46 protein-coding genes and 2 pseudogenes are annotated in these 57,671 nt (G+C 65.6%); 30 read left to right on the top strand and 18 right to left on the bottom strand.

Translation table 11 applies throughout. The annotated features are described in order from the left end of the window. Positions 1–342 precede the first annotated feature (342 nt). From BO1_RS50505 to BO1_RS10540, 3 genes are all read left to right on the top strand, one after another. Complete coding sequence (locus BO1_RS50505; protein ID WP_245643759.1) at positions 343–2,418, top strand: sensor domain-containing diguanylate cyclase; 2,076 nt, start codon at positions 343–345, stop codon at positions 2,416–2,418. Positions 2,419–2,691: 273 nt separating this feature from the next. Then, positions 2,692–4,266 carry an EAL domain-containing protein gene (locus tag BO1_RS10545; RefSeq protein WP_156992197.1) on the top strand — a complete coding sequence of 525 codons (1,575 nt, stop codon included), beginning with the start codon at positions 2,692–2,694 and terminating at the stop codon, positions 4,264–4,266. Between the two features lie 151 nt (positions 4,267–4,417). Further along, positions 4,418–5,392 (top strand): sulfonate ABC transporter substrate-binding protein, encoded by a 975-nt coding sequence (locus BO1_RS10540; protein ID WP_028217531.1) that lies wholly within the window; start codon positions 4,418–4,420, stop codon positions 5,390–5,392. A 64-nt stretch (positions 5,393–5,456) separates the two neighbouring features. Here BO1_RS10540 and BO1_RS10535 read toward each other — a convergent pair whose 3' ends face one another. The 5 genes from BO1_RS10535 to BO1_RS58940 form a co-directional block, all read right to left on the bottom strand. Next, positions 5,457–6,410 (bottom strand): ABC transporter substrate-binding protein, encoded by a 954-nt coding sequence (locus BO1_RS10535; RefSeq protein WP_028217530.1) that lies wholly within the window; start codon positions 6,408–6,410, stop codon positions 5,457–5,459. Between the two features lie 118 nt (positions 6,411–6,528). Then, a complete protein-coding gene (locus BO1_RS10530) occupies positions 6,529–7,563 on the bottom strand; it encodes an ABC transporter permease subunit (protein ID WP_028217529.1) in 1,035 nt (344 codons plus the stop codon). A 42-nt stretch (positions 7,564–7,605) separates the two neighbouring features. Continuing rightward, on the bottom strand, positions 7,606–9,159 hold the full coding sequence (locus BO1_RS10525; protein ID WP_028217528.1) for a sugar ABC transporter ATP-binding protein: 1,554 nt from the start codon (positions 9,157–9,159) through the stop codon (positions 7,606–7,608). Beyond that, positions 9,146–10,396: an ROK family transcriptional regulator gene (locus tag BO1_RS10520; protein WP_028217527.1), complete on the bottom strand. Its 1,251-nt coding sequence runs from the start codon at positions 10,394–10,396 to the stop codon at positions 9,146–9,148. The genes BO1_RS10525 and BO1_RS10520 overlap by 14 nt, the downstream gene beginning before the upstream one ends. A 56-nt stretch (positions 10,397–10,452) precedes the next feature. Further along, complete coding sequence (locus tag BO1_RS58940; protein ID WP_156992196.1) at positions 10,453–10,773, bottom strand: hypothetical protein; 321 nt, start codon at positions 10,771–10,773, stop codon at positions 10,453–10,455. Between the two features lie 26 nt (positions 10,774–10,799). On the opposite strand from BO1_RS58940, the gene BO1_RS10515 reads away from it, so the two are divergent. Genes BO1_RS10515 through BO1_RS10505 form a run of 3 tightly spaced genes read left to right on the top strand, consistent with a single transcriptional unit; the run spans position 10,800 to position 13,116 of the window. Continuing rightward, on the top strand, positions 10,800–11,222 hold the full coding sequence (locus tag BO1_RS10515) for a YciI family protein (protein WP_028217526.1): 423 nt from the start codon (positions 10,800–10,802) through the stop codon (positions 11,220–11,222). A 59-nt stretch (positions 11,223–11,281) separates the two neighbouring features. Further along, complete coding sequence (locus BO1_RS10510; RefSeq protein WP_028217525.1) at positions 11,282–11,704, top strand: VOC family protein; 423 nt, start codon at positions 11,282–11,284, stop codon at positions 11,702–11,704. Beyond that, positions 11,704–13,116 (top strand): RNA polymerase sigma factor, encoded by a 1,413-nt coding sequence (locus BO1_RS10505; protein WP_043284406.1) that lies wholly within the window; start codon positions 11,704–11,706, stop codon positions 13,114–13,116. Before BO1_RS10510 ends, BO1_RS10505 begins: the two co-directional genes overlap by 1 nt. Before the next feature lie 78 nt (positions 13,117–13,194). On the opposite strand, the gene BO1_RS10500 is transcribed toward BO1_RS10505, so the two are convergent. Beyond that, on the bottom strand, positions 13,195–14,103 hold the full coding sequence (locus tag BO1_RS10500; protein ID WP_028217523.1) for a LysR family transcriptional regulator: 909 nt from the start codon (positions 14,101–14,103) through the stop codon (positions 13,195–13,197). Between the two features lie 104 nt (positions 14,104–14,207). Between BO1_RS10500 and mdlC the strand changes: the two genes are divergently transcribed. The 4 genes from mdlC (at position 14,208) to BO1_RS10480 (ending at position 19,940) form a co-directional block, all read left to right on the top strand. Next, positions 14,208–15,881, top strand: a complete 1,674-nt coding sequence (gene mdlC, locus BO1_RS10495; RefSeq protein ID WP_084687867.1) for a benzoylformate decarboxylase — start codon at positions 14,208–14,210, stop codon at positions 15,879–15,881. A gap of 56 nt (positions 15,882–15,937) precedes the next feature. Further along, positions 15,938–17,392 carry an aldehyde dehydrogenase gene (locus BO1_RS10490; RefSeq protein ID WP_028217521.1) on the top strand — a complete coding sequence of 485 codons (1,455 nt, stop codon included), beginning with the start codon at positions 15,938–15,940 and terminating at the stop codon, positions 17,390–17,392. A 24-nt stretch (positions 17,393–17,416) separates the two neighbouring features. Next, positions 17,417–18,349 (top strand): ketopantoate reductase family protein, encoded by a 933-nt coding sequence (locus BO1_RS10485; protein WP_028217520.1) that lies wholly within the window; start codon positions 17,417–17,419, stop codon positions 18,347–18,349. Positions 18,350–18,527: 178 nt separating this feature from the next. Continuing rightward, positions 18,528–19,940 (top strand): MFS transporter, encoded by a 1,413-nt coding sequence (locus tag BO1_RS10480; protein WP_028217519.1) that lies wholly within the window; start codon positions 18,528–18,530, stop codon positions 19,938–19,940. A gap of 61 nt (positions 19,941–20,001) precedes the next feature. On the opposite strand, the gene BO1_RS10475 is transcribed toward BO1_RS10480, so the two are convergent. Beyond that, positions 20,002–21,786, bottom strand: a complete 1,785-nt coding sequence (locus BO1_RS10475) for a cytochrome c biogenesis protein DipZ (protein ID WP_028217518.1) — start codon at positions 21,784–21,786, stop codon at positions 20,002–20,004. Between the two features lie 361 nt (positions 21,787–22,147). Between BO1_RS10475 and BO1_RS10470 the strand changes: the two genes are divergently transcribed. Genes BO1_RS10470 through BO1_RS10455 form a run of 4 tightly spaced genes read left to right on the top strand, consistent with a single transcriptional unit; the run spans position 22,148 to position 26,333 of the window. Then, positions 22,148–24,499, top strand: coding sequence for a TonB-dependent receptor (locus BO1_RS10470; RefSeq protein ID WP_043284404.1), 2,352 nt, complete (start codon positions 22,148–22,150; stop codon positions 24,497–24,499). A gap of 37 nt (positions 24,500–24,536) precedes the next feature. Next, positions 24,537–25,142 carry a MotA/TolQ/ExbB proton channel family protein gene (locus BO1_RS10465; RefSeq protein WP_028217516.1) on the top strand — a complete coding sequence of 202 codons (606 nt, stop codon included), beginning with the start codon at positions 24,537–24,539 and terminating at the stop codon, positions 25,140–25,142. Continuing rightward, positions 25,139–25,537, top strand: a complete 399-nt coding sequence (locus tag BO1_RS10460) for an ExbD/TolR family protein (RefSeq protein ID WP_028217515.1) — start codon at positions 25,139–25,141, stop codon at positions 25,535–25,537. The genes BO1_RS10465 and BO1_RS10460 overlap by 4 nt, the downstream gene beginning before the upstream one ends. 7 nt (positions 25,538–25,544) lie before the next feature. Further along, positions 25,545–26,333: an energy transducer TonB gene (locus BO1_RS10455; protein WP_084687871.1), complete on the top strand. Its 789-nt coding sequence runs from the start codon at positions 25,545–25,547 to the stop codon at positions 26,331–26,333. 67 nt (positions 26,334–26,400) lie between these two features. Here the strand turns inward: BO1_RS10455 and BO1_RS10450 are convergent, their stop codons facing one another. Beyond that, the gene (locus BO1_RS10450; RefSeq protein ID WP_028217513.1) at positions 26,401–27,741 is read right to left on the bottom strand and encodes an MFS transporter; all 1,341 of its coding nucleotides are present in this window, start codon (positions 27,739–27,741) and stop codon (positions 26,401–26,403) included. A 282-nt stretch (positions 27,742–28,023) separates the two neighbouring features. Between BO1_RS10450 and BO1_RS50500 the strand changes: the two genes are divergently transcribed. Continuing rightward, a complete protein-coding gene (locus tag BO1_RS50500; RefSeq protein WP_043284402.1) occupies positions 28,024–29,073 on the top strand; it encodes a lactonase family protein in 1,050 nt (349 codons plus the stop codon). A 353-nt stretch (positions 29,074–29,426) separates the two neighbouring features. After that, a complete protein-coding gene (gene denD, locus BO1_RS50495) occupies positions 29,427–30,467 on the top strand; it encodes a D-erythronate dehydrogenase (RefSeq protein WP_043284401.1) in 1,041 nt (346 codons plus the stop codon). 58 nt (positions 30,468–30,525) lie between these two features. On the opposite strand, the gene BO1_RS10435 is transcribed toward denD, so the two are convergent. The 3 genes from BO1_RS10435 to BO1_RS10425 form a co-directional block, all read right to left on the bottom strand. Then, positions 30,526–31,401, bottom strand: a complete 876-nt coding sequence (locus BO1_RS10435; RefSeq protein WP_028217512.1) for a LytR/AlgR family response regulator transcription factor — start codon at positions 31,399–31,401, stop codon at positions 30,526–30,528. Positions 31,402–31,482: 81 nt separating this feature from the next. Next, the gene (locus BO1_RS10430; protein WP_043284398.1) at positions 31,483–32,589 is read right to left on the bottom strand and encodes a sensor histidine kinase; all 1,107 of its coding nucleotides are present in this window, start codon (positions 32,587–32,589) and stop codon (positions 31,483–31,485) included. A 156-nt stretch (positions 32,590–32,745) separates the two neighbouring features. Beyond that, complete coding sequence (locus tag BO1_RS10425) at positions 32,746–33,261, bottom strand: DUF6622 family protein (RefSeq protein ID WP_028217510.1); 516 nt, start codon at positions 33,259–33,261, stop codon at positions 32,746–32,748. Between the two features lie 312 nt (positions 33,262–33,573). On the opposite strand from BO1_RS10425, the gene BO1_RS10420 reads away from it, so the two are divergent. The 6 genes from BO1_RS10420 (at position 33,574) to BO1_RS10395 (ending at position 42,167) form a co-directional block, all read left to right on the top strand. Further along, positions 33,574–34,578, top strand: a complete 1,005-nt coding sequence (locus BO1_RS10420; protein ID WP_028217509.1) for an AraC family transcriptional regulator — start codon at positions 33,574–33,576, stop codon at positions 34,576–34,578. A 369-nt stretch (positions 34,579–34,947) separates the two neighbouring features. Then, positions 34,948–36,738 carry an acyl-CoA dehydrogenase gene (locus BO1_RS10415; protein WP_028217508.1) on the top strand — a complete coding sequence of 597 codons (1,791 nt, stop codon included), beginning with the start codon at positions 34,948–34,950 and terminating at the stop codon, positions 36,736–36,738. Positions 36,739–36,774: 36 nt separating this feature from the next. Then, positions 36,775–38,448 carry an electron transfer flavoprotein-ubiquinone oxidoreductase gene (locus tag BO1_RS10410; protein WP_028217507.1) on the top strand — a complete coding sequence of 558 codons (1,674 nt, stop codon included), beginning with the start codon at positions 36,775–36,777 and terminating at the stop codon, positions 38,446–38,448. A 45-nt stretch (positions 38,449–38,493) separates the two neighbouring features. Beyond that, positions 38,494–39,681, top strand: a complete 1,188-nt coding sequence (gene bktB, locus BO1_RS10405) for a beta-ketothiolase BktB (protein WP_028217506.1) — start codon at positions 38,494–38,496, stop codon at positions 39,679–39,681. 89 nt (positions 39,682–39,770) lie between these two features. Next, positions 39,771–41,420 carry a fatty acid--CoA ligase gene (locus tag BO1_RS10400; protein WP_028217505.1) on the top strand — a complete coding sequence of 550 codons (1,650 nt, stop codon included), beginning with the start codon at positions 39,771–39,773 and terminating at the stop codon, positions 41,418–41,420. A gap of 252 nt (positions 41,421–41,672) precedes the next feature. Continuing rightward, entirely contained in the window at positions 41,673–42,167 is a 495-nt protein-coding gene (locus BO1_RS10395; RefSeq protein ID WP_028217504.1) for a DUF523 domain-containing protein, read from the top strand. Positions 42,168–42,311: 144 nt separating this feature from the next. Here the strand turns inward: BO1_RS10395 and tssH are convergent, their stop codons facing one another. From tssH to BO1_RS10375, 4 genes are all read right to left on the bottom strand, one after another. Beyond that, entirely contained in the window at positions 42,312–45,038 is a 2,727-nt protein-coding gene (tssH, locus tag BO1_RS10390) for a type VI secretion system ATPase TssH (RefSeq protein ID WP_028217503.1), read from the bottom strand. A gap of 81 nt (positions 45,039–45,119) precedes the next feature. Continuing rightward, positions 45,120–45,605, bottom strand: a complete 486-nt coding sequence (locus BO1_RS10385; RefSeq protein WP_028217502.1) for an Hcp family type VI secretion system effector — start codon at positions 45,603–45,605, stop codon at positions 45,120–45,122. 96 nt (positions 45,606–45,701) lie between these two features. Then, positions 45,702–47,528 carry an OmpA family protein gene (locus BO1_RS50490; RefSeq protein WP_043284397.1) on the bottom strand — a complete coding sequence of 609 codons (1,827 nt, stop codon included), beginning with the start codon at positions 47,526–47,528 and terminating at the stop codon, positions 45,702–45,704. Next, positions 47,525–48,256, bottom strand: a complete 732-nt coding sequence (locus BO1_RS10375; protein ID WP_028217501.1) for a DotU family type IV/VI secretion system protein — start codon at positions 48,254–48,256, stop codon at positions 47,525–47,527. Before BO1_RS10375 ends, BO1_RS50490 begins: the two co-directional genes overlap by 4 nt. Before the next feature lie 614 nt (positions 48,257–48,870). On the opposite strand from BO1_RS10375, the gene tssB reads away from it, so the two are divergent. The 3 genes from tssB (at position 48,871) to tssA (ending at position 52,679) form a co-directional block, all read left to right on the top strand. Beyond that, positions 48,871–49,383 carry a type VI secretion system contractile sheath small subunit gene (gene tssB / locus BO1_RS10370; protein WP_028217500.1) on the top strand — a complete coding sequence of 171 codons (513 nt, stop codon included), beginning with the start codon at positions 48,871–48,873 and terminating at the stop codon, positions 49,381–49,383. 73 nt (positions 49,384–49,456) lie between these two features. After that, entirely contained in the window at positions 49,457–51,001 is a 1,545-nt protein-coding gene (tssC, locus tag BO1_RS10365; protein ID WP_028217499.1) for a type VI secretion system contractile sheath large subunit, read from the top strand. Positions 51,002–51,101: 100 nt separating this feature from the next. Next, positions 51,102–52,679, top strand: coding sequence for a type VI secretion system protein TssA (tssA, locus tag BO1_RS10360; RefSeq protein WP_281179175.1), 1,578 nt, complete (start codon positions 51,102–51,104; stop codon positions 52,677–52,679). 81 nt (positions 52,680–52,760) lie between these two features. On the opposite strand, the gene BO1_RS10355 is transcribed toward tssA, so the two are convergent. The 3 genes and pseudogenes from BO1_RS10355 to BO1_RS50485 form a co-directional block, all read right to left on the bottom strand. Next, a complete protein-coding gene (locus BO1_RS10355) occupies positions 52,761–53,036 on the bottom strand; it encodes a PAAR domain-containing protein (protein ID WP_028217497.1) in 276 nt (91 codons plus the stop codon). 39 nt (positions 53,037–53,075) lie between these two features. Continuing rightward, positions 53,076–53,507, bottom strand: a complete 432-nt coding sequence (tssE, locus tag BO1_RS10350; protein WP_028217496.1) for a type VI secretion system baseplate subunit TssE — start codon at positions 53,505–53,507, stop codon at positions 53,076–53,078. 213 nt (positions 53,508–53,720) lie between these two features. Then, positions 53,721–54,305, bottom strand: a pseudogene (locus BO1_RS50485) (type VI secretion system contractile sheath domain-containing protein); the annotation flags it as partial. Positions 54,306–54,564: 259 nt separating this feature from the next. Here BO1_RS50485 and BO1_RS10335 point away from each other — a divergent pair. From BO1_RS10335 to BO1_RS10305, 5 genes and pseudogenes are all read left to right on the top strand, one after another. Then, positions 54,565–55,020 (top strand): hypothetical protein, encoded by a 456-nt coding sequence (locus BO1_RS10335; RefSeq protein ID WP_028217494.1) that lies wholly within the window; start codon positions 54,565–54,567, stop codon positions 55,018–55,020. 34 nt (positions 55,021–55,054) lie between these two features. Continuing rightward, positions 55,055–55,995: pseudogene (locus BO1_RS10330) on the top strand (ImcF-related family protein); the annotation flags it as partial. A 229-nt stretch (positions 55,996–56,224) separates the two neighbouring features. Further along, positions 56,225–56,620: a type VI secretion system lipoprotein TssJ gene (tssJ, locus tag BO1_RS50480; protein ID WP_407669929.1), complete on the top strand. Its 396-nt coding sequence runs from the start codon at positions 56,225–56,227 to the stop codon at positions 56,618–56,620. A 213-nt stretch (positions 56,621–56,833) separates the two neighbouring features. Next, positions 56,834–57,223, top strand: coding sequence for a VOC family protein (locus BO1_RS10310; protein ID WP_028217490.1), 390 nt, complete (start codon positions 56,834–56,836; stop codon positions 57,221–57,223). A gap of 11 nt (positions 57,224–57,234) precedes the next feature. Further along, complete coding sequence (locus BO1_RS10305; protein ID WP_028217489.1) at positions 57,235–57,570, top strand: TfoX/Sxy family protein; 336 nt, start codon at positions 57,235–57,237, stop codon at positions 57,568–57,570. The last annotated feature ends 101 nt before the right edge of the window (positions 57,571–57,671 follow it).

Here is a 57,671-nt window from a genome sequence, read left to right as displayed (position 1 = left end):
GTCACACGGCGCGCAGAGTGGGGGGGAGGGTTTGTCCGGTAGCGAACGGAAAGGCTGGCGTCGGGTTCAGGACTGCTTTTTGACTGCGTTTTTTACCGCTCATCGCGTGCTTTTCCAGCGCTTCGCGGCATGACTATTTGATGAAGGATCAGGCCGATTTGAAGGGGGGGAAACCGCGGGTCGCGCAAGCGTGGACAGCGATCGCCCGGAAGACTCGTGACAGGCATTGCGCGGCTTTGGACGCCGTCAGGCTCCGCCGTCGACGCAGCGCGTTCTGATGCGTCTGCAACGAATGCTGGCGCTCAGCCCGGCTCGATCCGCCGCGCGCCGGCCGGGTGAAAAATGCGCACTGTATACTGGGCGCTCGACTTCCTTGTCACCGCGCGCGCCATGCCCGTTCCCCAGCCTGCCGACGAACCCGCGATCGTCCCGCCCACAGCGCCAGCCTGTGACGCGCCCGGCAACGACCACGCGCTCGCCGAGCCAGCCGCCGGGGCGTGCGCCGTGAGCGGTCTCGATTCCCTGCTGGATGCGTTGATGCGCCTCGTCGCCGGGCATTTCGGCGTGGCGGCTGCATGTGTGCTGCCCGGCGATGCGGCGGCGGGCGCACCGGGATGGCCCGGCGCCGGCGCGGAGGGGGCGGGCGTCGGCGCGGAGGGGACGGGCGTCGGCGCGGAGGGGACGGGCGTCGCCACATCGAGCGTTGCGGCGCCGCTGCGCGAGGCACTGTTCGAAATCCGGCGCGCACAGCGGACGATCGGCACGAACGGCACGCTGGCGCCCCACGACATCGCCAACGCGGGTGAGCCGTTGATCATCAGCGATCTCGGGACGGACCCCGCATGGCAGGCGTGCCTGTCCCGGGCGAGCGCGCTGCCGTTGCGCTTCGTCGCCGCCTGGCCGCTGCGCGGGGCGCATGGCGATCACTTGGGCAGTCTGTGCCTGCTCGACCATGCGCCGCGCGAGCTTTCACTCACGGATCGTGCGAGCCTCGACGACTTCACGCGCGTGATCGCGGCACTGGCGGCGCAGGAAACGATCATCGAAGCGCAGGGCGCGCACGCAGCCGCCCATGGCGCGAGCGCCGCAGCGCCTGCCGCCGAAGCCGGGCTGCATGGAGAGATCGAAGCGCTGCGCGCCCGCGAGCATCTCCTCGCGCTCGCCATCGCGGGCAGCGGCACGGGCATCTGGGACCGCGATGTGGCCAGCGGGGAGATCCGCTATTCCACGGGCTGGAAGGCGATGCTCGGCTATGCCGACGACGAGGTGACCAACCGCATCGAAGACAGCTACCGGCGCCTGCATCCCGACGATGTCGACTACGTGAAGGCGACGATGCAGGCCCACTTCGAAGGCCGCACCGACCAGTACGAAGTGGAGCACCGCATCCGCTGCAAGGACGGCAGCTACAAATGGATCTGCAGCCGCGGCAAGGTCACCGCGCGCGACGGGGAGGGCCAGGCGCTGCGCATGATCGGCACCACGACCGATGTGACGTCGATGCACGAGATGGCCGAGCGCCTGCGCGAGTCGGCCAGCCTCGTCACCAATCTCACGAACGAGGTGCCGGGCCTCGTGTTTCAGTGCCGCCGCACGCCGGACGGCCACATGTGCATACCTTACGCGAGCGCGGGCATTGCGGAGATCTACGAGCTCGCGCCGGTGCACGTCGCGGCGCACACGCGCGCGATCGAGGCGCTCATCCACGCCGACGATCTCGACGCCTGGCGCGCCTCGTTCGCGGCCTCGGCGGCCACGCTCTCGCCGTGGCACCTCGAATACCGCGTGTGCCTGCCGCGCCAGGGGCTGCGCTGGCGGCAGGGCGATGCGAAGCCGCAGCGCCATGCCGACGGCACCATCGTCTGGCACGGCTTCATCACCGATGTCACGGAGCGCAAGCGCATCGAGGCCGAGCTGCACGAATTCGCCACGACCGACGGCCTCACGGGCCTCTCGAACCGGCGCCACTTCATGGCGCGGCTCGACGCGCGGCACGCGCTGTTGCGCCGCGCGGGCAGGGCGAGCGTGGCCGTGCTCATGTGCGACCTCGATCATTTCAAGTCGATCAACGACCGCTTCGGTCACGCAGTAGGCGACGAAGCCTTGCGCCATTTCGCCAGGGTCCTGCGCACGCATGTGCGCGCGGGCGACGTGGCCGGCCGCATCGGCGGCGAGGAGTTCGCGGTCTTGCTGGACGGCGCCGATCTCGATGGCGCGTGCGCGATCGCGCGGCGCATCCAGGACCGCATCGCCCGCGAGCCGCTCGAGTGCGGGGCCGGCACGGTGGCGCTCACGGTCAGCATCGGCGTCACGCAGATGCACGCTGGCGATCCGAGCGCCGAAGCCGCGCTCTCGCGCAGCGACGTCGCGCTTTATCGCGCGAAGAAAGACGGGCGCAACCGCATCGAGTGCGCCTGAGTCGCGCCGCTCCAGGCGAGCGGGCGGCGTCCGTGCACGGCACGGTCAGCTCTTCATTCTGGCCCTTGGTGTAACGTTCCCGCAGGCCGATACTTTTCGTGCGCCGGTGGCCCAGCGCCGTTTGCCGTGTTCGCCGCGTTCGCGGCGCATGCTTTCCAAGGGTGTCGCCGGACGCCGCCGCCTGGTGGCAGGGAGGCGCATTTGCCGGAGTTCGATTCCAGGGCGTCGCCGAAATTGCAGCCCAGCGCGCAGTCCCGCGCGAGGCGCATTTGGGTGCGCGCCTCGCAGGTGGGGGTGATGGTGCTCGCAGCGGCGCTGCCGGTGCTGCTGTGCGTGGCGTTCACGCGTTACGAAGCGGTGCGCCTCGTACGCAGCGAGGCCGAGCTGGCCTCGAACTTCGTCGTCGATCAGGTAGTGGCGATTGCCGCGCGCGCACGCAATGTGGCACAGGGCGTCGTGCCGCGCGCGGCCGAGCCGTGCTCGAAGTTGGCGGCCGTGCTCACGCTCGCTACGGCCACGGAACCCTATATCCGCACGCTCAATATCGTCGACGGCGACCGTCTCTCCTGCTCCTCGGCGCTCGGCCAGCAGTCGATCGCGGCGCACGTCTTCATGACCGGCGATGGACGCATGCCGCGCGGCGACTGGCTCGCGATCGTGCCGCGCACGCCGATGGTGACCGATCGCCCGGCGCTGCTGGTGGGGGTGCGGGCGCCCGGTGCGCGCGCCGTCGTCGCCGTGGTCGACTCGCAATATCTGCTCGACCTGCTGCACGCGGCCGCGCCGCTTTCCGCCTATCGCCAGGCTGAGCTGCGCGTGGGCACCGGCACCTCGCTGCGCGAGCCGAGCGCCGATACGGCGGCGGCCTCCAGCCCGCTTGTCGCCGACACGCGCAAGCTGTTCGCCAGCAGCGTGATCGACCTGCGCCTCTACGGCGAGCCCGCGTACCTGAACAGGGAATGGGGCGCGCTGCTGCTGCGCTACATGCCGTGGGTGGTGGCGTTCTCGGGGCTGCTCGCGTGGCTCGTGCACCGCGCGCAGCGCAACCGCCAGTCGCGCCGCGAGCAACTTCTGCGCGCGATCCGCGCGGGTGAATTCCATGTTGAGTATCAACCGCTCTTTGGCGTCGAGTCGGGGCGCTGCGAAGGGGCGGAGGCGCTGCTGCGCTGGGTCCGGCCGGGCATTGGCGCGGTGCGTCCCGACGAGTTCATTCCCGGCGCCGAAGAGGACGGGGTGATCGTGCCGCTCACGCAGCATCTGCTGAAGCTGATCGCGCGCGACGTGATGTTGTGGGGCACGCGGCCGGGCTTTCACCTGGGCATCAACTTTGCGCCGGAGCATCTCTCGGGCGCGGATCTGCTCCCCGACGTGCGGCGCTTCCTGGGGACGATCGCGGGACGCCGGATCCAGACGGTGCTGGAGATCACCGAGCGCTCGATCATGCGCAACACCGAGCAGGCGCGGCGCAATCTGGAGGCATTGCGCGCCGAGGGCGTGCAGGTGGCGATCGACGATTTCGGCACGGGTTTCTGCGCGCTCTCGTATCTCGAGAAATTTCCCTTCGACATCCTGAAGATCGACCGGGGTTTCGTGCTGACGATCGATGCCGAAGGGCGCAGCGCCGTCGTGCTCGATGCAATCATTGGCCTTGCGCACAGCCTGGGCGCGCGCCTCGTGGCCGAGGGCGTGGCCTCGCAGGCGCAGTTCGATTATCTGCGCGCACGCGGCACGCACTACATTCAGGGCTTCCTTTACGCGAAGCCGATGCCGTCCGACGTCTTCAGCCGCTGGTACAGCGGCGCCGGCAGCGAGGTGTCCGCCGATCCGGCGGTGATGCCGGGGCACTGACGCACGAGCGCCGGAAACGCTATCCCAGCGGCGTGATTTGCTTAGCGCGATTCGTTACTTCTGCTCGCACGGCGTGACAGGTAGCATTTTTTGCATGCACGCAGCGCACTTTTTTCCATCGCGCGCGAAAACTTCACGCTACGCATCCACCATGACCCGCGAAAAGACGACCCCATCGAACCACCGCGAGCGCCGCCGCGCCGTGCTTGTCGCGCTAGGCGCCGCGCTGGCCGGCGCGGCGCTGCCCGCCTGGGCGAAATTTCAGCCCGACCAGTTCCGCATTGGCTACCAGAAGGCCGCGAGCACGCTCGTGCTGCTCAAGGCCAACGGCGCGCTCGAGAAGCGCCTCGCGCCACAAGGCATCAAGGTGACGTGGAACGAGTTTCCTGCCGGGCCGCAGCTGCTCGAGGGCTTGAATGTGGGCGCGATCGACTTCGGCTATGTGGGCGAAGCGCCGCCGGTGTTCGCGCAGGCAGCGGGTGCGGATTTCGTCTATAGCGCCTATGAGCTGCCCACGCCGCATGCGGAAGGCGTGGTCGTCGCGAAGCAGTCGCCGATCCGGTCGGTGGCCGACTTGAAGGGCAAGAAAATCGGCCTGAACCGCGGCTCGGACGTGCACTGGTTCCTCGTCGCGCTGCTGCAGCAGCACGGCCTTGGCATGCACGACGTGCAGACCGTCTGGCTCGCGCCCGCCGACGCTCGCGCGGCGCTGCAAAGCAGCGCCATCGACGCATGGGCGATCTGGGATCCGTTTCTGGCCGCCGTTCAGGCGCAGGATGGCGCGCGCCTCGTCGCGGATGCCAGCGGCGTCGCGAGCCATCACCAGTTCTTCCTGAGCCAGCGCGAGTTCGCGCAAAAGCGCGGCGAGGTGATCGCGATTGCACTCGACGAGCTCGGCAAGACGGGACAATGGGTGCGCCAGAACACGGCGGCCGCGGCCGCGCAACTCGCGCCCATTCAAGGTCTGGACGCCGCGATTATCGAGACCGGGCTCAAGCACTATGCGCACGAATACCGGCCTATCGACGCGGCCGTGCTCGCGGACCAGCAGAAGATCGCCGATACGTTCTACGACCTCAAGATCATTCCGCGCAAGGTCGTGACGAAGGATGCGGTGCTGGCTTAAAAAAAGCGGGCGGCTGTCGCAGCCGCCCGCCTCAAACATGAGTAGCCGGGGGAGTTAAAGCCGCTCAGTGCGGCGACGACCAACCCTTGTAGCCGCCGACGTTGTCACGCGTGATGAGCTGGGGCGTCATCTCGATCATCGGATTGGCGGGATTCTTGCCATTCATGATGTCGTAGCCCACTTGCACGGCCGTCTGTGCCATCTTCCACGGATCCTGGCTCGCCGAAGCCTGGACCATCGTGTCGCTCTTCAGCGCCGTTTCGATATCGGGCGCGCCGTCCACCGAGGTGATCACGATGTTGCTGCGATGCAGCTGCTTCGCGGCCAGGTCGCTGCCCACGGCCTGCGGGTCGTTGATCGTGAACACGCCGGCAACTTGCGGGAAGCGCGTCAGATAGCCCTGCATCGCGTTCATGCCGCCTTCGCGCGAGCCTTTGCCGTCCTGGTCGTCGGAGAGGATCTTGATGCCGGGCGACTTCGCGAGCACCTGCTTGCAGCCGTTCACGCGGTCGATCACGGCCGAGACCTGCGGGCCGTTCTCGATGATCACATTACCCTTGCCGTTGATCTTCTTCGAGAGGTACTCGCACGAGATCTGGCCGGCCTTAACGTTGTCGGTCTGCACGGTGGCGTTGGCGCCCGCGGCCGCCACGTCCACGGCCACCACCACGATGCCCGCGGCGCGGGCCTTGCGCACGGCCGGCTCGATCGCCTTGGGGTCGGAGGCGTTCAGCAGGATCATGTCGACGTGGGCCGAGATGAAGTTGTCGATCTGCGTGAACTGCTTGTTCAGGTCGTAGTCGGCGGACACGGCCGTGACTTTCGCGTTCGGGTTGAGCTGCTTGGCCTTTGCCTCAGCGCCCTGCACGATGGTCACGAAGTAAGGATTGCCGAGTGAGCCCACGGTGATGCCGATCGACTTCAGTTGCTTGTCGGCGGCGTGCGCGCCTTGCAGGGCGAAGCCGAGTGTGAGCGCGGCAGCGGCGCGAACCGCGAATGCAGCCTTTTTCTTGAACATGAGTATGTCTCCAGAGGGGTCCAGTTGTGTGTGTCGTGCAGTGCGGGTGCAGGAGGACCGTCTGCGCCCGCTTTCAGGCAGGAAGTTTCTGGTGCCGGGCGCGGGCCCGTGAGCGGTATCAGGTACGGGCCGAGCCGCGCTGGCGATAGCGGTCGAGCGCCACGGCGCCGACGATCACGAGGCCCTTGATGATGTATTGCCAGATGTCCGAGACGCCGAGCAGCACGAGGCCGTTCGAGAGCACCGCGATGATGAGCGCGCCGATCAGCGTGCCGACGATCGAGCCCACGCCGCCCACGAAGCTCGTGCCGCCCAGGATCACCGCGGCGATGGCGTCGAGTTCATACGACTGGCCGAGCTGCAGGCCGTTGGCGGCGTAGAGGCGGGCGGCCGACATCACCGCGCCGAGGCCGGCGAGCAGGCCCGAGACCGCGTAGACGAACAGCTCGATGCCGCGGACCTTGATGCCCGAGAGGCGTGCCGCTTCGGGGTTGCCGCCCACCGAGTAGATATGCAGGCCGAGCACCGTGCGGCGCAGCACGAACCACGAGACGGCCACCACCACGAGCGCGATGATGACGAGCCAGGGCACGCCGAACACCGCGCCGTTGCCGATGAAGGCGAACGACAGTTGCGGGTTGAAGATGGTGGTGTCGTGGCCCATCAGGCGAGCGATGCCGCGCACGGCAGTGAGCGAGCCCAGCGTGACGATGAAGGGGGGCAGGCGCAGGACCGAGATCAGCGCGCCGTTGATGAGGCCGAAGCCGAGGCCCACGCCGAGCGCGGCGGGAATGCCGAGCCAGCCCCAGCCCGCGATGGTCGAGCAGAGCATGGCCGCGACCGCCGAGGCGGCGAGTATCGAGCCCACCGAGAGGTCGATGCCGCCCGTGAGAATCACGAAGGTCATGCCGGCGGCGAGCACGATGTTGATCGAGGCCTGCTGCGTGACGATCGAGAGGTTCTGCAGCGTGGCGAAGCCGTCGGTCAGGAAACCGAAGCCGATGCACAGCAGCACGAGCACGGGCAGCATGCCTGCCGTGCGCATGAGCGATTTCATGCGTGCGCGGTGACCGTCGACAGCGCTGCTGCGAGTGGCCTGGGCCGCTTGCGCGGGCGACGCTGCAACGCCATGGCGGGGGAGAATGTGCTTCATGATGTCGTGCTCCTCAATATCTCTTCGTCGGGTGCGTCAGAATCAGGCGGCCTCGTCCAGCGCGCCTTGCGAGCCGGTGGCGAGTTCGATGATGGCTTCCTGGGTGATGGGCTTGCCGGTGTAGCCGCCCAGCTCTCCGGCGAACACGCCTTCGCGCATGACGAGCACGCGGTCGGCCACGCCGATGATCTCGGGCAGCTCGCTCGAAATCACGATGATGCCCACGCCGGTTTTGGCGAGATCGTTGATGATGCGGTAGATCTCCGACTTCGCGCCGATGTCCACGCCGCGCGTCGGCTCGTCGAGGATCAGCACGCGCGGCTTCGTTTCCAGCAGGCGCGAGAGCAGCACCTTCTGCTGATTGCCGCCCGAGAGCGCGCCCACGTTCACGCGGGGGCTGGGCACGCGAATCGAGAGCGCGCGGATGGAATCCTTCGCGCGCGAAGAGCCGCGCGCGAGGTCGAGCACGCCGAAGCGCGCGTCACGTCCGGCCACGGCCACGTTGATGTTGTCGCGCACGCTCATGTCGAGAAAGAGGCCCTGGTGCTTGCGGTCCTCGGTCAGATAGACGAGGCCCGCCTCGATGGCGTCGCGCGGCCCGTGTACGGTGAGCGTGCGGCCATCGATGGCGATATCGCCACGCGCACGCGGCTCCGCGCCGAAAATGAGGCGCGCAAGCTCGGTGCGGCCCGCGCCCACGAGGCCCGCGATGCCCAGCACTTCGCCCGAATGCAGGTCGAGGCTGCAGCCGCGCACGCGGTTGTGGTCGGCCACGTCGCGCACGGTGAGCACCACCTTGCCCGGGTCGTAGGGCGCGTGTTCCTTCTTGTAGAAGCCCGAAATATCGCGGCCCACCATCATGCTCACGAGGCTTTCCGCGCTGAGCTCGTCGCGCATCAGCGTGCCTACATAGCTGCCGTCGCGCAGAACCGAGACGCGGTCGGAGAGCTCATAGATCTCGGCCATGCGGTGGCTGATGTAGATGATTGCGAGCCCGTCCTCGCGCAGCTGGCGCACGAGCTTGAAGAGGCGCTCTGTCTCGCGCGAGGAGAGCGGCGTGGTGGGCTCGTCCATCACGATGATGCGGGCGTCGCTATGCACGGCGCGTGCGATCTCCACCAGCTGGCGCTCGGCGATCGAGAGCGAGCCTACCAGCGTCGTGGGCCCAAAGCTGGCGCCCAGACGCGTGAGCACGTCTTCGCAGCCGCGCTCCATGGCGGCGCGGTCGACCGTGCCGAAACGGCCGCCGCCACGGCGCAGTTCACGGCCGGCGTAAATGTTTTCGGCAACGGAAAGATTCGGCGCGAGGCTCAGCTCCTGGTAGATGACCGCCACGCCCAGCTCGCGCGCGGCGAGCGGGCCGTCGATCACGACCGTCTTGCCGTCGAGCAGGATCTCGCCGCCGGGATCGGCCTGATAGGCGCCCGAGAGAATCTTCATGAGCGTGGATTTGCCTGCGCCGTTCTCGCCCATCAGCGAGTGGACCTCGCCGGGCCAGACCGAGAGGCGCACTTTGTCGAGCGCGCGCACGCCGGGAAACGTCTTGCTGATACCCCGCATCTCCAGCAGCGGGGGCGTCGATTCAGAGCGCGACATGGCTCATCTCCTGCGTTTGTGCGCCGGCGCCCATCAGGATGCCCGCACGTGGCGAAAAGTTGTAGAACATGGGCAGCGTGGCGGCGCCGAGCGCACCCGCGTCGGGGCCGAAGGTGCCGCGCACCAGCGTGGGCGTGCCGCGCGCCTCGGGCGCGGTGGCCGCCACGGCCACGCGCAGGCGCTGCATGAGCGTGTCGATGAGGCCCGCATCCACGTCGGCGTCGAGCACCACGGCCGGCACGTCGAGCACGCACAGCGCGGAGCGCAATGCGGGCGCGAGCGCATCGATGCAGTCCTCGAGCCATTCCTCGACGGCCGGATGGCTGCGCGCGATGCACGCTTCGATATCGGCGCGGTTTTCCACTTTCTCGCCGTGGTACTGCAGATGGCGGCGCAGCGCGATGAGCGAGGCGCGCGAAAGCAGGATGTCCCACTTGGCCACCGGCTTGTGCGCCGAAGGCAGCGCGCTCGGCGGCACGGGCATCACGGCGAAGTCGCCCGCGTTGCCGGTGAGGCCGCGCACGCAATCGCCGTCGATGGCGATGCCGCCGCCAATCGCCGGGCCGAGAAAGAGGTAGAGGAAGTCGTCGCGCTGGCGGCCGCAGCCGTAGAAAATCTCGGCAATGGCGGCGGCGTTGCCGTCGTTTTCGCTGAACACGGGCAGCCCGATCGCACGGCTCAGATCGCCCGCGAAATCGACGTCGCTCCACGCGCGGAACGCGTCGGCGGGCAGGCCCAGCTCGCGCATCCAGCTGTCGAGGTTGTACGGCTGCGCCACGCCAATGCCGGCGAGACGGCTGCGCTCGGCCTTGCTGAGCAATCCTGAGAGTTCGCGGATATCCTGCTGGACGATTTCCTGCACCGCGGCGGGCGGCGGCAGCAGCATGTCGTGCGAGCGGCGCTCGATCATATGGCCCGCGAAGTCCACGAGCACGGTTTCGATGTTGGTCCGGTCGAGGCGCACGCCGATCGCGAACGCGCCGCGCGGCGAAAGGCGCAGGAGCGAGGCGGGCTGGCCGCGTCCACCGTCCAGACGCCGCCCGCTCATCTCGATCAGGCCATTCTCCGTAAGCGAAGTAATGATGCTGCCCACGGCCGTGCTGGTGAGATTCGCAAGGCGGGCGAGATCGGCCTTCGAGGCCTCGCCGGCGCGCCGCAGCGCCTGCAGCAACAGGCGCTCGTTGAAGCGGCGGACATTGGCCGAGTTGCTGCCCTGACCGACATGCGGACTTCTCACGTGTCTCCTCCAGTTAGGCCAGCAGCCCGGTGCAACGGTGCGGCTGACTAAATAAATCAAGTTGATTTATTTAATGCCGGAAAACGGCCCGTGTCAGCCTGGGGAAATCCCGGCACGCGCCGGGCATGCCTCTGGCGCGGGGTGGCCGGCGCGGGGCCAGGCTCGATGGGGGTGTCGTTTTCCTGCGCTATGCTTTCGGTTGCTTTCAACGGCGCGCCGATGGACTTCGGGCGCCTGCGCGAAGGGCGGGCGAGCGTCCTCAACAGGCACGTTGCCAGGTAGTTTCCCTGGGCCAGAAAAAAATCTGTCGAGCGATGTCGATTTCCGCGGGCCTTGCGCGTCGTGTTCATGAGCGCATCGCAACGATGCCGCTTCATTCACCTCACATAGCCAGGAGCAAGCAATGCGATTCATGATCATGGTGCGCGCCAACGCGATGAGCGAATCCGGCGAGACCCCCGACGACCCGGAGATGTTCGCCGAGATGGCCGCCTACCACGAGGAACTGGCCAAGGCGGGCGTGCTGCTCGACGCCTCGGGCCTGCAGCCGAGCGCGCGCGGCTTTCGCGTGCGCTACACCGACGGCAAGCCCACCATCGTCGACGGGCCGTTCACCGAGACGAAGGAGTTGATCGCCGGCTACACGCTGATCCAGGTGCGCTCGCGCGACGAAGCGCTCGAATGGGCGCGGCGCTTTCCGGCGCCGTTCGGCAAGCACGCCTTTGGCGAGATCGAAGTGCGCCAGCTTTTCGAACTCGACGATTTCGCGCCGTGCGAGGGCATCGAACGCTTTCGCAAGCTCGACACCGGGCGCAATGCCACGTAAGCAATCCCGTCATTCAAAAAAAACCATGCAATCCGAAATAATTTATAAAGGACACGATCATGCACAAGCACATCTTCGTCAATCTGGGCGTGCGCGACCTGAAGCGCTCGATGGACTTCTTCGGCAAGGTCGGCTTCACGTTCGAGCCCAAATTCACCAATGACCAGGCTGCTTGCATGGTGATCGGCGAGAACATCTTCGCGATGCTGCTCACCACCGACTTCATGCGCACGTTCACCGACAAGGCGCTGGTCGATGCGCGCGAGCAGACCGAAGTGCTCGTCTGCCTCTCGTGCGAGTCGCGCGACGAAGTCAACGCGCTGGTGGAAAAGGCGCTGGCGGCGGGCGGCAGCTCGAAGCGTCCGCCGATGGACTGCGGCGACGCCATGTACGGCCGCAGCTTCGAAGACCCCGACGGGCACATCTGGGAGTTGATGTGGATGTCGCCGGAGGCGGTGGAGAAGGGGGCGCACGGCGCGTGATGCACGAGGAGGGCCCCGAGCAAGACGGCGCGGCCGGGCAGGCCGCGACGCATCGCGCGATCGCCGCGGTCTGGCGCATCGAATCCGCCAAGGTGATCGCCCACGCCGCGCGCTTGCTCGGCGACGTGGGCCTCGCCGAGGATGCCGCGCAGGACGCGCTCGTCGCGGCGCTCGAAAGCTGGCCCGCGAGCGGCATCCCCGCCAACCCGGGAGCATGGCTCATGACCGCCGCGAAGCACCGCGCGCTCGACCGTCTGCGGCGGGCCGCGTCGCATGCGCGCGCGCACGAAGCGCTGGGCGCGGACCTCGAAGCGCTCGAGGCGCATTTTGCGCCCGACTTCGTGGGGGCGCTGGACGCCGCGCGCGAAGACGAGATTGGCGACGACCTGCTGCGACTCCTGTTCGTGGCCAGTCATCCGGTGCTGCCGCGCGAGGGCCGCCTGGCGCTCACGTTGCGCCTCCTGGGCGGCCTGACCACGGCCGAGATCGCGCGCGCGTTTCTTGTTTCCGAGGCCACGGTCGCGCAGCGCATCGTGCGAGCGAAGCGCACGCTCGCGCAAGCGAAGGTGCCGTTCGAGGTGCCCGACAAGGCGGCGCGCGCGGCGCGGCTCGCTTCGGTGCTCGAAGTCATCTACCTGATCTTCAATGAGGGCTACGCGGCCACGGCGGGCGCGGACTGGATGCGGCCGGCGCTCTGCGAAGAAGCGCTACGCCTCGCCCGTATGCTGGGCGAACTGGTGCCTGAGGAGTCCGAAGTGCATGGGCTCGCGGCGCTGCTGGAACTGCAGGCGTCCCGCTTGCCCGCACGGGTGGACCGGCAAGGCCGCGCCGTGCTGCTCGCCGATCAGAACCGTGCATGCTGGGACGCGCTGCTGATCCGGCGCGGCTTCGCCGCACTCGCGCGTGCGGAGCACTGCGCGGCGCTGGCTGTGGCGCAACCCGATCCTCAAACGGTGGCGCAATCGGGTGCCCACACTGCGGCTGAAGCGGCGCCGCGTCCGGGTGCTCAACCGCTGGAGCGCGACGCCACCGCCGCGCTCGGCCCCTACGCGTTGCAGGCCGCGCTCGCCGGCTGCCATGCGCGCGCGCCGAGCACGCAGGCAACCGACTGGGCGCGCATCGTCGCGCTCTACGACGCGCTGCTGCGCATCGATCCCTCTCCTGTGGTGCAGCTCAACCGCGCGGTGGCGGTCGGCATGGCGTACGGTCCGCAAGCGGCGCTCGCCATCGTCGACGTGCTGTGCGAGGAACCCGCACTGCGCCACTATCCCTGGCTGCCCGCCACGCGCGGCGATCTGCTGGCGAAGCTGGGCCGCGCGAGCGAGGCGCGCGCCGAGTTCGAGCGCGCCGCCGCGCTCACGCAGAACGCGCGCGACCGCGAGGTGCTGCTCGCGCGGGCAGCAACGGCGTAAACGCGAAGCTGGCGACGCGCTACAGTCGATGGGGCACGCCTTGACGCAATGGCAGGCCCCCCGGGTACGCGCGCGGCGCTACATCTCCTGGGCCGTCAGCAAACGCAATTGTTCGAGCAGCTTGACCGCCGGGCTAGGCAGGATCCCCTGGCGGCGCCGGAACGCGGTCAGCGTGCGCCGTCCCACCACGCCCGGCATGTCGAGCGTATCGAATACCCCTGCCTTGCTTTCGGTGACATACATCGTCGAGGCCATCCAGCTCAGAAAGCCCGAGCGCGCGACGAGACTCTTGAGCACCGTGATCGAGCGCGTCTCGACGACGACATTGGGCAAACCGAGCCCCTGCGCGGCGAACGCCTGCTGCATGTGCTCGAACGGCCCCGTGCCGCGCGGCGGGATCGCCCATTGCTCGTGGAGCGTGTCCGCGAGCGTGAGGCCCGGCTTGCTGCGCAGCGGATGGTCGAGCGCGGCCACCACATAGCTCGCGTCTTCCCAGCGGCAATCGGTAATGGCCGTAATCTCGTCCGTGTCCGGCACCGCCATGCTCAGCGCGAGATCGATCTCGCGTTTGACGAGTGCGTCGGCGAGCCGGTCCCACACGCCTTCGATGATCTCCACGCGCAGGTTCGGCCATTTCGCGAGCACGCCGCTCACCGCGAGCGGCAGCACGAGGCTCGCGATGCTGCCCACCGCGCCCACGCGAATCGTGCCGCGCGCGAGGCCGCGCATGGCGTCCACCTCCTCGCGCGCCTGCTCGGCTTCGCGCTGCAGGAGTATCGCGTGCGGCAGCAGCGCTTCGCCCACGGCGGTCAGATGCATGCCGCGCGAATGTCGCTCGAAGAGCGGCGCGCCCACCTGTTCCTCGAGCCGGCGGATCGCGCGGCTCAGGGCCGGTTGCGTGATGTGCAGGGTATCGGCGGCCCGGCCGAGGCTGCCGCAGGCGACGATGGTGGCGAAAGCATGGAGTTGCTGGAGGTTAAAAGTCATGCCTGAACGTAATGCCTTTTCCCGAATTCGGCAATTTATGGTTACCCTGAGCGCATCGATAATGGGTCGTCAATCCAACTCGCCCATATCACAGGAGACATCGCATGGCAGTCAGCGCGCCGCAACAGCATTCAGCGCAGCAGGGGGCGCAGTGCCCCGGCGAGACCCGCAACGCAGCCACGGCCGGGGCCACGGCGGCGTGGACCGTGCGCGACGCAGTGATCGACTTCGCGCGCCGGGTGGGCATGACGTCGATCTTCGCGAACCCCGGCTCGACCGAGTTGCCGATGTTCCGCGACTTTCCCGCAGATTTCCGTTACGTGCTTGGGTTGCAGGAGGCCGTGGTCGTCGGGATGGCGGATGGCTACGCCCAGGCCACCGGCAATGCCGCGCTCGTGAACCTGCACTCGGCCGCCGGCGTCGGCAATGCCATGGGCAATATTTTCACGGCGTTTCGCAACCGCACGCCGCTCGTCGTCACGGCGGGCCAGCAGGCCCGCTCGATCCTGCCCTTCGATCCGTTCCTGGCCGCCACCCAGGCGACCGAGCTGCCCAAGCCCTATGTGAAATGGAGCATCGAGCCCGCACGCGCGCAGGACGTGCCGCTCGCCATTGCGCGGGCCTATGCCATCGCGATGCAGGAACCGCGCGGTCCTGTGTTCGTGTCGATTCCCGTCGACGACTGGGATCAGCCGGCCGACCCCGTGCCGCCGCGCGCGCTTGCGCACACCACGCGCCCTGAGCCCGCGATGATGGCGCGTATCGGCGCGCTGCTCGACGCGTGCAAGCGGCCCGCGTTCGTGGTGGGCGGCGCCGTGGACCGCGCGGGCGCGGCCGAGGACGTCGTGCAGCTTGCCGAGCGCCATCGCGCGCACGTGTTCGTTGCGCCCATGACGGGCCGCTGCAGCTTTCCCGAGACCCACCGCCTGTTCGCGGGCTTCCTGCCGGCCATGCGCGAGCGCATCGTCGAATTGCTCGACGGCCACGATGCGATCTTCGTGATTGGCGCGCCCGCATTCACGTATCACGTCGAGGGGCATGGCCCGCACGTCCCGCCGGGCGCCGAGCGGTGCCAGCTCATCGACGACCCCGGCGTGGCCGCATGGACACCGGAAGGCCTGATCGCGGTCGGCAATGTGCGGCTCGGCGTGCAGGACCTGCTCGCGCGCCCCACGCCATGCGAACGCGAACTGCCAGCGCCGCGTGCGCTGCCACCGCGCGCCTTGCCGCCCGAAGCCGTGGGCGAGCGCATGTCGGTCGCATTCGTGTTGCAGACGCTTGCGGAGGTGCGCGATCCGCACGGCATCGTCGTGGAGGAGGCGCCCAGTGCGCGCCCGGTCATGCAGGCTTATCTGCCGATGGCCCGCGCAGGCACGTTCCTCACGATGGACAGCGGCGGTCTCGGTTACGGCATGCCCGCGGCGGTGGGCGTGGCGCTCGCGCGGCCGGGCGAGCGCGTGACCGCCCTGATCGGCGACGGTTCCAGCATGTATTCGATCCAGGCCATCTGGAGCGCCGTGCAGATGAATCTGCCGATTACGTTCGTGATCCTGAATAACACGCGCTATGCCGCGTTGCAGGACTTCGCGCCCGTGTTCGGCTTCGCGAAGGAGGATCCCGTGCAGGGCACCGATCTGCCGGGCCTCGATTTCGTGACGCTCGCGGCGGGCATGGGCTGCACCGGCGTGCGCGTGAGCGAGGCGGCGCAACTCGCCGGCGCGCTGCGCGCGGCGCTTGGCGCGAGCGGCCCCGCGCTCGTCGAGATCGTCGTCGCCTGAGGCCGGCAGGCGTGCCTCACGATTGTCATCAAGCCGTTCAAGAAAGGAGACAGACCATGAAGACCGTGTCGATGCTGATCGACGGCGAACCGATGTCCTCACGCAACGGCGCCACCTTCGAGCGCCGCAATCCGCTCGATGGCCAGGTGGCGTCGCGCGCGCCCGCCGGAACCGTCGCCGACGCCCTCGCGGCCGTCGATGCCGCTGCCGCCGCGTTTGCCGCCTGGTCGGCGCTCGGGCCCGGCGAGCGCCGCGCGCTGCTCACGAAGGCCGCGCATGCGCTCGAGGCCAAAGCCGATGCCTTCGCGGCCGCGATGGCCGCCGAGACCGGCGCGTCGGCGCTGTGGGCCGGCTTCAACGTGCACCTCGCTGCGGCGGGGCTGATCGAAGCGGCCGCGCTCACCACGCAGATCGCGGGCGAGCTGATTCCCTCCGACGTGCCGGGTAGCCTCGCGATGGGCGTGCGTCAGCCCGCGGGCGTCGTGCTGGGCATGGCGCCGTGGAATGCGCCGGTGATTCTCGCGGTGCGCGCCATTGCGCTGCCGCTCGCGTGCGGCAACACGGTCGTGCTCAAGGGCTCGGAGATCTGCCCGGCCACGCACGGGCTCATCATCGAGGCGATGCAGGAGGCGGGCTTGCCGCGCGGCACCGTGAATTTCGTGACGAATGCGCCCGAGGATGCCGCGCAGATCGTCGACGCGATGATCGCGCATCCGCGCGTGCGCCGCGTGAACTTCACGGGCTCGACGCGCGTGGGGCGCATCATCGCCGAGACCTGCGCGCGGTATCTGAAGCCGGCCGTGCTCGAACTCGGCGGCAAGGCGCCGCTCGTGGTGCTCGACGACGCCGACCTCGACGCCGCCGTGGACGCGGCGGTCTTCGGCGCGTTCGCGAATTCCGGGCAGATCTGCATGTCCACGGAGCGGATCATCGTCGACGAGAGCATCGCCGACGCATTTGTCGACAAATTGGGCGCGCGTGCCCGCGCCTTGCCGCTCGGCGATCCGCGCGAGGGCGGGGCGGTCGTGCTCGGCTCGGTGGTCGACATGCGCACCGTCGAGCGCTGCAACGCGCTGATCGACGATGCGCTCGCACGTGGCGCGACGCTCGTGTGCGGCGGCAAGGCCACGAGCACGCTCATGCCGGCCACGCTGCTCGACCGCGTGACGCCCGAGATGCGCATCTACCACGAGGAATCGTTCGGGCCCGTGAAAGGCATCGTGCGCGTGCGGGGCGAAGAGGCCGCCATCGCCTGCGCGAACGACAACGAGTATGGACTCGCCTCGGCGGTGTTCAGCCGTGACACGGCGCGTGCGCTAAATGTGGCGAAACGCATCGAGTCGGGCATCTGCCACATCAATGGGCCGACCGTGCACGACGAAGCGCAAATGCCGTTCGGCGGCGTGAAGGCAAGCGGCTTTGGCCATTTCGGCGGCAAGGCGGGGATCTCGGAATTCACCGACTTGCGCTGGGTCACGCTGCAGACCGAGCCGCGCGATTATCCTTTCTGATCAAGATGCGAAATGAGTGAGGCGATGGAAATCTCGATTCTGGGCGCGGGGGCAATGGGCTCGCTCTTCGGCGGACTGCTGGCTGAGGCGGGGCACGACGTGACGCTCGTCGATATCGACGACGCACACCTCGAGGCGATCCGCCGCGACGGCCTGCGTCTGGTCACCGATGCGGGCGAGCGTGTCGTCAAGAATCTGCGCACATGCCGCCCCGAGCAGGCGGAGCACGCGCCGGAACTGCTGATCGTCTTCACCAAGACGATGCATACGGAGGCGGCGCTCGCCGCGGCGCGTGCGCTGCTCGGCCCGCAAACGGCGGTGCTCTCGCTGCAGAACGGCCTTGGCAATGTCGAGCGCCTCGAACGCAGCGTGCCGCGAGCACGCATTATGGTGGGTATGACGACCTGGCCCGCCGACAAGCCGGGACCGGGGCGCGTCGATTCGCACGGCGCGGGAGCGATCCGCTTGATGAGCGCGGATAGCGAGACAGGCGCGGCGCGCGCGAGCCTCGCGCGCACCGTGAACGCCCTGAACGCAGCGGGCCTGCACTGCACCGCCGACCCCGATGTATGGAGCGCGATCTGGGAGAAGGTGGCCTTCAACGCGGCGCTCAACAGCCTTTGCGCCGTGACGCAGTGCACGGTGGGCGAGCTTTCGAACCTGCCGGACGGCGAAACGCTTGCGCTGAAGATCGTGGCGGAGGTGGCCGCCGTGGCGCGCGCACACGGCGTGGCCGTGGACGAAGCGCATATCAGGGAGACCGTATTGCACGCGCTCGCGCACCATCGCGCGCATCGGCCCTCGATGTTGCAGGACGTGCTGGCGGGCCGCAAGACCGAGATCGAGGCGATCAACGGCGCGGTCGTCGCGGCGGCGCGGACGGTGCCTGTGGCGGTGCCGTGCACGGAGACCTTGCTGCAGCTCGTGCGGCTCGTGGAGGTGCGCAGTTCACAGTGAACTCACGTATCGACCCGCGCGACGGGGACGTATGGCGCGCGCGTGGCTGACTCATGCCCGAAGCTCACGACTTGAGCGCAACGAGGCAATGCCCGGCGCGCGCGGGCGGCCATATTGACCCGATTCACAAAGCAACAGAAAGCGCTCACAGGCGCATAGCAAGCATGGAGACACTTAGATGAACTACGCATCCCCGGAGCCCGTGGCTGGCGCACTCGCGCGCGAGCATGCGGCGCTCGCCGGCATCGCGCACGACGGCCGCACCGTCGACATTGGCCAGGCGCTCGACGATGGCCCCTTTACGCTGCTGCAGAGGTTTGCCGTCTTGCTCACGGCGCTGGCGATCGTCGTCGACGGCTTCGACGGCCAGCTCATCGGCTTTGCGATCCCGACGCTCATGAAGGAATGGGGCGTCACGCGCAATGCGTTCGCACCGGTGGTGGCGGCGGGCCTCGTCGGCATGGGCATCGGCAGTGCGCTTGCCGGGCTGTTCGCCGACCGCTTCGGACGACGCTGGGCCGTGATCGGCAGCGTGCTCGTGTTCGGCGTGGCCACCTGCGCGATCAGCCTCGCACCGAACGTCGAGGCACTTGCCATATTGCGCTTCGTGGCAGGGCTCGGCATCGGCGGCGCGCTACCCAGCGCGACGACGATGACTGCGGAGTTCACGCCCGCGCGCTACCGCACATTTGCGGTCACGGCCACAATCGTCTGCGTGCCGCTCGGCGGCATGCTCGCAGGACTGTTCGCGGGGGAGGTGTTACCGGTCTATGGCTGGCGCGGCCTGTTCGTCGCGGGCGGAGTGTTTCCGTTCGTGCTGGTGGTCGCACTGCTCGCCGCGTTGCCCGAATCGCCGCGCTTTCTTGCGCGCCGCGCCCTCCGCTGGCCCGAACTGGCCCGCCTGCTCGGCCGCATGGCGCGTGAAGTCCCGTCTGACGCCACGTTCACCGATGTGCGCGAACAGAAAGCGGAAAAGCACGCCGGCTTTACGGCGCTCTTTCGCGACGGCCGTGCGCGCGATAGCGCCGCAATCTGGGCCGCATTCTTCATGTGCCTGCTCGCGGTGTACAGCGCGTTCAGCTGGCTGCCCTCGATGCTCACTGGCGAAGGGCTGTCAGTGTCGCTCGCGGGCTACGCACTCAGCGCCTATAACCTGGGCGGCGTGATTGGCGCGCTTGCCTGTGCGCTCGCCATCACGCGCTACGGCTCGCGCTGGCCGTTGCTGCTTTGCTGCGCGGGCGGTGCGGCAAGCGCCTGGCTGCTGCTCGGCGTGAACGCCCAGCAGCACACGGGGCTGCTGATCTTCGGGCTCGGCTTGCACGGGTTGTTCGTGAACGCGGTGCAATCGACGATGTACGCATTGTGCGCCTTCGTGTATCCCACCAGCATGCGCGCGACCGGTACGGCGTCGGCGATTGCGTTCGGACGCTTCGGGGCGATTCTCAGCGCGTTCGCCGGCGCGGCGGTCATTACCACGGGCGGCGCATCGGCCTATCTGCTGATGCTCGGCGCCGCCATGGCGGGCGTGCTGTTCGTGCTTGCCGTGGTGCGCCGTCATATTCCGAAGACGCAAACCGCCAAGGCCGGCTGACTACGCCCCGCCTCAGCAGACGAGGGCAACCGGGCAGCGTGGCGCGCCGCCGCCACGGCCTCTAGCCGAACGTGAACGAATAAGCCCGCACGCCGGGATCGAGAAAGCGGATTTCGAAGGTGCGATCGGCAATCTCGCCATGCTGGCGCACCAGCTGATAGAGGCGCTGCTCCGTCACGACGCCATCACCGTTCGCGTCAACATCGGCGCCGTGGTTCGCGCCCGGCGCGGCGCCATCGACCGTCACGCGAAAGCGCACGGGATGGCCGTCGGCGGCGGGGCCGAGCACGAGATGCAGATCGCGCGCATGAAAGCGATAGACGATGCCGCCGCCCGCATGGTCGAGGTCCGTGTGCTCGGCGCCTAGCGTCCACGTGCCCGTGAGCGCCCATTGATTCAAATCCAGCGGGCCTGCGGTGTAGCGGTGCGGGGCGTCGGCGACCGGCTCGCCAGGCGAGGCGAAGCCATGGGCCTTCTCATAGCCCAGATATGTCTCGGGCGACTCCATCGCGTTCATGTCGGGCGCGGCCTGGGCGCCCGTGGCCGTGTCGGTGACGAAGCCGCCCGGCAGATTGCGCGCGCCTGCCTGCGTGAGCAGATCACGGATAACCTGTTCGGATTCCTGATAGTTGCCTTCGCCGAAGTGATGGTGGCGGATATTGCCCTGCGCGTCGATGAAATAGTGCGCGGGCCAGTATTCGTTGTTGAAGGCGCGCCAGATTGCATAGTCGTTGTCGATGGCGACGGGATAATCGATCTTGAGATCGGCCACCGCGCGGCGCACGTTGCCGATGTCCTTTTCGAAAGCGAACTCGGGCGCATGCACGCCGATCACGACGAGCCCGGCGGCGCGGTATTTGTCGGCCCATGCCTTCACGTAGGGCAGCGCGCGCAGGCAGTTGATGCACGAGTAGGTCCAGAAGTCGACGAGCACGACCTTGCCCTTGAGCGAGGCGGCCGTGAGCGGCGGCGAGTTGAGCCATTGAACCGCGCCGTCGAGTGGGGGAAGCGTGCCTTCGACCGGCAAGGCCTCAGCCGGCGCGGGTGCCGTGGAGGCCTTGATGGCGAGCGGCGCTGTGGGCGGTTGCACGCCAGCCTGTGCGAGCGCCTGTGAGCGTGCCGGCGCGAGGCGGTCGAGCACGCGCTGTTCGAGTTGATTGGTGCCGGCGAGCGAGACGCGCGTCAGCAAGCCGGTATCCACATGCAGTGCAATCGCGGCCACGCCGGCGAGCACCGCCACGCCCAGCGCGCGCCGGATCCATTCGCCCACGCCGAGGCTGCGCTTCATCGCGGCGAACACCTTGCCGCCCACGGCGAGTGCCAGCGCGAGCGAGCATGCCGCGCCAAGCGCATAGGCGAAAAGCAGCAGTGAAGTGCGGGCGCTCGCACCCTGCAGGGCGGCGCCGGTGAGAATCACGCCGAGAATGGGGCCTGCGCACGGCGCCCACAGCAGGCCGGTTGCCACGCCGAGCAGCAGCGAGGGCGCGACGCTCGCGTGTCCGTGCTGGGCCGCATCCGCGGAGGCCGACAGCCGCTCGCCGAGCGTGACGAGCGGGCGTGTGAGCCGCTCGGCGAGCGTGGGCAGCAGCAGGGCGAGGCCGAATACCGCGAGCAGCGCAAGGGCGGCGTAGCGCGCGTACTGATTGGCCGCGACGGCCCAGCCGCCACCCACGGCGGCGAGCGCACCGACTGCGCTGAACGCGGCGGCCATGCCGACGAGCATCGGCAGGCCGTTGCGCAGAAACGGCTGGCCCGCGCGTGCGAACACGAAAGGCAGGACGGGCAGGATGCAGGGGCTGGCGATCGTCAGGACGCCGCCTAGCCAGGCAATCAAAAACAAGATCATGAACGTTCTCCTGTCGGCCGGAGTGAGTGCTTCAGCGCTTACTCCGGCCCCATGCTTCGCGGTCGACCGCACTTGGCGCTTTAGCGCTTAGTGCGGTCCCATGCTTCGCAAACCATCGCTTGGGCCGCATAGGCGCGCAGCCGTACTCGATCGGGCTAACGCATGTGCCGGCCACTTATTCCGGAAGGTTGAACGGATCACGGCCGCATCGCTGAGATCTTCACATTGTGAATCGCGCCGATGGACAGGGATTGCCTCAATTGAATGTTATGTTATAACATCTCAAAAAATGCGCGATGCCTGAATCCGGCACGTCCTCGCATCACAAGAGGCACTTCCACTCCTGAACCACAACAAGACAATGAACCGCTCGCTGATCACGCAGGCCGGTAGGCTTTTGTTCGCCTGTACACTTTGCAGCCCCGCATTCGCCGCCAGCGGCGAAGCCGCGCTTTCCGGCACGGTGGCCGACGCGCAAGGCCACGCGCCGGCCCATGCCCAGATTTCGCTTCAGGACGCCAGCGGCCACGCCGTTGCCCAAACCACGGCCGATGCAAGCGGGCACTTTCGTCTCGACCACCTCGCGCCCGGCACCTATGCGGTCACGGTGGAGGCAAAGGGATACGGCGCCGTCACGCGTGTCGCGACCGTCGCGCCGGGGACCGCCCCCGAACCGCTCGCCGTCGTGCTCCAGAAAGACGGCACGCTCGACGTGACCGTCAACGCGCAGCGCCTCGACCGCGCCCGCAATGGCCTCTCGCCCGAAGTGGGCGCGAGCGTCTACCGGATCACGCAGACCGACATCGACAACTCGCCGCAAGGCGCGAACACGCCGCTCAATCAGGTGCTGCTGCAGGCGCCCGGCGTCGCCAACGATTCGTACGGCCAGTTGCACGTGCGAGGCGATCACGCGGATCTGCAATACCGCCTGAACGGCATCATCATCCCGGAGCCGATCAGCGGTTTCGGGCAGTCGCTCGACGCGCGCATCATCGACCAGGTGAATCTCGTGACAGGCGCGTTGCCGGCGCAGTACGGCTATCGCACGGCGGGCATCGTCGATATCCGCACGAAATCGGGCGACACCGGCGACGGCGGCACCATCGACGTGTACGGCGGCAGCCACCAGACCATTCAGACGAGCGCCGATGTGTTCGGCTCGAGCGGCCCGTTCAGCTATTACTTCTCAGGCTCGCTCGGGGAGAACAATCTGGGCATCGAGGCGCCCACCGCGGACGGCAGCCCGCTGCACGACCACACGCGCCAGGGCAACGGCTTCGGCTACATGTCGTATCTGCTCAATCCGCTCACGCGCGTGAGCGTGATGTTCGGCACCGCGAGCAACCAGTTCGAGATTCCGAATACGCCGGGGCTCGCCCCTGTCTACACGCTCAATGGACAGACCACCTTCAACTCGGCAAATCTGAACGAGACGCAGTCGGAGCTGAACAATTTCGCGGTCGTGGCGCTGCAGGGCACCAACGGCGCGGCGCTCGACTACCAGGTCGCGCTCTTCACGCGCTATACGCGCACGCAGTTCAATCCGGACCCGGTGGGCGACCTGATCTTCAACGGCGTGGCGTCCAACGACTTCCACAGCAACCAGGCAAACGGCGTGCAGGCCGACTTCACGTATCGTCTGAACGATCACCACACGCTGCGCGCCGGGCTCATGTTCGAGCAGGAGCACGCCGTGTTCGACGACAGCGTGGCCGTATTCCCCGTCGACGCGAATGGCAACCAGACCTCCGACCAGCCGTTCACCGTGCAGGATTCGAATACCAAAACGGGCTATCTCTACAGTCTCTACCTGCAGGACGAATGGAAGCTCGCGCCCAAGCTCACGCTCAATTACGGCGTGCGCTACGACCGCATGGACGAGTACGTGCAGGCCGGGCAACTGAGCCCGCGCATCGGCATCGTGTATCAGCCGACCAATGCCACCACACTGCATGCGGGCTATGCGCGCTATTTCACGCCGCCGGCGTTCGAGCTCGTTTCGGATTCGACGATCAGCAAGTTCAATGGCACGACGAATCAAAGCCTGACCTCGCAGAACGATCCGGTGAAGCCCGAGCGCGACGATTACTTCGACATCGGCATCACGCAGCGCCTGACGCCTGCCTTGACCGTCGGGCTCGACGCGTACTACAAGCGCGCAAGCGACCTGCTCGACGAAGGGCAGTTCGGCACCGCGCTCATCTTCACGCCGTTCAACTATCAGTACGGGCGCGTCTATGGCCTGGAGTTCACGACGAGCTACCACCAGGACAACGTGAGCGCGTACCTGAACGTCGCGTACAGCCGGGCGCAGGGCAAGAACATCGAATCGGCGCAGTTCAATTTCGATGCCGAGGAGCTCGCCTATATCGCGAACCACTGGGTCTACCTCGATCACGACCAGCGCATCACCGCGTCGTTCGGCGGTGCCTGGACGCTCGGCGCGACCACGCTCACGGCCGACGCGATCGTCGGCAGCGGGCTGCGCAGCGGCTTCGCGAATACCGACCGCCTGCCATGGTATGCGCAGGTCAATCTGGGCGTGATCCAGCGTTTCAACGAGCCGATGATCGGCAAGTTCGACGCCCGGCTCGTGCTCGTCAATGCGTTCGGCCGCGTCTACGAGTTGCGCGACGGCTCCGGCATCGGCGTGGGCGCGCCCCAGTATGGTCCGCAGCGCGCGATCTACGCGGGCCTCACCAAGCACTTTTGATCGATTGTTTCCCGCGTATAGGTAAAGGAGTCCCATCATGAGCGACTGGAACAGTGTTGCCGAGGCGTTGAAGCTCGGCGGCTGGGTCGTCTACCCGCTAAGCCTGCTGGCGATCGTCGCGCTGGCCGTCACATTCGATCGTGCCTGGGTGTGGTGGCGCTACGCCAGCGCGCCACGCGGCGAGGCGGCGCGAGCGCTGCCCGATGGCCATGTGCTGCGGCGCATCGATGCGCTGTTCGACGAGGGCGGCGCACCACACGGCGCGCCCATCTGGTTCATCGAGACCCAGGTCGACACGGCCGCCTCGCAGATCCAGCGCGACATGAGCCGCGGCCTATGGGTGCTCGAAACGATCGTGACGGCCGCACCGCTGCTCGGGTTGCTCGGCACGATCGTCGGCATGATGCATTCGTTCCGGCTCATCGGCGGCGATGGCCTCGTCAATCCCACGGGTGTGTCCGGAGGCGTCGCGCAGGCGCTGGTGGCCACCGCAATCGGGCTCGTGATCGCGCTGGTCTCGCTCTTTGCGTTCAACTACTTTTCGCGCCGCATGGACCGGCTCATGGATGAGCTGGAGACCTTCGCCAACACGCGGCTCGGGGCCGTGCGGCTCGCGCGCGAACGTTCGGGAGCGCCGGCATGAAGCTGCGTCGCGCGCGCACGTCGAGGCGTGGCCGCATCGAGATCATTCCGATGATCGACGTGATGTTCTTTCTGCTCGCCACGTTCATGCTCACGACCCTGGCGATGCAAAGGCTCGACGCGGTGCATATCGACTTGCCCAGCGGCCAGGCCCAGCCGATGCAGGCCGACAAGCCGCTCACGCTGGCCGTGAATCGCGCCAACCAGATCTTCGTGAATCAGCAGCCTGTGCGGCTCGATGAGGTGGACCGCGCTGTGGCGAAGCTGCTTCGCAAGGATGGCGACGTGATCGTGGCCGCGGACGACGGCGCTGCGCATGGCGTGGTCGTGAAGGCCATTCTCGAGGCGCGCAAGGCTGGAGCCGAGCATTTTCTGGTGGCCGTGCATCGTGAGTAGCGTGCAGATGTCACGGGGCGACACATCCGGCAACATAGCGGGCAACGACAGCGGTCATGGCAATGCGCCGAGGTTCATCGTTGCCGCGATGTTCGCCGCCTTTGTCTGGTGGCTCTTCCTGGCGAATGCCCGCTGGCTCATTGGCGGCGAACAGCCCGCCGCCGCCGCGCCGCGCTCGCCGATCGAGCTTCAGGTGATCGAATTGCCCGGCGCGCCGCGCGCGAGCGAGACGGCGCGGCCGAGCGTTCCGCGCGACGAAGCCCCTGCTGTGTCTCATCACAAGCCTGTGCCTGCGCGTCCATCGCAGACGCCGCGTAGCAGTGCGGTGCACGACGTGCCGCGTGCGATACGGCCGCCACGTCCCTCGCTTGAGGCCACGCGGGACACGACGCCCGCGCAGCATGACGCAAGCGCACCGTCAACGCCCGTGGCCAAAGCAGCGCCTGGGCCTCAGGACACGCCGCCCACCAGCGGCGGCACGGCGGCGCCGGGTGAGCCCCAACATGCGCCGAGTTCGTCCGCGGGCATCAGCCAGCAGGCGCGGTTGCTGGCACAACCGCTGCCCGAATTGCCCGACGACCTGCGCGAGCAGGGCTATCAGGCGGTGGCTGTCGCGCGCTTCGTCGTCCATGCGGACGGCACTTTCGACGTCGAACTCGTGAAGCCCACGCAAATCCCGCGGCTCAATCAGATCCTGCTCGCGACGCTTCGGCAGTGGCGCTTCTTCCCGGCCATGGAGAACGGCCACCCCGTCGAAAGCCATCAGGACGTCCGCGTTCATTTCAATGTGGATTGAGTCGCACAAGGGGCCCGGCAGCGCGCGCTCGTGCAGAGGCGCTGCACCGGCGCCACGGATGCGCGGTTCAAACCAGCTCGACTCGCTTGATCTCCTTGACGATCACGAGATAGCTGAGCACGGTCACCACCGCATTGACGCCCACGAACGCGAGCGCGCCGTCGAACGAGCCCGTTTTCGCCACGAGGTAGCCGATCACGATGGGCGTGACGATTCCCGCCGCGTTGCCGAACATGTTGAAGATCGAGCCTGAGAGGCCGATGGCTTCTTTCGGCGCGGTGTCGGCGACCACGGCCCAGCCGAGCGCGCCCACGCCCTTGCCGAAGAACGCGAGCGACATCAGCGCCACCACGATCCAGTCGCTGTGCACGTAGTTGCAGCCGACGATGCAGGCCGAAAGCGCCATGCCGCCCACGATCGGCACCTTGCGCGCCATGGTGAGCGAAAGGCCGCCGCGAATCAGCGCGTCGGAGATCACGCGTCCCAGCACGCCGCCGAGAAAGCCGCAGACCGCGGGCAGCGAGGCCACCATGCCCGCCTGCAGGATCGTCATGCCGCGCGCCTGCACGAGATAGATCGGGAACCACGTGAGGAAGAAGTAGGTGAGCACGTTGATGCAGAACTGCGCGAGATAGACGCCCATCAGCATGCGGTTTGTGAGCAACTGGCGCACGCGCTGCCAGCCGTCGCCGGCCGCGCGTTCGCGTGCTTTCGGCTGATGGCCGTACACGAGGCCGCCGCCTTGCTCGATGTATTCCAGCTCCTGACGGTTCACATGCGGATGGGTTGCGGGATGTTTCATGACCCTGAGCCAGACCAGCGCGAGCACGAGGCCGCCGACGCCCATCATCAGATACACGTGATGCCAGCCGTATGCGTGCGTGACCCAGGCCATCAGCGGCGTGAAGACCACGGCGGCGAAGTACTGCGCCGAATTGAAGATGGCCGACGCGGTGCCGCGCTCGTGAGTCGGGAACCAGCTCGCGACCACTTTCGCGTTGGCCGGGAAGGCAGGCGATTCCGCGACGCCCATCGCGAAGCGCAGCACGAACAGGGCGGCAATCGCGGCGGCCGCGCTGCCCAGCACGCCGATCGCGCTTTGCAACAGCGTGAAGAGCGACCAGAAGAAGATGCTGGCGGCGTAGACGCGGCGCGCGCCGAAGCGGTCGAGGATCCAGCCCGCGGGCACCTGGGAGAGCACGTAGGCCCAGCTGAACGCCGAGAAGATATAGCCCATGCGGATGGCGTCGAGGCCGAACTCCGTGCGCATCGCGGAGCCGGTGACCGAGAGCGTGGCGCGGTCCGCGTAGTTGAGCGTCGTGATGATGAAGATCAGCGCGAGGATGAGGTAACGGACCTTCGTACGCGTCGCGACATCGGCCGGGGTTGCGGTACGGCTCAACGGCATGGGGATGGACCTTGGTGGGTGGGCGAAAGTGAGCGAATGGGTGTCTGTGGGCTAGTGTTGTAAGACGTGTTGTCAGCTTGTCAGGGGCCATCCTACAATGTCGCTCAGCGCTGAATCAATCGGAATGCGTGTGCTGTCGCGCAAATTCCGGGCAAACGTGGAATTTCCGCACTTCAGTGGTTATGTGGTTGTTTGACAAATTGTCTGGCAACTTTGCAGGGTGGCCGGTCGCGGCGGCGCCGTCCGGCGGGCGGTAGAGGCACGTACGACGAAAAGGACAACATGGGTAACAACGATGAGCAGCGCATGGCGGGCGCGACGTATGTGTACGTGTCGAACTCGGAGAGCGAGGACATCTCGGTGTTCCGCATGGACCGCATGGACGAAGCGGCAGGCCGGCTCGTCGCGGTCCAGACGGTGCCGGCAGGCGGGTCGATCATGCCAATGGCGCTCTCGCCCGATCGGCGCCGGCTCTACGCGGCGTTGCGCTCGCAACCGTATTGCGTGGTGAGCTTCGCGATCGATCCGCTCGACGGGCGCCTCACCGCGCTCGGGCGGGCGCCGCTTGCCGGGAGCATGGCGTATATCGCCACCGATGCGGCGGGGCGCTATCTGCTGGGTGCCTCGTATGGCGGCAATTTGCTCGCGGTGAACCACATTGGCGACGATGGCGTGGCCGGCGGCGTGCAGCAGATCGTCGGCACGGGGCCGAACGCGCACGCAATCCGCGCGTCGGCTGACAATCGCTTCGTGTTCGCGGCGGTGCTCGGTGCGGATCAGCTAGTGCGGCTCGATTTCGATGCGTCGACAGGGCAGCTCGCCCAGGCACCGGTACCTGCGTGGACCTTGCCGGCTGGATCGGGCCCGCGTCATTTCGTGTTCTCCGCGGATGAGCGCTTCGTCTACGTGCTGGACGAACTCGATGGCAAGCTGCACGCGCTTGCGTTCGACCGCGCGCGCGGTGCCGTGCAACTCATCCAGTCCGTGTCGATCCTGCCGCCCGATTTTCATGGCGACAAGCCCTGGGGCGCCGACCTGCATCTCACGCCGGATGGGCGCTTCCTTTACACATCCGAGCGCACGTCCAGCACGCTCGCGGCGTTTCGCGTGGAGGCGGACACGGGCAAGCTCGCGCGCATCGGCACGTATGAGACGCAAAAGCAGCCGCGCGGCTTCAATATCGACCCGTCCGGGCGCTATCTGTTCGCGGTGGGACAGCAGTCGCCGGTCATGAGCGTCTATCGTATCGACGCCCAGACCGGTGCGTTGCACGAGACCGGGCAGTATCCGGTCGGCAAAGGCGCGAACTGGGTGGAAGTGGTGCGTGGCTGAATCGTGCGCAGCTTCTGCTTTGCGTCGGCGCTCGTGAATACCCCTCGGGTTGACGCGGTTTTCATCGGCCAGTGCGCATGTTTTGGGCCCCGGTGTCAGCACGAATGCGCTCGTAAGGAAGTGTGGATGTGATCGTTTGAAGCGCGTAAGGCGTGGCGCGAGCGCGATCCGGGTTTATCATTGGCTCACTCGCGGTCCACGCTTTAGACTGGAGTTTTTCGAGGCCCCGCTTCGCCGCCAATCCGACGACGACGTACAACGCGCACGCGTGAGTCGAACGTCTCGCAGCGGCGGCGCGCGTCGCGGGGAATGTCCTTTGTCAGTCCCATGATGCATGAACGGAGCGTTCGAACATGAAAGTGCTGATCACCGGCGGTGCGGGGTTTCTGGGCCAGCGTCTGGCGCGCGAGCTGCTCGCGCGCGGCGCATTGCGCATGGCGCCGCAAGGCGCGGGCGCGGGGTCCGAGCCGATCACCGAGCTCGTGCTGCTCGACATGACACAGGCAACCGGACCGGATGACGCGCGGGTGCGCGTCGAGGTCGGCGACATCACGCAGCGCGAGGTGCTGGAACGTGTGATCGACGCCGAGACGGCCGTGATCTTTCATCTGGCGGCCATCCTCAGCAGCGAGGCCGAGGCCGATTTCGAACTCGGCATGCGCATCAATGTCGACGCCACGCGCACGTTGCTCGACGTGTGCCGCGCGCGCGGACACAAGCCGCGCGTGGTGTTCACGAGCTCGGTTGCCGTCTATGGCGGCGAGCTGCCCGAAGAGGTCCAGGACGATACCGCGCTCAATCCGGAGTCTTCATATGGCACGCAAAAGGCCATCGCGGAACTGCTGCTGTGCGACTACTCGCGGCGCGGTTTCGTCGATGGGCGCGCGTTGCGCCTGCCCACCGTCAGCGTACGGCCCGGCAAGCCCAACGGCGCGGCCTCGTCGTTTGCGAGCGCCATCATGCGCGAGCCGCTGAATGGCGAGACCACGGTGTGCCCCGTGAGCGGCGCGACCCCCGTGCTGCTGATCTCGCCGCGCATGGCGATTCAGTGTCTCGTGGCGGGCAGCGAGATCGACGCGGCCGCGCTGGGCGAGCGGCGTATCGTCAATCTGCCGGGGATCTCGACGAGCGTCGACGAGATGGTGGAGACGCTGAGCCAGGTGGGCGGCCCGGCGGCCGTCGCGCGCGTCGAATGGGAGCCGGACGCGACCGTGGAGCGGATCGTCTGCAGCTGGCCGGCAAGCTGGAACACGAAGCGTGCGCGAGCGCTCCACTTCCCGGCCGACGCCTCGTATCACGCCATCGTGCAGGCGTACCTGGAAGACGAGCTGCACGCGCGGAAGGTGCCGCATCTGCGTTTGCCGCACCTGCATCTACCGCATAAGCGCCACTGATCCGGGCAACATCCCGGAGTCGCAGATCGATGCGTGCGCATCGATCTGCTTGCCGCGCTCACATCCCCTTGAAGCGCTCCGCATAGAGGCGGCTCACGCTGAGCAACGCCTGATGGCCGCGTAGCTCGAGCGTGAGCTTGCCTGCCTCGTCGCGCGATGCGCTGGCGATCGCGTCCACGCGCACCACCGTGCCGCGATGGATTTGCCAAAACCGCTGTGGGTCGAGCCGCAGCAGCAGCTCGCGCAGCGACAGACGGATCAGGTGTTCGCGCTGCGCCGTGACCACGCGCACGTATTTGTCCGCCGCTTCGAAATACAGCACATCGTCGACGGGAATCATCGTGATGGTGTTGCCGGTGCTCGCCTGAATCATCCGCAGGGGTTCGGCGGCGGGCACTGCATGGGAGCCCGCGATGCCCAGCAGCGTGCGCAGTTGCGAGACGAGCGGCTCGAGCGCATCGGGAGGTTCGTGCGAGCCTTGCGGATCTTGCGGATCGGCCGTGTGCGTGGCGCGCAGCGTTGCGTCACTTCTGCCCGGCTGTGCGCGCACACTCAGCGCCGCCTGCAGCCGCTTGCAGGTCTGAGCGAGGCGCTCGGACTGCACGGGTTTGAGCACGTAATCGAGTGCGGACCGCTCGAACGCGCGCACCGCGTACTCGTCGTATGCGGTGACGAACACCAGCAGCGGCGGCGTGCCGTTTGCGTCGGGCCAGTCCTCGGCAATGGCCTGAGCGGCATCCAGCCCGCTCATCCCCGGCATCCTGATGTCGAGAAACACGAGATCGGGCCGCCGGGCCAGGCACTGCTGCACCGCGGACGCGCCATCGCCCACCATCGCAACGATGCTCAGTTGCGGCCACAGCCGCAGCAGCTCGGCCTGGAGGCTGGCGGCCAGCAGCGGTTCGTCTTCGGCGATCAGGGCGGTGGCGTGCATGGGCTGTTTCGCAGTGTCGGTGGTTGGGTCATGCATCGGCGTTTATCTCGGTGCTCATCGGTCAGCACGTTGGCACTTCGATCAACATGCAGGTGCGATCGGCAGGCGCACGGTTGCGAGCGCGCCGCCGCGTCCGTCGGTGGGCGACGTGAGCTCGAATTGCGCGGCGTCGCCATACAACGCCGCGAGCCGCTCGCGTACCTGGCGTACGCCGAAGTGCGTACCCGGTCCCGGGCCATCGATGGGTTTGTCCGCGAGACCCGCGCCCGTATCGCGCACGCTGAGGACCAGCGCGTCGCCTTCACGCCGGGCGCAGACTTCGATCTGACCACCCGCCACGCTCGGCTCGAGGCCATGCTTGAGCGCATTTTCAACCAGCGGCTGCAGCAACAGCGGCGGCACCGGCAACGCGGCGAAGGCCTCGGGCAGATCGAGCGTGGCGTTCAGCCTCGCGCCCATGCGGACCTGCATCAACTCGAGGTAGTCGCGAATCCGGGCGAATTCGGCTGAAAGAGCGTGCGAGTCCGAGCGCGAGGCATCGAGCGTCGCGCGCAGGAAGGCGTTCAGGTGATCGAGCATGGCTTGCGCGCGCGGCGGATCGCTGCCGATCAGCACGCGCAGATTGGCGAGCGTGTTGAAGAGCATGTGCGGCTCGAGCTGGGAGACGAGCAGCCTGAGCTGATTCTCGGCCGCGGCGCGCAGCGCGGTCTGCGTGCGCGCTTCCATCGCCGCGAGGCGCCCGCGCGTATAGAAGAACCAGGTGCAACCGATGGACAGCGCGAAGGTGGGTCCGAAGGCGGGCAGCAGCACATTGGTGTTGCGAAAGAACGCGAACGCGTCGCGATGCACGCCCGTGAGCCGATCGCCGAGCGCGTGCCCCGCGAAATAGCCGACGAAAACGGAAAACACCAGCCACGGCGCCATCAGTGGCCAGCCCGGCCAGACGCGCTGGGCGCTTGCCTGCGCGTGCTCGCCATCGCCGCGCCGCCTCGCAAGGGCCGCGAGGCCGTAGCGTCCGCCCTCGATCAGCGCCTGGATGCAGAGCGTGATGCTGAAGGAGTACTTCAGGTTCGACACCAGCGAATTCTCGGCGAGCGTGCTGAACAGCAGCGTACTGAGCGCGCCGATCGGAATGGCGATCCGCAGTTCGCGCCACAGCCAGGCGAGCGCTTTGGTGTACGGGTGCATGTCGGGTTCCGGAAGCGGTGCGGTTTCGGCGCGAGGCGGGGAGGCGCTGTGGCGGGGCCATCGGGCAAGCGCTTGCCGCATGCTGCGGATTGTAGCGCTTGCGCCGATGCGCGAATTCGCCATGCGCGCGGCAGAGCGATGCTCTGGCAGCGAGTGTCAGAGCGGGGCGGCGCCACGCATCAATACCTCGCGCGCGACACGCAACATCGCAAAGCTGCGGGCGAGAAAAACGCCGCTGAACGCGCCGTAGACGAAGCCCGTCATGCAGGCGAAATGCGCTTCATCGATGAGGGACGGATGCAACGCGAGCGCGACGCCCACGGCGAATTTCACACCGAAGAGGCCGAGGTAGAGCGCAAGCGGAAGCCAGCTGCCGGGCACGATGAGGCTGTCGTGGGCCGGCGACCAGCGCACGCCTCGCCACGCGCCGCGCAGTGTCGCCAGGGCGAACAGCGCAGCGGCGCCGAGCGCCCACGCGGCGAGTGCGAGCGGCTGATGCGCGAAGTCCGACGCCACGCCGTAGAACGACAGCGCGGTCACCAGCAGCGGCAGGGACGTGGCACTGCGGATCGAGCGGCGGCGCGGGACCGACTGGCGGACCCCGGCAAAAGTCAGGGCGGCGAGCGCGCCCCAAACCCAATGGGGCGCGTGTTGCAACAGGCTGGCGTACATGGCGGCGACCTCCGTATTGGCTCAGCGAGCGAATCGATGTCGCCTATAGTCGGAGCGCCGGCGCTCGCGTGCGAGCGCATTGCGACGAAAGGCCGGCCGGCGTCGCGAAATGCGTTCAGTGTGACCTGAATGACGAGAGGCGGCGGCGTGCGATTGCTGCGCACTGGGCGCCGGGCAATCCGGGGTGCCATGCTTCGGATCGCGGGCCTTGGCCCCGTTCAGACGTATCATGTCGGTTTTGCGCCGAAGCGCGCCCCGCAGTACAACCCCGTATAACGATTCTGTTTCGGCTATCCGGCCGGTTACCCTGGCATGCAACTCACCGGCTCGACGGTTCCCATCTCTCTCGTACGCGGCTTTCTTGCCGCTGCGCGCGCGCGGCCGGAAGTCGTGGCCCGCTACCTGGAGCAGGCGGGCATTCCCGCGGAGTTGCTCGACGAGCCGGGCGCGCGCGTGACGGAGGAGCAGTTCTCCACGCTCTACCGCTTGCTGGCGATCGAGCTCGACGACGAAATGCCAGGCATCTTCAGCCGCCCGTTGCGCAGCGGCACGCTCAAATTCCTTTGCCTGAGCCTGCTGGACGCGCGCAATCTCGAGACGGCGCTGCATCGCTTCGGGCAGTTCTTTCATATCGTGATTGACGACTTGCGGCTCGAATCGCGCCGCAGCGAACTCGTGGCCCAGGTCGAGCTGCGCCCGCATGCTGCGTTCGGGCCCATCGGTCCGCTCGGCCAGGAGCTGATGCTCAAGCTCGCGCACGGCGTTTCCTCGTGGCTGATCGGCCAGAAGATTCCGCTGCTTCAAGTCGAGCTGGCCTGCGAGCGGCAGCCGCACGCGCTCGATCACCGCTACTTTTTCTCGTGCCCGGTGCGCTTTGGCTGCGAGACTGCATTGTTCCGTTTCAGCGCCGCTTACCTCGACATGCCGATCCGGCAGAGCAAGCGCAATCTGCGCCAGTTTCTCGAGCGCTCGCCCGGGGAGTGGATCTTCGAGTCGTTCAGCGAGCAACGCGTGAGCCATCAGGTGCGCCAGTATCTCGCCAGCACGCTGCCCGACTTGCCGACGATCGAGGCGGCGTCCACGCACCTGCACTGCTCGGTGCGCACGCTGTGCAGGCGGCTCGCGTCCGAAGACACCTCGTTTCAGGTGCTCAAGGACGACTTGCGGCGCGATGTGGCGATCCAGCGCCTCACCGACACGCAAGACACCATCGCCGCCATTGGCGCCGATATCGGCTTCGATGACCCCAGCGCCTTTCATCGCGCTTTCCGTCACTGGACCGGCAGCACGCCCGGCACGTATCGGGGGCGCCCCTGAGCCGGGCGCCCCTGAACATCGCGCCCCCGATGGCCGAATTTGCGTCTGGTTTCGGGCTCGATCCTGTGTTGGGTGTGCGCCATCCTGTGCTGATTGCCGCCCGGTTTCGCTAGCGCTCACACGCCTGCGGCGCCACCCCCAGCATTGGGGGGCTATGCCTCGAACGCACCAGGTTCAACCCTGGTAGCCCGCACTTTCGCCGCCGATGTCAGACACGGCGTGGCCAGATTTGTCACTAGATGGTCCGGTTTGGACAGTTCCGTGGCCGGGCTTTGCCGCTACGATCAATCGCACATCGCCCCTGCCGCGCCGGCTCCCAGCCGCCCGGCACCGCGGCCCCCAGATCCACGCTTGAGAGAAAGGTTCGCCATGAGCTTCACCGCCCCCGTCAAAGACATGCTGTTCGTGCTCAAAGAGCTGGCCGGCATCGACGAAATCGCCACTTTGCCCGGCTTCGAGGATGCCGGCTTCGAGACCGCGCAGGCGGTGCTGGACGAAGCCGCGAAGCTGTGCGGGGAAGTGCTCGCGCCGCTGAACGTGGAAGGCGACCGCGCGCCGAGCAGCTGGCGTGACGGTGAAGTCACGGCAACGCCGGGCTTCAAGGCCGCGTTCGAGCAGTTCGCCGAAGGCGGCTGGCAAGGTTTGCAACATCCGGCGGAGTTCGGCGGCCAGGGCCTGCCGAAGCTGATCGGCACGCCGTGCAACGAGATGGTCAACGCGGCGAATCTCTCGTTCGCGCTGTGCCCGCTCCTGACCGATGGCGCGATCGAGGCGCTGCTGACTGCGGGCACCGAAGAGCAGAAGGCCCGTTACGTGCCGAAGCTCATCTCGGGCGAATGGACCGGCACGATGAACCTGACCGAGCCGCAGGCCGGCTCCGACCTCGCGCTCGTGCGCTCGCGCGCCGAGCCGCAGGCCGATGGTTCGTACCGAGTGTTCGGCACCAAGATCTTCATCACCTGGGGCGAGCACGACATGGCGAAGAACATCGTCCATCTCGTGCTGGCGCGCGTGCCGAACGCACCCGAAGGCGTGAAGGGCATTTCGCTGTTCATCGTGCCGAAGTTCCTCGTCAACGAGGACGGCTCGCTCGGCGCGCGCAACGACGTGCATTGCGTGTCGATCGAGCACAAGCTCGGCATCAAGGCGAGCCCGACGGCCGTGCTGCAGTACGGCGATAACGGCGGTGCGATCGGCTACCTCGTGGGCGAAGAGAACCGCGGCCTCGAGTACATGTTCGTGATGATGAACGCGGCGCGCTTCGGCGTGGGCACGCAGGGCGTGGCGATTGCCGAGCGCGCATACCAGCAGGCGGCGGCGTTCGCGAAGGAGCGCGTGCAGAGCCGCCCGGTGGATGGCTCGGCCAAGGAGTCGGTGACGATCGTGCAGCACCCCGACGTGCGTCGCATGCTCGCCACCATGCGCTCAATGACCGAGGGTGCACGCGCGCTCGCCTATGTGGCGGCAGGCCACTGCGATCTCGCGCATTGTCATCCGGACGAAAGCGTGCGCGCACGCCATCAGGCGATCTACGAGTTCCTCGTGCCCATCGTGAAGGGCTGGAGCACCGAGATGGCCAACGAGGTCACGAGCCTGGGCGTGCAGGTGCACGGCGGCATGGGCTTCATCGAGGAAACGGGCGCCGCGCAGCATTATCGCGACGCACGCATTCTCGCGATCTATGAAGGCACGACGGCGATCCAGGCGAACGACCTGATCGGCCGCAAGACGGTGCGCGACGGCGGCGCGGTCGCGAAGGCGCTACTCGATGAAGTGGCGAACACGGTTGAGTCGCTCGCACAAGTCGACGGCGCGGCGGCCGCTTCGATGCGCACGCAGCTGGAGCAGGGCGCACAGGCACTCGCGCGCGCCGTGGACTTCATGATCGAGAACGTCAAGCGCGATCCGAACGGCACGTTCATGGGGAGCGTGCCCTATCTGAAGCTCGCGGGCATCGTGCTGTGCGGCTGGCAGCTTGCGCGTGCGTTGCTCGTCGCGCAGCGCAATCTCGCCGACGATCCGTCGTTCTATGGTGCGAAGATCGCGATGGCGCAGTTCTATGCCGAACATGTCCTCTCGCAGGCCAACGGCCTTGCCACCGCGGTGCAGGGCGCACGCGGCGGGGAAGGCGTGCTCGCGCTCGCCGAAGAGCAGTTCTGATCGCGGCCCGATGCCGTCCGAAACGGAAAACGCAGCATGAATTCGAATGATTTGATCGCGCAATACGGCCCGCGCGAGTCGATGGAATACGACGTGGTGATCGTAGGCGGCGGCCCGGCGGGCCTGTCCGCGGCGATCCGCCTGAAGCAACTGGCAGCAGAGAAAGGCGTCGAGATCGGCGTATGCGTGCTGGAGAAAGGCTCGGAGATCGGAGCGCATATCCTCTCGGGCGCGGTCATGGACCCGCGCGCCATCGGCGAGCTCATTCCCGACTGGAAGGAAAAGGGCGCGCCGCTGAACGTGCCAGTGACCGAAGATCAATTCCTTTTCCTGACGGAAAACGGCGCGAAGGCCGTGCCCAACTGGGCGCTGCCGGACAACTTCAAGAATCACGGCAACTACGTGATCAGCCTCGCGAATGTTACGCGCTGGCTGGGCCAGCAGGCCGAGGCGCTGGGCGTGGAGATTTTCCCGGGCTTTCCGGCCGCCGAAGTGCTCTACAACGACGATGGCTCGGTCAAGGGCGTGGCCACCGGCAACATGGGCGTCGGCAAGGATGGCGAGCCCACCGAGAACTTCCAGCTCGGCATGGAGTTGCACGCGAAGTACACGCTGTTCTGCGAGGGCTGTCGCGGCCACCTGGGCCGACAACTGAGCGAGCACTTCAAGCTGGGCAAGGACGCCGACCCGCAGGTTTATGGCATCGGCATCAAGGAACTGTGGGAGATCGATCCGGCGAAGCACAAGCCGGGTCTGGTGATCCACACGGCAGGCTGGCCGCTCGAGAAGGACACCTACGGCGGTTCGTTCCTCTATCACACTGAAAATAACCAGGTGATGGTGGGCTTTGTCGTTGGTCTCGCCTACACGAACCCGTATCTCTCGCCGTTCGAGGAATTCCAGCGCTACAAGACGCATCCGGCGATCCGCAAGTATCTCGAAGGCGGCAAGCGGGTTTCGTATGGCGCGCGCGCGATGACGGCGGGCGGACTGATGTCGTTGCCGAAGCTGGCGTTCCCGGGCGGCGCGCTGGTGGGCGACAATGCGGGCTTTCTGAACGCGGCGCGCATCAAGGGCAGCCACGCGGCGATCAAGACCGGCATGCTGGCAGCCGAGGCAGCGTTTGAAGCGGTGCAGGCGGGCCGCCAGAGCGACGAACTCACGGCCTACCCGGACGCGTTCAAGAATTCGTGGCTGCACGAAGAACTGTACAAGGCGCGCAACTTCAAGCAGTGGATGAGCAAGGGCCTGTATCTGGGCACGCTGATGGTGGGCATCGAGCAGAAGCTCTTGGGCGGCAAGGTGCCCTGGACGCTCCATCACCAGCATCGCGACCACGAGATGTTGCGCCCGGCGTCACAGTGCAAGCCGATCGAGTACCCGAAGCCCGACGGCAAGCTCACGTTCGACCGTCTCTCTTCCGTGTTTATTTCCAATACGAATCACGAAGAGAACCAGCCCGCGCATCTGACGCTGAAAGACGCAACAGTGCCGGTCGGCATCAACCTCAAGACCTACGCGGGTCCCGAGTCGCGTTTCTGTCCAGCAGGCGTTTACGAATTCGTCAAGGACGATTCAGACGAAGATCGCTTGCAGATCAACGCGCAAAATTGCGTACACTGCAAGACCTGCGATATCAAGGATCCGACGCAGAACATCGTGTGGGTCACGCCCGAAGGCGGCGGTGGACCCAACTATCCGAACATGTAATGCCCGCAGCGCAATCGCGCGCGAGCCATTGAAGGAGACAGGCAAATGAGCAAAGAAGTCGTGGTGGTAGGTGGTGTGCGGACCGCAATCGGCAAATTCGGCGGCAGCCTGAAAGACGTCGCGCCCACTGAGCTGGGCGCGATCGTGCTGCGCGAGGTGCTCGCGCGCAGCGAGGTCAAGCCCGAGGACGTGGGCCATGTCGTGTTCGGCAATGTGATTGCCACCGAGCCGAAGGATCTCTATCTCTCGCGTGTCGCGGCCATCAACGCGGGCATTCCCGATTCGACGCCCGCTTTCAACGTCAACCGCCTGTGCGGATCGGGCCTGCAGGCTGTCGTGTCGGCGGCGCAGACGATTCTGCTCGGCGACGCCGATGTCGCGATCGGCGCGGGTGCGGAGAACATGAGCCGCGCACCGTATCTCGCGCCCGATATGCGCTTTGGCGCGCGCATGGGCGATTCTCGCTTCGTCGACATGATGCTCGGCGCGCTCAATGATCCGTTCAATACGGTGCACATGGGCGTGACCGCCGAAAACGTCGCGCGCAAGTTCGACATTTCGCGCGAGCGTCAGGATGCGCTCGCGCTCGAATCGCATCAGCGCGCCGCACGCGCCATCGCCGAGGGCCGCTTCGCGAGCCAGATCGTGCCCGTCACGCAGAAGGTGAAGGGCCGCGAAGTCGTGTTCGATACCGATGAGCATCTGCGCACCGACGCGACGATCGAAGACTTCTCGAAGCTCAAGCCCGTCTTCGCCAAGGAGAACGGCACGGTGACGGCCGGCAACGCCTCGGGCATCAACGACGCGGCCGCAGCCGTGCTGCTGATGTCGCGCGAAGCCGCAGAGCAGCGTGGTCTCAAGCCGATGGCGCGGCTCGTCGCCTACGGGCACGCGGGCGTCGATCCGCTGCACATGGGCATCGGTCCCGTGCCGGCCACGCGCCTTGCCTTGCAGCGCGCGGGCCTGCGCGTCGAAGACCTCGACGTGATCGAGTCGAATGAAGCCTTCGCGGCCCAGGCCTGCGCGGTCACGCAGGAGCTCGGCCTGGATCCGGCCAAGGTGAACCCGAACGGCTCGGGCATTTCGCTTGGTCACCCGATTGGCGCGACCGGCGCGCTCATCACCGTGAAGGCGCTGCACGAGTTGCAACGCACGGGCGGCCGCTATGCACTGGTGACAATGTGCATCGGCGGCGGCCAGGGCATTGCAGCGATTTTCGAGAACCTGCGCTAAGGCTCGAAAGCGCCTCGATAGTGCCGGCGCGCCGTGTAGTCGAACACGGCGCGCCTCGTAATTGAAAACACCGAATGTTAGAGACAGCCATGTACGATCAGGCCTCCGAAACGATGGCATCCGCCTATGCCTACCCCCTCTTGATAAAGCGCCTGCTGCACACGCCGATGACACAGGCGCTCAATCAGGAGATCGTCTACCGGGGCAAGGTGCGCATGACCTACGCCCAGTTGAACGAGCGCATTGCGCGGCTCGCCAACGGCCTGCAACGGCTCGGCGTGGAGCACGGCACCACGGTGGCGGTGATGGACTGGGACAGCCATCGCTATCTGGAATGCTATTTCGCAGTGCCGATGATGGGCGCTGTGCTGCAGACGGTGAACATTCGTCTTTCGCAGGCCGAGATCGCGTATACGATCAATCATGCGGGCGCACAAGTGCTGCTCGTCAACGCGGATTTTCTGCCCGTGCTGGCCGCGATTCGCGACAAGCTCGAGCACGTGCGCACGGTCGTGCTCATCGACGACGAAGGCAATGCGGCGGCCACGTCCGACATGGCATTCGCCGACGAATACGAGAACCTGCTCGCGCAGAGCGGCACGCACTTCGATTTCCCCGACTTCGACGAGAATACGCGCGCCACGACGTTCTACACGACGGGCACCACCGGGCTGCCGAAGGGCGTGTATTTCTCGCATCGGCAACTGGTGCTGCACACCATCACCGGGATGGCGGCGCTGGCGAGCCCGGAGTCCGGCCAGCGTTTTCATCGCGGCGATGTCTATATGCCGCTCACGCCGATGTTCCATGTGCACGCTTGGGGCATCCCGTACATCGCGACGGTGCTCGGGGTGAAGCAGGTGTATCCTGGCCGCTACGTGCCGGACCGGCTCGTGGAGCTGATCCGCGAAGAAGGCGTGACCTTCTCGCATTGCGTGGGCACGATCCTGCACATGCTGCTGAGCTGCCCGCAGGCGCAGAGCGCCGACTTCAGCAAGTGGAAAGTGGTGATCGGCGGCGGGGCGCTTCCGCATGGTCTCGCGCGTGCCGCGCTGGAGCGGGGCATCGACATCTTTACGGGCTACGGCATGTCGGAGACGTGTCCGCTGCTCACGCTCGCGCAATTGAAGCCGACGGCGGAGCCGCTCGACATCGACGAGGAAGTCAGCCTGCGGTGCCGTACCGGCCTGCCGGTGCCGCTCGTCGACCTGCGCATCGTGGACGCCGAAATGCGTGACCTGCCGCACGACGGCAGCGCCACCGGCGAGGTGGTCGTACGCGCGCCTTGGCTCACGCAGGGCTACCTGCACAATCCTGAGGCCTCCACGCAGTTGTGGGAGGGCGGTTATCTGCACACACAGGACGTTGCGCGCATCGACACGGATGGTTATCTGCAGATCACGGACCGCATCAAGGACGTGATCAAGTCGGGCGGCGAATGGGTCTCTTCGCTGGAGATCGAGAGCCTGATCTCGCAGCATCCCGCCGTGGCCGAAGTGGCCGTCATCGGCATCAAGAGCGAGAAGTGGGGCGAGCGGCCGGCCGCCGTGGTTGTCTTGCGCCCCGAGCGCGACACGCCCGTGAGCGCCGAGGATATCCGGCAGCATGTCCTGCGTTTCAGCGAAACCGGGCAGATCTCGAAGTATGCGGTGCCGGAGGTCGTCAAGTTCGTCGATGCGATCGAAAAGACCAGTGTGGGCAAGCTGAACAAGAAGTGGCTGCGCGAGAACTTCCAATGAGATGATAGGTTGGTTACCGGCGCCGTTTCGTGCGGCGCCGGGGTGCCGTTCGGCCGGCGTGCGCGCAGGGATGCGCATCCGGCGGATTTCCGGCAGACTTCAGGCATAGAGCTGGCGCACCTCGAGTGCGCTTTTTTCATTGGTGCGCGCGGGACGAGGGCATGGCAACATGGGGCCCGCCACGCGAGATGAGGGCAGGCCGTGGCCGCCGGGTGCATCAAGGGCGCAGCACGCAGCGAGGGAAGATCGCGAATGATTCAGAAGATATTGGTCAGCGCCTGCCTGCTCGGCAGTCCGGTTCGCTATAACGGCTCGGCCAAAACGCTTGCCCATCCGGCGCTCGATGCGTGGCGGCGCGAGGGCCGCATCGTCTCCGTCTGTCCTGAGTTGAGCGGGGGATTCGGTGTGCCGCGCCCGGCGGCCGAAATTGCACGGGCGCAATCGGGCGAGGCGGTGCTCACGGGCGCGGCGCGTGTTGTCGATACGGCAGGTGCCGATGTGACTGCGCTTTTCCTCGCGGGCGCGCAAGCCGCGCTCGAACTCGCACGCGAGCATGATTGCCGCTTCGCATTGCTAGTCGATGGCAGTCCGTCGTGCGGCAGCCGCCTCATCCATGACGGGAGCTTTTCGGGCCAGCGACGCGCAGGGGCAGGGGTGACGGCTGCGCTGCTGCGCAAGCACGGCATCGAAGTCTTCGCGGATTCGGAAATCGATGCGCTCAGTGCGCGGTTGGCGCGCGAACCGTGAGGCTTCGCGCCGGAGAAAGCGCGTCATCGATGTGTTGGTGTGTAACGTGATAGTGTGTCGTTTCAAACTATCTGTTTCTGTTATCGGACCGTGCCGGTGCAACCGTTAGCCAGCGGTTTACCCAGCGGCACGATCCAGTCCCGCTCACGTGGCCGGTGCTGCAGGCTCGGCAGCAGCCGGTGCACCGTGATTGAGGAAGTCGATCGTCAGGTTGCCTTCTGCTGAGCTTGAGAGCAGGATCTTCGCGGGCGCGGTGCCGGTGGCCATGCGCGTGAGCAATTCGCGGGAAATCGACGGCAGGATACGCTGGTTCAGGAACGCGTCGACATTGCGTGCCCCGGCTTCGCGCGCGAGGCACAACTCGGCCATCGACCCGATGAGCGAGTCGTCGCAAACCAGCTCGACGTCGTGCTGGCGGCACAGACGCTCGGCGACCTTCGCCAGCTTCAGGCGCACGATGGCGGTGAGCGCGGTCGCATCGAGTGGACGGTACACCAGTGTCTGGAAGCGCGCGAGCAGGGCCGGCTGGAAGTGCGCGAGAAGCTGCGGGTGGATGGCCTCGAGGAGTGCCGTCTGCGCGATATCCGGGCTGTCGGCCGTAGCCTCGTCAATCTGTGCGCTGCCGAGATTGGACGTCATGAGCATCACGCAGTTGCGAAAGTCGATCTCGCGTCCCTCCCCATCGCGCATTACGCCGCGGTCAAACACCTGATAGAAGATGTCTAGCACGTCGCGATGAGCCTTCTCCACCTCATCGAGGAGCACGACGCTGTATGGGCGCTGCCGCACGGCTTCAGTCAGGACGCCCCCGCGGCCGTAGCCGACATAGCCCGGCGGCGATCCCTTGAGCTGTGACACGGTGTGAGATTCCTGATACTCCGACATGTTGATCGTCGTGAGCGCGGCCTCGCCGCCAAACAGCAGGTCGGCGAGAGCAAGCGCTGTTTCCGTCTTGCCGACGCCAGACGGGCCCGTGAGCAGAAACACCCCGAGCGGCGCGTGCTCGCTCTTAAGACCAGCCTTCGCAGTGCGCAGACTTTCCGCGAGCGCGGCCAGCGCCTCGTCCTGCGCGACCACACGTTTTGAGAGCTGGCCTTCCAGGGAGAGCAGGCCCTGCAACTCGTCTTCAAGCAGGTTGCCGACCGGCACGCCGGTCCATTCGGCCACCACACGCGCGATCGCCTGGGCGTCCACGTCGGCGAAGACAAGCGGTGCCTTGCCCTGTGCCTCGGCGAGTGCATCGCGCGTCTGGGCCAATTCGGCGGTACTGCCGGCCATCGTGGTGCCGCGTTGTTCGAGCAGCGCCTGCACAAGGCCCAGTTCGCGACTGTAACGCTGCTGCAGGGTTTCCAGCTGGTCCTTCGCATCGGCAAGCGCGGAATCCAGCGTTATGCGTCGCTCCCCGGTGACGTCGACACCGGCGCGCGCGTCGTCTTCAAGCGTGGCGAGTTCAAGCTCGAGCGCTGCGACTGCGGCGTGGGCACGCTGCAGTTCCGCCGGCGGCGATTCAAGACCCATGCGCACGCGTGCGGCCGCCGTGTCGATCAGATCGACGGCCTTGTCCGGCAACTGGCGCGCAGGGATGTAGCGGCGCGAAAGTTTGACGGCAGCCACCAGCGCCTCATCCCGGATGTGCACGTTGTGATACGTCGCGTAACGCTCCTTGAGGCCGCGCAGCATCAGGCAGGCTGCGGTGTCATCGGGCTCCTCGACCTTGATCATCTGGAAGCGCCGCTCGAGCGCGGCGTCGCGTTCGAAGTATTCCTTGTATTCCGACCAGGTGGTCGCAGCGATCGTGCGCAGTTCGCCGCGCGCGAGCGCCGGCTTGAGCAGATTGGCCGCATCGGCGCCCCCTGCTGCGTTTCCTGCACCGATCAACGTGTGCGCCTCGTCGATAAATAGCAGGATCGGCACGCTCGAAGCCTGCACTTCATCGATCACATTCTTCAGGCGCTGCTCGAACTCGCCCTTGACGCCAGCGCCCGCCTGCAGCAGCCCCAGATCGAGCGTCAGGATGCGCACGTCGCGGATCACGTTCGGCACGGTGCCTTCGGCCACGCGCAGCGCGAGGCCTTCAACCAGCGCCGTTTTGCCCACGCCCGGTTCGCCCACGAGAATCGGGTTGTTCTTGCGGCGCCGTGCGAGCACGTCGACCATCTGCTGGATCTCCCGGTCGCGTCCGAATACCGGATCGATCTTGCCCTCGCGTGCCTTTGCCGTGATGTCGATCGCGAAGCGGGCGAGGGCTTCGCCTTCCACGCTGCGCTTTGAAGCCGGCGCCGGTTTTCCTTCTTGCGCTTCGTTCACAACACCGGCTTGCGTCGGAGCAGCGCTCTGGTGCGCGGAAACTACCGGTTCTTCCGGCTGGTTCTCACAGGTTCGCAGCCCGAGGCGTGGCAGCAGGCGTTCGATCTGTGCCGTGCTGACCGACAGCAACTGCCAGGCATTGGCCGCGCGCAGGACATGGGGCGCCTCGATGATCGCCTGAAGGACGTTGGCCGAGCGGATGGCAGGGTCGTGGGTACCGGCGTGCGTGGACGCATGAAACCATGCGTCATGGAGGACGACGGCCAGTTGTGGCGAGAGGCTGGGACGGCCACGCAGGTTGCGCGGTGTATGGTCGATGGCCCGCAGCAGTGCGTCCCACACGGCGTCGATGTTCAGCTCGTAATGGTTCATGATGGCCGGGATATCGCCGTCCCCGGCCTCGATCAGCTTGAGCAGCCAGTGCTCGACCGTAATTTCGTCCGCGAGCCGTGTCTGGCACAGGCTGGCTGCGGCCTCGAGCGCGTTCGCGCAGTGGGAATTGAGCCGCTGCAGAAGCTCGCTGGCGTCGCGCAAGGAAGCGTTTCGGTCGTGGTACACGGTCATGTTCGGGCTGTTCGCACATCAGAAGAAGGGGGGCCGGAGATCCGTTGGCAGGCAAGTCCGGCCCTTCAGAACACAGCTGGATCAGGAACGTTCGTTCCAGGTATCCGCATGGATGATGTTGCCGTCCTTGTACGACCAGGTGATCTTTTCGTAGCGCAGCTCGACCTTCTCGAGGTGGTTATGCTTCTCGAAGTCGGGGTTCTTGATGTCGTGCATCACCGGGCTGACCGACACGACCTTCACGTTATCGAGCTTCGTGTTGAAGTACTCCTTTTCCTTGCCGGCGTCGTCGATCTTGTACCATTTGATTTCGGCCGACTTCAGCGTCTGGCCGCTCGTGACCGCCTTGTAAAGATAGGGCGTGGAGGCGTCGGTCTCCTTGTACAGCGTGATCGGTGCGTGAACACGCGTGCCCGTCAGCTTGCCCGTGTTGCCATCGGTCGGAATATGCAGGCTGTGAGCGAACTGGGTGATTTCGATGCTGCCCTCGCGGCCCTGGACGGTCACCGAACCCTTGATGTCCGCGCCGCCGTCGTCCTTGAGCCACATGTATGAGGGAATTGCCATTGTTTCACTCCTTTTTCTACTACGACAATCGCCCGGGGATGATCAGAAACCGGGCATCACAATCCCGAAGCAGGAGTTTCGGGGTCCTAAAACGCGTTATCCAGGTGGGCCTTGCGTGCTGACCGGTGCAGCGCCAGTCTGGGGCGTGTCCTTCGCGGCGTCGGGCACCAGGGTGATCTCCACACGACGGTTCTTCGCCCGCCCGGACTCGGTGGTGTTATCCGCGAGTGCTCGCGTGTCGCCGTAACCCTGAATGGCGAACTGCGTCGCCGGAATGCCGGATGCTTCAATGAGCCAGTCGCGCACGGCTTCGGCGCGCGCCGTCGACAGCTTCAGGTTGCTGTCCGGGTCGCCCACGTTATCGGTGTAGCCGGCCACGAGAATCCGCTTGTCGGGATGCGCCTTGATCATCTCCAGCGCATTGACCATGACGCGGTTCGAGCCCTCCCTGAGCTGGGCGCGGCCACTGTCGAAGAGCGACATGCTGTCGAGCGTCACCACGGCGGGCGGCGGCGGGGGGGGCTGATACGACGCGATTGCCTCGTTCAGCGGCGCTATCAGCCGGGCACCACGGTACAGTCCGAATGACAGCGGCAGCGGTACGCCCGAGCGTGAAAACCGCTGAAGCTCGTCACGATCGGTGACAAGCGCCTGCAGCGCATCGCGTCTGGCAGCGTCGTGCGCGGCGGGAATCATCGAGTAGCGACCGAGGTCCGTGCCAATGCGCGTGAGCAGGGCCTGGTTGTGCCGCATCGAGAAGAAGAACGCGACGGCGGCCGCGCAGGCCAGCAACGCAAGTGCGTGGGCAAGTGCGACCACCCGTGGCGACATCCAGAAACGCTGCGGCATGGCGCGAATGAGCGGCTGGGGGAGCGGCCACGGCCTGGGCGAAGCAGCGCCCGGCGCCCGCGCGACCGCGGTATGTTGTTGCACGTCGCTCTCCCACGGATGACCCGGCCCGCAAGCGGGCCCGCAGTCGATCCAGCCCACGCCGTACACGGCTACAGGCATGTCGGGCTGTCGACGATCGGCCAGCGCGTCGATCACGACCCGCTGCGTCCAGTCCATGATCGAAGCAAGCGCGGCTGCACGGGTCGCCGGCACGCGGCTGTCCGCCACACGCCAGGCGTCATTTTCGGCGGCACGGACGATGCTCCCATACTGACGCGTATCGATCAGGTGCGAGGCCGAAGAGATGCCATACCACCGGGGCGTCAGAAGGTCCGTCGATGCGGTTGTGCCACGCGCCATCGCGAGTTCCATCAGGGAACTGGAAAGACCCTCGGTGGCGAGCCGCTGATAGACCGCGACATATCCAGGCAATGAACGTGAACCCAGGATGCGTGCGGCATCCGCCACCGCCTGACGCACCACGCGAAGCGATTGCGTGAGCACATCCACATCCGTATGCCGGGCGGGTGCCACGCAGAGCACGACACCGTCAGGAGCACGCCCGTCGCGCCACTGCCGTACGACGACCGCCATACGGGCGAGATCCTGCGGCCGGTCCACGCGCAGCCAGATCGCGCCATCGCCGACATGCGCAAACCGTTTGCCGTCGTGCCGGTCGAACAGCGCGCTCAGGTCATCGCCCGTGACCAGCACGAGCGGCATGCGCGTACGCAGTCGCAGCGGAATATCGGCGGTGGCTGCGCCCAGCGCGGCCAGCACATGTGCGCCACGCTCGCGCGCACCGCCGAGCAGCCACGTGCGCCAGACTATCAGCAAGGCCCCGGCGAGCACGATCACACCCGTGAGCACCCATGCGAGCCCCAGGCCCGGTTTCGCCACGAGCCAGATCACGCCGAGTGCAAGCACAATGGCCAACACCACGATCAGACGCAGGGGATAGCCCAGCCCGTCGTGTCCCGTGGCCTGCGGCGAAGTGGAACTGACTGCCAGTGTGGACAGGTCGGATTTCATTGTCGGGTCACCCTGGCAGACTCGATCTGTATAAGCTGCGTGTCGATCGCCCGGCTCGCGGCTACCCAGACCCCCATTGCCACAAGGCCAGCGAGGGCGACGGGGATCCACGGCGCGAGCCCGCCCATTGAACCGGAGAGCCGGCCTCCCGTCTGATCGGTCACAAAGGGTTCGTCCGTGGACTGGCCAAACGTCTCGAGCTTCGCGTGAAGCGATGCGATCAACGCTGTGCGCTTCGCCTGTCCATCGAGCGCATAACGGCCAACGAACCCCAACCCAAGAATCGCCGCGTAGTACTCAAGGAGTTCGATGTTCGGAGAGGCTTCACGCAGATGGGACTCGATGCTGTCGATAACCCGACGGCCGGCATCGTGGACGGAGAAACGTTCTACCTGCATCGGCCGCAGTTCCCACGCGACGCGTGCCTCGGCGGGCAGATAATGCAGCGCCATTTCGTCGAGCAGCCCGCACTGGGCGAGCAGCGCTTCGCGCTGGACGTCTTCGGGATAGTCGCGCTGCGCGAGCGCATGCGCGAACTGGTCGACGTTCAGTTCGCAGCGCTCACGAAGCTGATCAGGGTTCCTCATGGTTCCGCCTGAGGTAACGGAGGTCACCAGCAGGGCGGTGTTGTGCATCAGATCGCGCATGCCAACGCCGGCCGGACGTGCGACGTCGGAGGCGGGGATCTGGGGGGCGTGCGGGTCCAGGCCCGATGTGAGTGTGCTCATGCGCGATGATGTTTGACGCAGGACCGGTGATGCTGATGGCTCGACGGGGTGGTCTTGACCCGTGTGAGCGGCCGGTCTGCAGTGTTTAAGTTCTTTTCCTGTTGCGAGAGAGATTCTCTATGTCACTTTTATCCGGAGCATAGCGAATTCTAGTGCGATATGGATAGCGTATTTTCGAACAATTGTCATTTGTTCATCATCATTTTATTTTGAGATAAACAATGCGCATTAGTGAATGCGCCTATATTGATATAACTCAGTGACATATCCATTAGTGAGTTGATTTTAATAGTGTTTTTCCGTGCTTCTCTGCGTCAGGAGAAAGCGGGAAGCGGGTACGTGGAGACTCGCATGCAACAAAAATTTGCGCTGGATATGGGTTTGTGTTGAATTGACAAATTATGACGAAGCGTTGGGTCATTCAATCATATTCAGAAGGCTTTGACGGAATGCCGGATAACCTGTTAAATACTGTCCAGCATAAGGGTCGCATGAATGAAAGCCACACCTTGGGGAGATGTCGGAATGAGCATTCGCGGTGCGTATGCGGGAGTCTCTTCGTCGTTGCGGTTGATTCCTGCGGTGAACGTGAACCTCATTTCTGAGGACTACTGATGGACAGCTTCCAGAGAGAAATTCCGAAAAGTCGCGTTTCAATCACGCTGGACCTGCATACGGGCGGGGCGCAGAAGAAGGTCGAGCTACCGCTCAAGCTGCTCGTCGCCGGGGACTTTAGCGCAGGCCGCGAGCAGGCGCCGCTGGCCGCTCGCAAGAAGATCAATATCGACAAGAACAACTTCGATTCAGTGCTCGCCGATTATGCACCGGATCTGAAATTCGCAGCGCAAAACACGCTGGCTGCCGACGGCTCGGAACTGCCGGTCAACCTTTCGTTCCGTTCAATGAAGGACTTCGAACCGGAGCAAGTGGCCCGCCAGATTCCGGAGCTCCAGGCGATGCTTGCCATGCGCAACCTGCTGCGCGACCTGAAATCGAACCTGCTCGATAACGCGACCTTTCGTCGCGAGTTCGAAAAGATCCTGAAGGACAAGCGTCTATCCGAGAAGCTGCGTGGCGAACTCGCCCAACTGGCGACGGTCGCCACGCAGCCGGAAGGGCATGCCTAAGCACCGGCGGCCGAAATCGGCCTTCACCGCGTTTCGCAATCAGGTCGCAGTTCTAATGCAGACAGGAATTCCAATGAAACAGAACGAACCCAGCCAGGGCGCAACCGAGACCGTTGTGCTCGACGCGCCCGGCAGTGCCGACAGTGTATATGCCTCGCTGTGCAGCAAGATCAATCTCAAGCCCGTTGCCGAGGCGCGTCCGATCGAGGCGTTCCGCGACAGCGACACGCTCTCCGAAGCTTCGGCCGATGAACGCATCGCGCGCGGCATGGGCGCGTTCCTCGAGCTCATCGCGAAGTCGAGCCAGCCTGTGGAGCGGCTCGACAAGTCGCTGCTCGATTTCCATATCGGCCAGCTCGATCGCCAGATCAGTCGTCAGCTCGACGCCGTGATGCACTCGGCGGAATTCCAGGCGCTCGAAGGGCGCTGGCGCGGTCTCAAGATGCTCGTCTCGCGTACCGACTTCCGCCGCAACGCACGCGTCGAGGTGCTCGACGTCTCCAAGGAAGCGCTGCAGCGCGACTTCGAGGATACACCGGAACTCATTCAGAGCGGCCTCTATCGCCTCACGTACATTGAGGAATACGACACGCCGGGTGGCCAGCCGATCAGTGCGATGATAAGCGACTACGAGTTCGAAAACTCGCCGATGGATGTTGCACTGCTGCGCAATATCTCGAAGGTAGCCGCCGCTGCACACATGCCGTTCATCGGTTCGGTTGGCGCGGCGTTCTTTGGCAAGAAGTCGATGGAAGAAGTGGCGGCGATCCAGGATATCGCCAACTACTTTGATCGGGCCGAATTCATCAAGTGGAAGAGCTTCCGCGATACGGACGATGCGCGCTACGTGGGTTTGACGATGCCGCGCGTGCTCGGCCGCCTGCCGTACGGCAAGGACACGGTACCCGTGCGCGCCTTCAACTACGAAGAAGGGGTGAAGGGCCCGGACCACGACAGGTACCTTTGGGTCAACGCTTCGTTCGCGTTTGCGGCCAACATGAGCCGCAGCTTCGTGAATAACGGGTGGTGTGTCCAGATCCGCGGCCCGCAGGCGGGTGGCAAGGTCGAAGACCTGCCGGTCCATCTGTACGATCTCGGCACCGGTACTCAGGCGAAGATTCCGACCGAGGTGCTGATCCCGGAGACGCGTGAGTTCGAGTTCGCGAACCTGGGCTTCATTCCGCTCTCGTTTTACAAGAACCACGACTTCGCGTGCTTCTTCTCGGCGAGCTCCGCGCAGAAGCCGGCGCTCTTCGAGACGAAGGAAGCCACGGCCAACAGCCGTATCAACGCACGCCTGCCCTACATCTTCCTGCTCTCGCGCATCGCGCATTACCTGAAGGTGATCCAGCGCGAGAATATCGGCACCACCAAGGACCGGCGCGTGCTCGAACTCGAGCTCAACAACTGGATCAAGAGTCTCGTCACCGAGATGAAGGACCCTGGTGACGAACTGCAAGCCTCGCACCCGCTGCGCGAGGCCAAGGTCACGGTCGAGGATATCGAGGACAACCCGGGCTTCTTCCGCATCAAACTTTTCGTTATCCCGCACTTCCAGGTCGAAGGCATGGACATCGGCCTGTCGCTCGTGTCGCAGATGCCGAAAGCCAAAAGCTGACGGATATCGTGGCATGTAAGCGCGCCGGGGCACCGTACCGCCCCGGCGTTTATTTTTGTGTTCCTGCTTTTACCTGTAGATGGGGGGAGTTCGCGTGAAGATGCCTGGCCTGCTCAAGGCGCTGTTCCCGTCGCGTGACGCCGGGGAGCTCACACGCTCACGGCTGGACACCTGGAGTGAGTGGCTGCAGCCGCTGCCTGGTGAGAACGGTGTCGGACGCGATCCGGGCTACGAAGACGCGTTCTTCGCGCTCAAGGATGAGACGAACAAGCTCTCGGGTATCGATGATGCCCTGATCACTGGCTCGTGCGAACAGCTGCTGAAGGAAACCGGCAAGGACCTTCGGGTCGCCGGCTATTACGCCGGAGCACGCCTGAGGCAGGGCGGGACAGCCGGATTTGCGGACGGGCTGGAGCTGGTCGCAGCCCTCGTGGAACGTTTTGGGCAAGCGCTGCTCCCGGCGCGCGCGGAGGCGAAGAAGGGCGCGCTGGAAATGCTGGCCACCACGCGCATGATGGAGCTGCTCGCGAGCCGGGGCGAACCTGCACCGGCCGATCTTGAACGCTCACTCGCGGCACTCGATGTGCTCGTGACGCAGACGGGCAACTGGGCTGAGGCCGCACGCCCGAATCTGCAGCCCCTCGTTTCCCGGTTTGAACGCCGGGAAGAACCCGTTGGTGTGGCGGCTGATACGCCGGCGGACGTGCCCTCACCCATCGCGGGAGGCGGCACCTCCAGCGCGATCACGTCTGCACGCGACCTGCTCGAGCAGGCGCGGGGCATGGCCACCTGGCTGCGCGACCAGGAAGCGGGCTATTTGCCTTCGGTGCGGCTCGTGCGCTGCGTGCGCTGGGACACCCTGCATGAGGTGCCACCGGCGAGTGCGGCCGCGCATACACGGCTCGTTGCGCCGCGCCCGGAGTTGCGCGCGCAGATGAAGCGGCTCGTCCTGCAGAAGCAATGGCACGAGCTCCTCGAGCGCGTTGAGGGCGCCTTCATGGAGGGCGTCAATCACCTGTGGTTCGACCTGCAGTATTTCCAGCACCTTGCCCTCGATCATGCCGGCGCGCCGTACAACGCCTGGCGTGAGCTGCTGCGCGCGGACTTTGCGCTTTTCCTGGAGCGTCTGCCCGGCATCGAACGCCTGTCGTTCAACGACGGCACACCGTTCGCCGACGATTCGACACTCGAATGGATTGCACGGCACGCGGTCGTGCGTGACCTGGAGGCAGGGGAGAGCGTTGCGCCTCTGCCGGTGTCGGCCGACAGCGCACAAGGGGAGGCCGGTGACTGGCCGGAAATCGAGGCGCAGGCGAAGGATCTCATGGCGCGCGAGGACATCGAAGCGGCTTTCGCGTGGCTCGATGGCCTGCCCGGTATGAAAACGCAGCGGCACCGCTTCTTGCAGAGGTTTGTGATGGCGAGGCTTGCAGCCCAGGCCGAACGCGCGGAAACGGCCATGGCGCTGCTGCTCGAGCTCGATGGCGCCGCGAAAGCGCTGCCGCTCGTGCACTGGGATCCCGCATTGGTGTTCGAGGTCAAGCTCCAGCTCGCGCGCGCATTGAAAGCCGCGAGCAGCCGCAAGGACGCAGACAAGCCGGGGCTCGCGCGCCGCATCGCCGAGTTGCAGGGTGAGATGACCGTACTCGACCCGGCGCGTGCACTGGGGCTTTCGTGAGCTTGCCGGCCATGAAGCGCGATCGGCGAAGGCGCTCGACAGCAAGTATGATCGCGCGATCACCTGATGGCCGGCCCCGGACTACTCGTCGTAGAACCCGGAGCGAGCAATCACGCGGTTCTCGCCGCGCGGGCATTGACAGGCCACGATGTCGTTGTCCTTGACAGCCGTCGTGCCGGACAGCCCCCAGTTTTTTGCCGTGCCCAACATCGGGCCGTTGTGTCCACAGCGCCCGCAGGAAGCCATTCCACCATCCGGCGCGAGCGCCCCGTTCTCGTCCGAGAACGACTCGTCGCCGTCCAGCACCACCCCTCCGGTCGTCGTCCTGTTGCCCTTGACTGCCAGCATCGTTGCCATGCCATTTTTCCTCGTGGGTTGAAAATGATCCGTACCGCGTCAATACTGATCGAGCGCCGTCTGCAGTAACTTCAGGCGCGTCCTGCCATCCGGTGTGAATACCGTGTCAAAGCGCACCAGCCCTTCCTTGCGGAGGTGGCATTTCATCGTGAAGCTCACCATGATGCCGGGCTCCGGGGTCTGCACTTCGATTTCAATCATCTTCAGGCGCGGCTCATACCTGAGCAGCGTCGACTCGATGGCATTGCGCAACCGGTGTGTTGACGAGGGCAGATGCCGGTAGATCTCCGACAGATCGTCGAGCCCGAAATCGGGCAGGTGAGCGAGTGAGCCACGCCGGCTGTTCAGGATCCGCTCGATGTTATCCCGCACCGAAAGAAACGTCTGATCCTCCGGCGTGAAATCCTTCACGACCGCCCCATCGGCAAAATGTCCCGTGATCCGCTCGAAGAGTCCTGGTCCTGTACGCATCACTGCCTCACCGTCCCATACCGGCTATCGACGACAGCAGCCACCGGTCGATGGCGAGCCAGACGAGGCCGGTCACAATGCACGCAATGACCACCCACGCGAGCGGTGACAGCGACCGTCTGCGCCAGCGCGACGGGCTCACCACCACTGGGCCCGAGCGCTCCGGTGTGACGCCGCCCATGGCGCGCTCCAGACGCCCGTCAATCGCACGGATGCGCGCTCGAAGTGACCGGAGAGGTCGCGTATGCCCGCCACGTCCTCCATTGAGGTGCGACTGAAGAAGGCTGGCGAAACCGATCCGATCACCGGCATGTGTGCGGCGGCGGCCACCTTCGACAGATTGCGCAGCATGGCAATGTCCTGTGCACCGGCGTCGAACTCGTAGTTCGCGATGACGGCCGAGACCGGCCACGCACCGGGCGTGTCGTATTCCTGGACGTACGTGTGCTGGTACAGGCCGCTCTGGATGGGTTCTGGCGCGTCCTCGAAGTCCTGGCGCAGGACCTCCTTCGAGACGTCCAGCACCTCGATGCACACTCTGACGTCACCGCGAAAGTCCGTGCGATCCACCAGGAACTGCAGACCTCGCCACACGGATTCGAGAGCCTGGAAAGCAGGATGATGAAGGATCGCATCGATCTGACGGCTGAGCATCCGGTCGATCGCAGCGACGTCGTGATCAATGCGTAACGTACATAGCGGATCCACGCGCACGGGCGAGCTCACCTGCGACTCAGATGACCCGGGCGTTGCCGCTGTGCTGTTTCGCTGCGTGCTGTTCTGGAAGCTTGCGCTCATTGTTCAGGTCTTGATCGGCATCGCATAACCGGGCATGTTTAACACGCATTTCATCTCAAAACCACATTGGTGAATGACCAATTGACAGTGACTGACCACGAACAATGAACACTCGATATGGCTTGATGTTTATTACCTTCGCCCCTTCACCCGCGGCAGGTAGGCGGGTAATGTCCATTCTCCACTATTGCACGCGCAACGATATTCCCTGCGCATATCGATTTCGATGCAGTGCTAATCGGGTGAGGAGTCGGCGAAGATGGCAAGCCTGTTTGACGAAGCAGGATCAGCAAAAGAGTTCATCAACAAGTTGACCGCCATACCGGGGCGGCAGGCGTATTTCCTGGACGTGCCGGGAACGGAGAGCGCGAAGGGGCTTTCGGTCGTGGAGTTCCAGGCGACGGAAATCATGGGTGCGCCGACCGAGTTGCGCATTGTCGCGACCCATGCGCAGCAGCTTGCCCGCGCCGACTATCTGAATCTCGACGCGGTTTTTACCATCGTGCCAGACGATGGAGTCCCGAAAAAAATCTCGGGTTTCATCGAGCGTATTTCGAACGTGAATAGTCAAAGTACTACGATGTCCTGGCCCATCCCTGTTTTCCTGGAAATCGAATTTCCCAAGCCGATCTCCCTGCGTGTGTGGCTGCCGACGCTCGTCGCTATTGCATCGTGCCCGCAACCAGGATCCATGGCCGGCTGTATGCCCAGTTAAACCATGGAAACGAATGCCTGTGCTTCAGATCGGCTTCGGGCTCAATCACGACAGGGCCGTGCTCGATGCGTTGTGGACGCCCTATGCGCGCGCCGCGCGCCCGTTGCTCGTCTCGCCAGTCCAGCAAGACCTCGAAGGTCAGCTCGTTGATCTCGGCCAGATGCAGACCGCCCAGATCGACACCCAGAGCAGCCAGATGGCGCAGGACGGCCAGCAGGCGCTCAAAACCTACCTCATGATGGCCGAACCGCAACGTGCCGAAGCGGCCTTCCTGACACCGCAACTCGAGCATCACTGGAACATCGACACTGGCCTTCGGCCCGGTGAAAAGCTCGACTACTCTGCGCAGCTGATGGGCTTCTGGGCCCAGCACTTTCCGACACATCCGGATTGGCGCATCCAGCCGCGCGAGGACCTCGTGGGCAGCGCGCGCCAGACGCTCCTCGCCATCATCGGCGTGAAGAATTCGGAGGACACGATCTACCAGGGCATTCTCGATTCGGTCGGCCACAAGTACCCGGACCAGACGCTTGCCTCGCTGACCGCCGGCACCGATATCCGTTTGCGAGTACGACCAATGACGCGTCGTTGCCCGAGCTCGCGCGCTTTCTGCGACCCCAGGGCGGCCTCATCAACACGTTCCTGTCCACGCAGCTTGCCGGCGCCCTGCAACTGCAGGGTGACCAGTGGATCGCGACCTCTGGCGGCGCTGGGGGCAGCACGGCGATCGCGTTTGATCCAGCGTTCCTGAAGGCCATTAACACCCTGCAGCAAGTGGCTGGCCACCTGCTTGCCCAGGGTGAGCCGCAGTACGTATTCAGCCTTAAACCCGTGCCGACGCCCGGTGTGACCGACACGCTGCTCACGCTCGACGGGCAGGCACTGCACTACTACAACCAGGTCGAAACGTGGAGCCCGATGACATGGCCCTCCAGCGAGCCGCAGAAAGCCGGCACGCGGCTCGAATGGCAATCCGCCCATCGGGAAATCATGGCGCTGTTGCGCTTCTATCTGGGCTACGAAAGCGAAGCCGACCTGGAAATGCATGTGCGGCCAGAGCTCATGCCGCCGCCCACGCTGGAAACACGCCAGACGAGTCTGGGATATACGGTACAGCTGGAAGCGCCGGCCAGGTCTGCGAGCGGCGTGCAGGCGCGCGTGACGCGCGTCCAGCTCGGCCGCTGGAACGGGGCGGCGGGCGCACATGCATGAAGAACAGCACAAAAAGGGCATCCTCAAAATGAATAAAAAGAAAAAAACCGCACATCGGGCAGGTTTCGCAATCGCGATACTGGCAACGCAGTTCATTGGCGGTTGCGGGGTTGCGCAGTCGGTCGGCGATGCAACCGTAGCTGCCGCGAAGTGGGCGTTCACGACCCAGGTCAAGACAATGAATGTAGATCTCACCGGCCGGGCGTCGGTCAACTCGGACGCTAAGGGGCAATCCCTCTCGACGGTCGTTCGCTTCTACCAGCTCAAGGATGCGACAACATTCGCACAACTGAATTATGCGCAATTGCAGTCAGATGGCCGTTGCTCATTCCCACGGTTCCTCGTCAGCGCTCCGATTGCAGTTACCCTGCCGATAGCAGCGGTATGAGGCAACGCCAGGAGGCTGTCACGCTCGGCGGCGGAGAGGATCGAACGGCGGGGCATGCGGTTTCCTTCTTCTTGAAAACGTTCGTTTGTGATGAGCGCGCCAAGGCAACCGGCCTGACGCGCGAAATCAGGGCGTTGCGATTCTCGAAGATAGTTCTTGAAGCGTTATTCTCAATGGCTTGCTGTCTCAACGGGTTTCGATAAAGGACTGCTTATGAAATCTGGCTACACCATCGTCTATGTCAGCGACGTGGTGGCCTCATTGGCTTTCTTCGAGAAAGCTTTTGGGCTGAAGGCGCGATTTGTCCTCGAGTCAGGGTACGGTGAACTTGAGACTGGCCAAACAACATTTGCTTTTGCGTCCCACGAGCTGGGAAGCAGCAACTTACCCACGGGCTACGAGGCTGCCGATGCCTCCGACAAACCGTTGGGCATTGAGATCGCATTCGTCACCGAATCGGTGGTCGCCGCTCACGCGCGGGCCGTCAGCGCCGGCGCTCGTTCAATTAAAGAGCCCCTGCTCAAGCCTTGGGGGCAGATGGTGTCGTACGTCCGCTGTCCAGACGGCACGCTCGTTGAGCTTTGCTCCCCCGTTTCCCCGTAAGCCACGCTGAAATGGCCACACAGCAAAGTACGATTGATTTCGTCATCGAGCAGATGACCGGTGCGGGCGCCGTCACTGCAAAGAAGATGTTTGGGGAATACGGGCTCTTCCTTCAGGGGAAGATGGTCGCGCTTGTCTGCGATGATGAGCTCTTCGTCAAGATCACCGTAGCCGGTCAGGATCATGCCGGCTCGCTCCCACAAAGGCCGCCGTATGCCGGCGCCAAGCCGTGCTTCTTCCTTTCCGGCGAAAGGTGCGACGACCGCGAGTGGCTGTCTCGTCTCATAGCGGTCACGGCCGCCGAGCTTCCTTTGCCCAAGAAAAAAATGCCGCGTAGGCCAAGCTGACTGAGCCCCCCATGGCGCCTGGCGCGCTGCACAGGGCAGTTGGTTGCTCTGGCGGCCGCCGTCGCGCTGCGTCATCGCCCGGCTAATAATTTGACATTATA

The sequence above is a fragment of the Paraburkholderia oxyphila NBRC 105797 genome (assembly GCF_000685075.1).
In the GTDB taxonomy this organism is placed as follows: domain Bacteria; phylum Pseudomonadota; class Gammaproteobacteria; order Burkholderiales; family Burkholderiaceae; genus Paraburkholderia; species Paraburkholderia oxyphila.
The sequence above is the reverse complement of the archived record's forward strand: the minus strand, read 5'-3'. Positions and strand labels throughout refer to the sequence as shown.

What these genes read in the sequence shown, in the direction of transcription:
- BO1_RS10355 (WP_028217497.1), bottom strand. Translation starts at nt 53,036, where the DNA reads ATGGCAACGATGCTGGCAGTCAAGGGCAACAGGACGACGACCGGAGGG.
- BO1_RS10475 (WP_028217518.1), bottom strand. Translation starts at nt 21,786, where the DNA reads ATGATCTTGTTTTTGATTGCCTGGCTAGGCGGCGTCCTGACGATCGCC.
- BO1_RS10410 (WP_028217507.1), top strand. Translation starts at nt 36,775, where the DNA reads ATGAATTCGAATGATTTGATCGCGCAATACGGCCCGCGCGAGTCGATG.
- denD (WP_043284401.1), top strand. Translation starts at nt 29,427, where the DNA reads ATGAAAGTGCTGATCACCGGCGGTGCGGGGTTTCTGGGCCAGCGTCTG.
- BO1_RS10540 (WP_028217531.1), top strand. Translation starts at nt 4,418, where the DNA reads ATGACCCGCGAAAAGACGACCCCATCGAACCACCGCGAGCGCCGCCGC.
- BO1_RS10305 (WP_028217489.1), top strand. Translation starts at nt 57,235, where the DNA reads ATGGCCACACAGCAAAGTACGATTGATTTCGTCATCGAGCAGATGACC.
- BO1_RS10460 (WP_028217515.1), top strand. Translation starts at nt 25,139, where the DNA reads ATGAAGCTGCGTCGCGCGCGCACGTCGAGGCGTGGCCGCATCGAGATC.
- BO1_RS10530 (WP_028217529.1), bottom strand. Translation starts at nt 7,563, where the DNA reads ATGAAGCACATTCTCCCCCGCCATGGCGTTGCAGCGTCGCCCGCGCAA.
- BO1_RS10375 (WP_028217501.1), bottom strand. Translation starts at nt 48,256, where the DNA reads ATGAGCACACTCACATCGGGCCTGGACCCGCACGCCCCCCAGATCCCC.
- tssH (WP_028217503.1), bottom strand. Translation starts at nt 45,038, where the DNA reads ATGACCGTGTACCACGACCGAAACGCTTCCTTGCGCGACGCCAGCGAG.
- BO1_RS58940 (WP_156992196.1), bottom strand. Translation starts at nt 10,773, where the DNA reads ATGAAGCGGCATCGTTGCGATGCGCTCATGAACACGACGCGCAAGGCC.
- tssC (WP_028217499.1), top strand. Translation starts at nt 49,457, where the DNA reads ATGAAACAGAACGAACCCAGCCAGGGCGCAACCGAGACCGTTGTGCTC.
- BO1_RS10490 (WP_028217521.1), top strand. Translation starts at nt 15,938, where the DNA reads ATGAAGACCGTGTCGATGCTGATCGACGGCGAACCGATGTCCTCACGC.
- BO1_RS10500 (WP_028217523.1), bottom strand. Translation starts at nt 14,103, where the DNA reads ATGACTTTTAACCTCCAGCAACTCCATGCTTTCGCCACCATCGTCGCC.
- BO1_RS50490 (WP_043284397.1), bottom strand. Translation starts at nt 47,528, where the DNA reads ATGAAATCCGACCTGTCCACACTGGCAGTCAGTTCCACTTCGCCGCAG.
- BO1_RS50500 (WP_043284402.1), top strand. Translation starts at nt 28,024, where the DNA reads ATGGGTAACAACGATGAGCAGCGCATGGCGGGCGCGACGTATGTGTAC.
- bktB (WP_028217506.1), top strand. Translation starts at nt 38,494, where the DNA reads ATGAGCAAAGAAGTCGTGGTGGTAGGTGGTGTGCGGACCGCAATCGGC.
- BO1_RS10485 (WP_028217520.1), top strand. Translation starts at nt 17,417, where the DNA reads ATGGAAATCTCGATTCTGGGCGCGGGGGCAATGGGCTCGCTCTTCGGC.
- BO1_RS10435 (WP_028217512.1), bottom strand. Translation starts at nt 31,401, where the DNA reads ATGCACGCCACCGCCCTGATCGCCGAAGACGAACCGCTGCTGGCCGCC.
- BO1_RS10425 (WP_028217510.1), bottom strand. Translation starts at nt 33,261, where the DNA reads ATGTACGCCAGCCTGTTGCAACACGCGCCCCATTGGGTTTGGGGCGCG.
- BO1_RS10400 (WP_028217505.1), top strand. Translation starts at nt 39,771, where the DNA reads ATGTACGATCAGGCCTCCGAAACGATGGCATCCGCCTATGCCTACCCC.
- BO1_RS10465 (WP_028217516.1), top strand. Translation starts at nt 24,537, where the DNA reads ATGAGCGACTGGAACAGTGTTGCCGAGGCGTTGAAGCTCGGCGGCTGG.
- mdlC (WP_084687867.1), top strand. Translation starts at nt 14,208, where the DNA reads ATGGCAGTCAGCGCGCCGCAACAGCATTCAGCGCAGCAGGGGGCGCAG.
- tssE (WP_028217496.1), bottom strand. Translation starts at nt 53,507, where the DNA reads ATGCGTACAGGACCAGGACTCTTCGAGCGGATCACGGGACATTTTGCC.
- BO1_RS10510 (WP_028217525.1), top strand. Translation starts at nt 11,282, where the DNA reads ATGCACAAGCACATCTTCGTCAATCTGGGCGTGCGCGACCTGAAGCGC.
- tssB (WP_028217500.1), top strand. Translation starts at nt 48,871, where the DNA reads ATGGACAGCTTCCAGAGAGAAATTCCGAAAAGTCGCGTTTCAATCACG.
- BO1_RS10420 (WP_028217509.1), top strand. Translation starts at nt 33,574, where the DNA reads ATGCAACTCACCGGCTCGACGGTTCCCATCTCTCTCGTACGCGGCTTT.
- BO1_RS10480 (WP_028217519.1), top strand. Translation starts at nt 18,528, where the DNA reads ATGAACTACGCATCCCCGGAGCCCGTGGCTGGCGCACTCGCGCGCGAG.
- BO1_RS10515 (WP_028217526.1), top strand. Translation starts at nt 10,800, where the DNA reads ATGCGATTCATGATCATGGTGCGCGCCAACGCGATGAGCGAATCCGGC.
- BO1_RS10430 (WP_043284398.1), bottom strand. Translation starts at nt 32,589, where the DNA reads ATGCACCCGTACACCAAAGCGCTCGCCTGGCTGTGGCGCGAACTGCGG.
- tssA (WP_281179175.1), top strand. Translation starts at nt 51,102, where the DNA reads ATGCCTGGCCTGCTCAAGGCGCTGTTCCCGTCGCGTGACGCCGGGGAG.
- BO1_RS10415 (WP_028217508.1), top strand. Translation starts at nt 34,948, where the DNA reads ATGAGCTTCACCGCCCCCGTCAAAGACATGCTGTTCGTGCTCAAAGAG.
- BO1_RS10525 (WP_028217528.1), bottom strand. Translation starts at nt 9,159, where the DNA reads ATGTCGCGCTCTGAATCGACGCCCCCGCTGCTGGAGATGCGGGGTATC.
- BO1_RS10450 (WP_028217513.1), bottom strand. Translation starts at nt 27,741, where the DNA reads ATGCCGTTGAGCCGTACCGCAACCCCGGCCGATGTCGCGACGCGTACG.
- BO1_RS10535 (WP_028217530.1), bottom strand. Translation starts at nt 6,410, where the DNA reads ATGTTCAAGAAAAAGGCTGCATTCGCGGTTCGCGCCGCTGCCGCGCTC.
- BO1_RS10385 (WP_028217502.1), bottom strand. Translation starts at nt 45,605, where the DNA reads ATGGCAATTCCCTCATACATGTGGCTCAAGGACGACGGCGGCGCGGAC.
- BO1_RS10335 (WP_028217494.1), top strand. Translation starts at nt 54,565, where the DNA reads ATGGCAAGCCTGTTTGACGAAGCAGGATCAGCAAAAGAGTTCATCAAC.
- BO1_RS10455 (WP_084687871.1), top strand. Translation starts at nt 25,545, where the DNA reads ATGTCACGGGGCGACACATCCGGCAACATAGCGGGCAACGACAGCGGT.
- tssJ (WP_407669929.1), top strand. Translation starts at nt 56,225, where the DNA reads ATGCATGAAGAACAGCACAAAAAGGGCATCCTCAAAATGAATAAAAAG.
- BO1_RS10470 (WP_043284404.1), top strand. Translation starts at nt 22,148, where the DNA reads ATGAACCGCTCGCTGATCACGCAGGCCGGTAGGCTTTTGTTCGCCTGT.
- BO1_RS50505 (WP_245643759.1), top strand. Translation starts at nt 343, where the DNA reads ATGCGCACTGTATACTGGGCGCTCGACTTCCTTGTCACCGCGCGCGCC.
- BO1_RS10310 (WP_028217490.1), top strand. Translation starts at nt 56,834, where the DNA reads ATGAAATCTGGCTACACCATCGTCTATGTCAGCGACGTGGTGGCCTCA.
- BO1_RS10505 (WP_043284406.1), top strand. Translation starts at nt 11,704, where the DNA reads ATGCACGAGGAGGGCCCCGAGCAAGACGGCGCGGCCGGGCAGGCCGCG.
- BO1_RS10395 (WP_028217504.1), top strand. Translation starts at nt 41,673, where the DNA reads ATGATTCAGAAGATATTGGTCAGCGCCTGCCTGCTCGGCAGTCCGGTT.